Origin of the sequence: Butyrivibrio sp. LC3010 (genome assembly GCF_000424385.1) — a bacterium.
In the GTDB taxonomy this organism is placed as follows: Bacteria; Bacillota; Clostridia; order Lachnospirales; family Lachnospiraceae; genus Butyrivibrio.
This window is the reverse complement of sequence record NZ_AUJU01000017.1, coordinates 57,672-115,342: the sequence shown is the minus strand read 5'-3', so window position 1 is coordinate 115,342 and position 57,671 is coordinate 57,672. Positions and strand designations below refer to the sequence as shown.

50 protein-coding genes (2 of these 50 cut by a window edge) are annotated in these 57,671 nt (G+C 38.4%); 9 read left to right on the top strand and 41 right to left on the bottom strand.

The features are described from left to right. The 18 genes from G622_RS22795 to G622_RS0112300 all read right to left on the bottom strand — a co-directional run. Positions 1-245: the beginning of a rhomboid family intramembrane serine protease gene (locus tag G622_RS22795; protein ID WP_044957600.1), read on the bottom strand. 391 nt of this gene lie to the left of the window's left edge; 245 of the gene's 636 nt are visible here — the first part of the coding sequence; it begins with the start codon at positions 243-245; the stop codon falls past the left edge of the window. Between the two features lie 2 nt (positions 246-247). Next, complete coding sequence (locus G622_RS0112380; protein ID WP_026510986.1) at positions 248-1,249, bottom strand: SCP2 sterol-binding domain-containing protein; 1,002 nt, start codon at positions 1,247-1,249, stop codon at positions 248-250. 62 nt (positions 1,250-1,311) lie between these two features. Then, positions 1,312-2,748 (bottom strand): DUF6382 domain-containing protein, encoded by a 1,437-nt coding sequence (locus G622_RS0112375; RefSeq protein WP_026510985.1) that lies wholly within the window; start codon positions 2,746-2,748, stop codon positions 1,312-1,314. A 21-nt stretch (positions 2,749-2,769) separates the two neighbouring features. Continuing rightward, complete coding sequence (locus G622_RS0112370) at positions 2,770-3,243, bottom strand: TadE family protein (protein WP_026510984.1); 474 nt, start codon at positions 3,241-3,243, stop codon at positions 2,770-2,772. Further along, entirely contained in the window at positions 3,230-3,700 is a 471-nt protein-coding gene (locus G622_RS0112365; RefSeq protein WP_026510983.1) for a prepilin peptidase, read from the bottom strand. Before G622_RS0112365 ends, G622_RS0112370 begins: the two co-directional genes overlap by 14 nt. 19 nt (positions 3,701-3,719) lie before the next feature. Continuing rightward, on the bottom strand, positions 3,720-4,598 hold the full coding sequence (locus G622_RS24680; protein WP_049945832.1) for a hypothetical protein: 879 nt from the start codon (positions 4,596-4,598) through the stop codon (positions 3,720-3,722). An 81-nt stretch (positions 4,599-4,679) separates the two neighbouring features. After that, the gene (locus G622_RS0112355; RefSeq protein WP_026510982.1) at positions 4,680-6,164 is read right to left on the bottom strand and encodes a DUF5702 domain-containing protein; all 1,485 of its coding nucleotides are present in this window, start codon (positions 6,162-6,164) and stop codon (positions 4,680-4,682) included. Next, on the bottom strand, positions 6,103-6,345 hold the full coding sequence (locus G622_RS27140; protein WP_330363610.1) for a Flp1 family type IVb pilin: 243 nt from the start codon (positions 6,343-6,345) through the stop codon (positions 6,103-6,105). The genes G622_RS0112355 and G622_RS27140 overlap by 62 nt, the downstream gene beginning before the upstream one ends. Before the next feature lie 51 nt (positions 6,346-6,396). Continuing rightward, positions 6,397-7,878 carry an immunoglobulin-like domain-containing protein gene (locus tag G622_RS0112345; RefSeq protein WP_026510981.1) on the bottom strand — a complete coding sequence of 494 codons (1,482 nt, stop codon included), beginning with the start codon at positions 7,876-7,878 and terminating at the stop codon, positions 6,397-6,399. A 12-nt stretch (positions 7,879-7,890) separates the two neighbouring features. Continuing rightward, on the bottom strand, positions 7,891-8,655 hold the full coding sequence (locus tag G622_RS0112340; RefSeq protein ID WP_081675303.1) for a type II secretion system F family protein: 765 nt from the start codon (positions 8,653-8,655) through the stop codon (positions 7,891-7,893). Further along, complete coding sequence (locus G622_RS0112335) at positions 8,591-9,781, bottom strand: CpaF family protein (RefSeq protein WP_044957613.1); 1,191 nt, start codon at positions 9,779-9,781, stop codon at positions 8,591-8,593. Before G622_RS0112335 ends, G622_RS0112340 begins: the two co-directional genes overlap by 65 nt. A 40-nt stretch (positions 9,782-9,821) precedes the next feature. After that, a complete protein-coding gene (locus tag G622_RS0112330) occupies positions 9,822-10,775 on the bottom strand; it encodes a hypothetical protein (protein ID WP_026510978.1) in 954 nt (317 codons plus the stop codon). A gap of 24 nt (positions 10,776-10,799) precedes the next feature. Beyond that, positions 10,800-11,225: a prepilin peptidase gene (locus tag G622_RS0112325; RefSeq protein ID WP_026510977.1), complete on the bottom strand. Its 426-nt coding sequence runs from the start codon at positions 11,223-11,225 to the stop codon at positions 10,800-10,802. Between the two features lie 372 nt (positions 11,226-11,597). Beyond that, entirely contained in the window at positions 11,598-12,074 is a 477-nt protein-coding gene (locus tag G622_RS0112320) for a flagellar export chaperone FliS (RefSeq protein ID WP_026510976.1), read from the bottom strand. Between the two features lie 13 nt (positions 12,075-12,087). Next, positions 12,088-13,620: a flagellin N-terminal helical domain-containing protein gene (locus G622_RS24675; protein ID WP_049945830.1), complete on the bottom strand. Its 1,533-nt coding sequence runs from the start codon at positions 13,618-13,620 to the stop codon at positions 12,088-12,090. A 24-nt stretch (positions 13,621-13,644) separates the two neighbouring features. After that, positions 13,645-16,839 carry a DUF6240 domain-containing protein gene (locus G622_RS0112310; RefSeq protein ID WP_026510975.1) on the bottom strand — a complete coding sequence of 1,065 codons (3,195 nt, stop codon included), beginning with the start codon at positions 16,837-16,839 and terminating at the stop codon, positions 13,645-13,647. A 99-nt stretch (positions 16,840-16,938) separates the two neighbouring features. Continuing rightward, the gene (gene glgB, locus G622_RS22775; protein WP_081675301.1) at positions 16,939-18,960 is read right to left on the bottom strand and encodes a 1,4-alpha-glucan branching protein GlgB; all 2,022 of its coding nucleotides are present in this window, start codon (positions 18,958-18,960) and stop codon (positions 16,939-16,941) included. 54 nt (positions 18,961-19,014) lie between these two features. Continuing rightward, complete coding sequence (locus G622_RS0112300) at positions 19,015-22,443, bottom strand: tetratricopeptide repeat protein (RefSeq protein ID WP_026510974.1); 3,429 nt, start codon at positions 22,441-22,443, stop codon at positions 19,015-19,017. A gap of 262 nt (positions 22,444-22,705) precedes the next feature. On the opposite strand from G622_RS0112300, the gene rsmA reads away from it, so the two are divergent. After that, positions 22,706-23,572, top strand: a complete 867-nt coding sequence (gene rsmA, locus G622_RS0112295) for a 16S rRNA (adenine(1518)-N(6)/adenine(1519)-N(6))-dimethyltransferase RsmA (protein ID WP_026510973.1) — start codon at positions 22,706-22,708, stop codon at positions 23,570-23,572. Between the two features lie 19 nt (positions 23,573-23,591). Then, complete coding sequence (locus G622_RS0112290; protein ID WP_026510972.1) at positions 23,592-24,356, top strand: TatD family hydrolase; 765 nt, start codon at positions 23,592-23,594, stop codon at positions 24,354-24,356. A 70-nt stretch (positions 24,357-24,426) separates the two neighbouring features. Here G622_RS0112290 and nrdG read toward each other — a convergent pair whose 3' ends face one another. The 3 genes from nrdG to murI form a co-directional block, all read right to left on the bottom strand. Then, on the bottom strand, positions 24,427-24,957 hold the full coding sequence (gene nrdG / locus G622_RS0112285; protein ID WP_026510971.1) for an anaerobic ribonucleoside-triphosphate reductase activating protein: 531 nt from the start codon (positions 24,955-24,957) through the stop codon (positions 24,427-24,429). Positions 24,958-25,189: 232 nt separating this feature from the next. Further along, on the bottom strand, positions 25,190-27,406 hold the full coding sequence (gene nrdD / locus G622_RS0112280; protein ID WP_026510970.1) for an anaerobic ribonucleoside-triphosphate reductase: 2,217 nt from the start codon (positions 27,404-27,406) through the stop codon (positions 25,190-25,192). Positions 27,407-27,579: 173 nt separating this feature from the next. Further along, positions 27,580-28,410 (bottom strand): glutamate racemase, encoded by an 831-nt coding sequence (murI, locus tag G622_RS0112275; RefSeq protein WP_026510969.1) that lies wholly within the window; start codon positions 28,408-28,410, stop codon positions 27,580-27,582. Between the two features lie 31 nt (positions 28,411-28,441). Here murI and G622_RS0112270 point away from each other — a divergent pair, with 31 nt between their 5' ends. Further along, positions 28,442-28,894 carry a hypothetical protein gene (locus tag G622_RS0112270; protein ID WP_026510968.1) on the top strand — a complete coding sequence of 151 codons (453 nt, stop codon included), beginning with the start codon at positions 28,442-28,444 and terminating at the stop codon, positions 28,892-28,894. Here the strand turns inward: G622_RS0112270 and G622_RS0112265 are convergent. The 3 genes from G622_RS0112265 to trmB all read right to left on the bottom strand — a co-directional run bounded on the left by G622_RS0112265 (position 28,885) and on the right by trmB (position 30,770). Beyond that, positions 28,885-29,565 carry an SH3 domain-containing protein gene (locus G622_RS0112265; protein ID WP_044914138.1) on the bottom strand — a complete coding sequence of 227 codons (681 nt, stop codon included), beginning with the start codon at positions 29,563-29,565 and terminating at the stop codon, positions 28,885-28,887. The genes G622_RS0112270 and G622_RS0112265 overlap by 10 nt on opposite strands. 189 nt (positions 29,566-29,754) lie before the next feature. Next, positions 29,755-30,078 (bottom strand): thioredoxin, encoded by a 324-nt coding sequence (gene trxA, locus G622_RS0112260; RefSeq protein ID WP_026510966.1) that lies wholly within the window; start codon positions 30,076-30,078, stop codon positions 29,755-29,757. Positions 30,079-30,131: 53 nt separating this feature from the next. Next, positions 30,132-30,770: a tRNA (guanosine(46)-N7)-methyltransferase TrmB gene (gene trmB / locus G622_RS0112255; protein WP_026510965.1), complete on the bottom strand. Its 639-nt coding sequence runs from the start codon at positions 30,768-30,770 to the stop codon at positions 30,132-30,134. Between the two features lie 141 nt (positions 30,771-30,911). On the opposite strand from trmB, the gene G622_RS22770 reads away from it, so the two are divergent. After that, complete coding sequence (locus tag G622_RS22770) at positions 30,912-32,324, top strand: D-alanyl-D-alanine carboxypeptidase family protein (protein WP_044957598.1); 1,413 nt, start codon at positions 30,912-30,914, stop codon at positions 32,322-32,324. Between the two features lie 11 nt (positions 32,325-32,335). On the opposite strand, the gene G622_RS22765 is transcribed toward G622_RS22770, so the two are convergent. Then, positions 32,336-33,292: a 3'-5' exonuclease gene (locus tag G622_RS22765; protein WP_044914137.1), complete on the bottom strand. Its 957-nt coding sequence runs from the start codon at positions 33,290-33,292 to the stop codon at positions 32,336-32,338. Between the two features lie 13 nt (positions 33,293-33,305). Next, the gene (locus G622_RS0112240) at positions 33,306-34,400 is read right to left on the bottom strand and encodes an NHL domain-containing protein (RefSeq protein WP_026510964.1); all 1,095 of its coding nucleotides are present in this window, start codon (positions 34,398-34,400) and stop codon (positions 33,306-33,308) included. A gap of 522 nt (positions 34,401-34,922) precedes the next feature. On the opposite strand from G622_RS0112240, the gene G622_RS0112235 reads away from it, so the two are divergent. Both G622_RS0112235 and G622_RS0112230 read left to right on the top strand, forming a co-directional pair. Then, entirely contained in the window at positions 34,923-36,305 is a 1,383-nt protein-coding gene (locus G622_RS0112235; protein ID WP_026510963.1) for a TrkH family potassium uptake protein, read from the top strand. A 12-nt stretch (positions 36,306-36,317) separates the two neighbouring features. After that, positions 36,318-36,971 carry a potassium channel family protein gene (locus G622_RS0112230; RefSeq protein ID WP_026510962.1) on the top strand — a complete coding sequence of 218 codons (654 nt, stop codon included), beginning with the start codon at positions 36,318-36,320 and terminating at the stop codon, positions 36,969-36,971. 19 nt (positions 36,972-36,990) lie between these two features. Here G622_RS0112230 and G622_RS24670 read toward each other — a convergent pair whose 3' ends face one another. The 4 genes from G622_RS24670 to G622_RS0112210 all read right to left on the bottom strand — a co-directional run bounded on the left by G622_RS24670 (position 36,991) and on the right by G622_RS0112210 (position 42,311). After that, positions 36,991-38,424 (bottom strand): CapA family protein, encoded by a 1,434-nt coding sequence (locus tag G622_RS24670; RefSeq protein ID WP_049945829.1) that lies wholly within the window; start codon positions 38,422-38,424, stop codon positions 36,991-36,993. Between the two features lie 6 nt (positions 38,425-38,430). Then, positions 38,431-40,797 carry a DUF3160 domain-containing protein gene (locus G622_RS22755; protein WP_049945828.1) on the bottom strand — a complete coding sequence of 789 codons (2,367 nt, stop codon included), beginning with the start codon at positions 40,795-40,797 and terminating at the stop codon, positions 38,431-38,433. Between the two features lie 145 nt (positions 40,798-40,942). After that, positions 40,943-41,599: a CD3324 family protein gene (locus G622_RS26890; protein ID WP_330363609.1), complete on the bottom strand. Its 657-nt coding sequence runs from the start codon at positions 41,597-41,599 to the stop codon at positions 40,943-40,945. Position 41,600: 1 nt separating this feature from the next. Next, entirely contained in the window at positions 41,601-42,311 is a 711-nt protein-coding gene (locus G622_RS0112210; protein ID WP_026510961.1) for a hypothetical protein, read from the bottom strand. 379 nt (positions 42,312-42,690) lie between these two features. Here G622_RS0112210 and G622_RS0112200 point away from each other — a divergent pair, with 379 nt between their 5' ends. After that, entirely contained in the window at positions 42,691-43,161 is a 471-nt protein-coding gene (locus G622_RS0112200; RefSeq protein ID WP_026510960.1) for an RpiB/LacA/LacB family sugar-phosphate isomerase, read from the top strand. Positions 43,162-43,281: 120 nt separating this feature from the next. On the opposite strand, the gene G622_RS27135 is transcribed toward G622_RS0112200, so the two are convergent. The 3 genes from G622_RS27135 to G622_RS25760 all read right to left on the bottom strand — a co-directional run bounded on the left by G622_RS27135 (position 43,282) and on the right by G622_RS25760 (position 45,051). After that, the gene (locus tag G622_RS27135) at positions 43,282-43,572 is read right to left on the bottom strand and encodes a BRO family protein (protein WP_242832998.1); all 291 of its coding nucleotides are present in this window, start codon (positions 43,570-43,572) and stop codon (positions 43,282-43,284) included. Positions 43,573-43,600: 28 nt separating this feature from the next. Further along, entirely contained in the window at positions 43,601-44,713 is a 1,113-nt protein-coding gene (locus G622_RS0112195; RefSeq protein WP_026510959.1) for a hypothetical protein, read from the bottom strand. A gap of 185 nt (positions 44,714-44,898) precedes the next feature. Then, complete coding sequence (locus tag G622_RS25760) at positions 44,899-45,051, bottom strand: hypothetical protein (RefSeq protein ID WP_155831478.1); 153 nt, start codon at positions 45,049-45,051, stop codon at positions 44,899-44,901. Between the two features lie 185 nt (positions 45,052-45,236). Between G622_RS25760 and G622_RS0112185 the strand changes: the two genes are divergently transcribed. Then, positions 45,237-45,584: a helix-turn-helix domain-containing protein gene (locus G622_RS0112185; protein WP_026510958.1), complete on the top strand. Its 348-nt coding sequence runs from the start codon at positions 45,237-45,239 to the stop codon at positions 45,582-45,584. 129 nt (positions 45,585-45,713) lie between these two features. Here G622_RS0112185 and guaA read toward each other — a convergent pair whose 3' ends face one another. The 6 genes from guaA to tig all read right to left on the bottom strand — a co-directional run bounded on the left by guaA (position 45,714) and on the right by tig (position 54,821). Then, positions 45,714-47,369, bottom strand: coding sequence for a glutamine-hydrolyzing GMP synthase (guaA, locus tag G622_RS0112180; protein WP_026510957.1), 1,656 nt, complete (start codon positions 47,367-47,369; stop codon positions 45,714-45,716). 105 nt (positions 47,370-47,474) lie between these two features. Then, positions 47,475-48,905 (bottom strand): deoxyguanosinetriphosphate triphosphohydrolase, encoded by a 1,431-nt coding sequence (locus tag G622_RS0112175; RefSeq protein WP_026510956.1) that lies wholly within the window; start codon positions 48,903-48,905, stop codon positions 47,475-47,477. 38 nt (positions 48,906-48,943) lie between these two features. Beyond that, positions 48,944-50,383 (bottom strand): C40 family peptidase, encoded by a 1,440-nt coding sequence (locus G622_RS0112170; protein ID WP_026510955.1) that lies wholly within the window; start codon positions 50,381-50,383, stop codon positions 48,944-48,946. Positions 50,384-50,625: 242 nt separating this feature from the next. Then, on the bottom strand, positions 50,626-51,861 hold the full coding sequence (locus G622_RS0112165) for a glucosyltransferase domain-containing protein (RefSeq protein ID WP_155831476.1): 1,236 nt from the start codon (positions 51,859-51,861) through the stop codon (positions 50,626-50,628). Positions 51,862-52,160: 299 nt separating this feature from the next. After that, entirely contained in the window at positions 52,161-53,552 is a 1,392-nt protein-coding gene (asnS, locus tag G622_RS0112160; protein ID WP_026510953.1) for an asparagine--tRNA ligase, read from the bottom strand. Positions 53,553-53,567: 15 nt separating this feature from the next. Then, positions 53,568-54,821 carry a trigger factor gene (tig, locus tag G622_RS0112155; protein WP_026510952.1) on the bottom strand — a complete coding sequence of 418 codons (1,254 nt, stop codon included), beginning with the start codon at positions 54,819-54,821 and terminating at the stop codon, positions 53,568-53,570. Between the two features lie 177 nt (positions 54,822-54,998). On the opposite strand from tig, the gene G622_RS0112150 reads away from it, so the two are divergent. Further along, the gene (locus G622_RS0112150; RefSeq protein ID WP_026510951.1) at positions 54,999-55,472 is read left to right on the top strand and encodes a type II secretion system protein; all 474 of its coding nucleotides are present in this window, start codon (positions 54,999-55,001) and stop codon (positions 55,470-55,472) included. A gap of 105 nt (positions 55,473-55,577) precedes the next feature. Here G622_RS0112150 and G622_RS0112145 read toward each other — a convergent pair whose 3' ends face one another. Together G622_RS0112145 and G622_RS22745 are read right to left on the bottom strand one after the other, a co-directional pair. Next, on the bottom strand, positions 55,578-56,858 hold the full coding sequence (locus G622_RS0112145) for an O-acetylhomoserine aminocarboxypropyltransferase/cysteine synthase family protein (RefSeq protein ID WP_026510950.1): 1,281 nt from the start codon (positions 56,856-56,858) through the stop codon (positions 55,578-55,580). Positions 56,859-57,126: 268 nt separating this feature from the next. Further along, on the bottom strand, positions 57,127-57,671 hold the 3' portion of the coding sequence (locus G622_RS22745) for a hypothetical protein (RefSeq protein WP_044957595.1). 103 nt of this gene lie beyond the right edge of the window; 545 of the gene's 648 nt are visible here — the last part of the coding sequence; its start codon lies off the right edge, out of view; the stop codon is at positions 57,127-57,129.

Sequence of the window (57,671 nt, the reverse complement as noted above, 5' to 3'; positions counted from 1 at the left end):
AATATGAGCATATTATTAAAAAGATGCTCAAGATCTGCGTGAAGAAACATAGAAGTTATGAGTCTGTAATACTGTACTCCTGCCAGCACATAATCACTTCTCTGCTCAAATCTCTCTATAAGTGAATCACCAAAAACAAAATTGATAGCAAAACAGATGAGATTAAGGAGAATGATTATTGTATTAATATATGAGGTTTTGAATATTCCAATTTGTCTATTCCAAAAAACTTCTGTTTCGTCCAATACTATTTAAACTCAAAAAGCTGATCCATACTTCTCAGCAGTTTGAAGTCCCCTTTCATTTTCAGATTACCTTCCATAAATGCTCTCTGGAATGTCATTCTTCCTGACACTATCTGTTCCAATACAGATGTATTCATAGATGCGTGAACACTGGCACCGCTGATTTCGCCAAGCTTGCATTCTATGTCCTTATTATCAATCCTGATCATTATATCTTTATCTTTTGTCTGATCTAGCAGTGAAATCTGATAAACAGCATGTAATCCTGCGACAGGCTTGAAATGATTTTTTAAACTGTTAACAAAGTCCTCCGCGTGTTCTGCTCCGTGGTCCTTATCCATTTTGTCCCTGAAGATACTGCTCAATTCAAGAATATCTTCTTTTTGCTTCTGTACATATTCTTCATTAGAAATGTACTTTGACAACTGTTCCGTTTCCTGCGGAGTGAGATCTGTTATCTTTGTGATTGAAACTCTGTTCTTAACTGCCTGATTACTGGTAGGCAAAGATTCTATTTTCTGATTAATGCATCTATAGATATTCTCAGCTTTCTTTTCAATAAGATTCTGATAGCTTGAATTCCTTTCAAGTGTTGAAGAATCAGCTATATATCCACATATTCCATCAAGAGGGATTCCACCCAGTATCTCCCAGGCAGAAGACAGCTCCATCATTCCTTCACGCTCACCATGGGTTGTGGACATGACAATCGGAGCCATATATAGACCGTTTAATTTGTCTTTATCACCGTAAAGCCAGCATGCATCCAAAAACTGGTGCATGTATCCTCCAATCCCAAACCACTCTACAGTTGACGCAAGAATAATACCATCCGAATTTTTTAATGTTCCCGGAAGGGCTGTGATACCGTTTTTCTGCTCGAAAAGGTTGAACTGCTCAACCTGTACATTAAGCTCCTTAAACACTTCTGTCATTCTTGAAAGGACCAAAAGTGTAGGGTCATCTATTATTCCTCGGCCACCATAATATATATTGATCTTCATACCATACTCTCCATGAAAAATGAATCAGACTAAAGCTTATTATATCATAATTCATATCTTTTTTAGCGATATGCAAAAGCACATTTTCCAAAAGAAACCTCATCATCTATGTTGAGTTCGGCTTTTTCATTTGGCATTAATCTTCTTCCATTAATATATGTTCCATTCGTGGAGTTTAAATCCTGTATCCATATAGAATTATTTCCATTCTCAGATTTAAAAATACGTGCATGCATTCTTGAAACTGTCTTATCTTTTATAACAGCATCCGAGCATTTGGCGAGTTTACCTACCACAAGGGGCAATTTTCCAAGATTTATATTGTCCAGTTCTGTATCATCAATGGCATAAAGCTTATGTCCCTGTTTCTGAAAATCAAGTGAAAGCAATACAGTTTCCTCGAATCCCTCTTCATCACTAAAGTCATCCCCGGATTTTCTTACTGTTCCCCCGGGAGCATATACTTCTTCGTCTTTATATATGACAGTTTCTCTATGATTTCCTATGTTCCCATCAAAATATCTTTTACTATTTTTGTTATCTGAAAATTCGTCATCCTTTTTCTTTTCAATCTCTTTGTTCTTTTTATTATCCTTATCACTTTTAGCTACTTTATCTTTTTCTGAATTTCTATATTTAAAAAAGTTATCATTTTTCCTTAACTGAAGAATCAGACACGATAGCGACATGAGAACCGACACCATAAAGACTGCAATATCCAGAAGGTTTTCCTCATATGTAAGAATAAATGCGTATCGAAGATAGACCAGCACCCCGGCCACAATTGCAAAGAGTATTGCCATAAAAAAGCTCCCTTCAAACGGAAGCTTTATACCTATCTTTTTTTCAGTTGCATTTTCAGCATCATCCGGATCAGGTTCAGAATCATCAGTGCTTTCCAAATCCCAATCCTCATAATTATTCACAAAATTCTTCTCGTCTATACTTCCTGTACTAGTTGTTAAATCACTCACATCTGAAACAAGACTCCATAAATAATTAAAGTCCATACCGTTATCACATATAGAATCCAGTAATTTGTAAATGAGTCCCTGTGCTTTATCATCTTCTAGGTCTGCAAATTCGAGCAGTTCTTCCAAAAAGCCGCTATCCAGGATATTTTCATATCCAGGGTCATAGACAAATGAAAAGCTCCCACTGGAAAAATCCTCAAAAATGGTTTCAGGTGACAATACAATATGAGATGAATCCAAGAGATAGTCTTCCAGATTTTTTGCAGCTAAAACATAGGCTTTAAACAGCTCTGCCAACCTGTCATAGCTCATCTTTCTATTTATATATTTATTTTTGATGCTTTGCTTAGAATCCATTTCATAATATAAGTCAAAGCATCCATCCATATTCCTAAGACTAAAAGGAAGCAAACCTTCGATAGAATTGTTTTCCAGCATTCTGTATTGAAACATGTTCTCATCATTTACATCTGCTTTCAGTATTAAGTAGTTATGCTTCGCATCTTTATAATATTCTATTTCCATAATTCTTCTGCCTCTCATCCATTAATCATTTGTTAATCCCTTGTATATATCTTTTATTCTTTTAATTTTTCTGATTGACTGTGCAGGCTTTAAAATTTTTACACATGCTGCCGCCTCGGATTTCCACAGATCAGGAATTCCTTTAAAATATCCGAATAATGCATCGTGATTTGTAGTTGTGATGCCCTCAACCTTTACTTCATTACCATTTTGCATAGCCTTAATATCAGGCTTACTGCTGCCAAAGTAGCTGTCTTTTGTTTGCTCAGCTTCATGGTCAGTAATGTATTGGGCAGCATTCCCATAGCCCTGCTTCTCATAAAACAGGCCTGATCTGAAACCCAGGATATACACATCCTGCGACAATATACATCTTGAATGGACAAAAAATGCCATATATATTATCAACACAATTCCGAAAATCGCGGCAGGAACAACCAGGGCTGCCTCCACACTCATATATCCATCAACCCCGGATTTGTTAACTGAGCACAAAGCATGTCACCCCCATCCCAGCTGTCAGAAATGGCATGAATGCCAAGGTGGTTTTTCCACTTGCTTTCCTGAGAATCAACAATGTTCCTCCAACTATCGCAGAAAACAAGAACGCTATCATAATTGTCAGCATCAGATTCTCTAAACCTAAAAAGGGGCCCAGGGCAAATATCATAAGCCCATCACCTATTCCAATATTTTTCCTTGATATATAAGAAATTGCGATTAGAATAATCCCGGGTATCAGTGAAAACATCATTTCTTTTGGACCTGATATTTTCATACTCCAAAGGTATAACCAGTAAATAAGTGAGAGAAACAAAACAGAGGATGGTATAGATATAGGGATTGTTTTCTCTCTGAAATCGCAAATAGCTGCGATCAACATAATTATCATAAATAGCACTCTGAAAATGAGTCCTATGACCTCCTTATTAATTATTTCACAAAAATCCATCTTTATCCTTTCTATAAATCTAGCCGGCGCAATCTTTACAGGGAGTTTTTCCAACAGCTTCAGATATCGGTACTGTTTTTATGGTTCTTTTGATCTTGCTGCAACTACTTTTAGTGTGATATCTGTTTCCATAATTAGTTATGTACACTGTTTGCCCGGCTCCCTTCCCGCATGCTTCACAGGGGTAATATTTTGCTCCACCAATATTTCTTTTTACCGACAAGCCCGACTTGGTTATCTTTTTTACAGAAAGCTTGAGATGCGAGCAGTCAAGGCTTTTGTGATATGCAGATCCATTTTCTGTGATATATACAAGTTCTTCTGCTTCATCATCGCTATCTGACTGTCCACCGCCCAATTCATATCCGGTAAATGCATGTCCATATAATCTTCCTTCAAGCGGAAACTCCTTGAATCCCGCTATTCCAAACAGTGGATGAACTTTATAGGTTGCAACAATATCTATTATGTCTCCTGAAGAGTAAAACGCACTCTCAACGAACTTCAGTCCTGATGTTCCACCGCTTATAGGACTGTTATTAAGATAATTTTCGCCCAGATATTTTTTAACTTTCTTGCCTGCAGTAAAAGAATTAATTGCTCCTATTCCCGTATTCAAATTATTATCATCTGCAGCGTTGCCCAATGTATGCTTTACCATCGCCTGCTCCAGCATAATCTGACTTCCTGCTTGATGAAGGGCTGCTTCCAGATCGCACTGCAACTTCAAAATATCAAATATTGTCAGCAGATTGACAAAGAAGAATAGAAAAATAGGGAGTATGATAGAAGCCTCTACAGTTACAGAAGCAGCCAGTGACGGCCTTTTTCCACTTGCCCGAAGAAGCATGTCCTTTTTATTTATTTTTTTATTAGAGTTCTTCGAACGAATTTCCATTTTTTTACCTTTTTTTGTTTAATTTCATATTTTCCTTTTTTATATAATCGAAAAAGGCCATCACTGGCTACTTCTTGCCTGTTACTCAAACATTTCATAACCATAACTGCGTTCTATTTCTATTTTCTTGTTATAGGGTCCATTAATCTCAAAATCTGCACAAAGAATATCAACACAATCGTCAAGCTTAAAATTTAAATTCCCCTCTGTTTTCCTTATGTTCATCTCTATTACATCCATAAGTCTCATTGTCTTTTTCTCTTTCTTCTCCAGATAAATGAGTATATTGAGATAGTCCTTGTAGCTTAGTCCTGTCCCTCCGCCATCTTTGAGATGATCTCTGAACTCAAGCATATGCTCCAATGACAGATTCCAGGTTGATGCGGTTTTTATTATTGGTACTTTTCCTCCACTTAAAAGAATCCTTAAGTCTGAGATAGTTTCTGCAAAGGACCATGCAAATATAATCGCCATCATAATCTGATGCTCAAGTTCCGGAAGTGTAAGCAGTACCGAGGCCGTTAAAGCCAGAGCTTGTGCTTCTGCACGCTTAGATGCATCACCCATGATGTGTGCAAAATTAGCGGCTTCTTTCCACACAAATATCGCTTCCAATGTTTTTTCAAGATTGGCATAATCGCTATCTTTTCCTGCAAATATGTACTCAAGTTCATATTGTAGCTTTGACCCCTCTAGTTCATTTCCATAGCAACCACATTTTTCATGCAGGTATTTCTCAAACAGATGGTTCGGGCCAATTCCCTTTTTTTCAGATTCATCAAGTCCGGTACCCTTTTTCAGGCTTCGCTTAGATGCGCATCCGGACGAATCAATCGCAGCACTCGATATTTCATCAATGTCAGGCGCTGCAAGTGGTAATATTCCTATTCCTCTTTGAGCTGTTACCTGACTGGCAGGATTGTCTGCATAATATGTTTCAGCTTCTCCATCTCCGTCAGTATCAGCGTAATACGGGCTGGAAACTTCCTTTTCATTATCCTTTGCCTTGTCATCAATATCGCTCTTATCAAATCCACAGCTTTTTAATTCATCCACATTTTTCTGAATACTTCCTATCGCTGCATCAAGAGGATCACCTTTCATATATTCTATGATCTGTCTTCTTAAGACTGCTCCCTTCTTATCAGTTGCAATCGAATATCCTGTGATATTGAGATTTGCCAGCTTCGCCGGCATTAAGGTTGTCCTTCCCGTGAGCATACCTACAGAAGTACGTTCGAAATTCTTTGAAAAATAGTTTTCCAGATGATCTCTGGTATTAATCACAGAACCATTCGACGTACCATATGAGGTATCGATAAACAGAAGACCGTACCTGTCAAATAGCGCTCTATTGTATTCACCCAATACTGAATTCATTGCTATATCTACAGATAATTCCGACTTCATTTTTACTGCACCGATTCTTGCACTTTGTAAAAGTGCAAGAACAAGTGACAATATTATTGTTATGGACAAAGACAGGTATACTGTCAGATAAGCATCAACCTGTGACTTTTCCGGCTTTTGTGTTGATCGTATTAAATATTTCCTTAACCAGTCCATCCGTTTTCTCCTTAAATATGATTACAAGTCCAATAAGAACTACGATGATGAGGATGACTTCGACGGTTCCCATACCGCTTTCATCTTTTAATAATTCCTCCACCTTCTCTCTGGCTCTTCCTGCAAGAAATCTTGCCTGTGCTTTCATTAAAGTTACTTTGTTTGAAATATTTAGTTTCATATTTCCTCCTTAAAATTTTATTTAGTAACACCTTTGGGTGTTTACTTTTTATTAAAACGAAAGATATGCCGGTACCATGATCACAACCATTACTATGAAAAGCATCATGACCATTGGAACCAATAGCTTTGTCCCTGCCTCTTCTCCAAACTTTCTGGCATTAGACATTCTTTCCATCGTTGCTTTATCAGATTCTTCTCTCAAAAGATTCAGCATTTCACTGTTTCCCTTTTTCAGGTTTTGTGCCAGTAATGTCACAAGTCTTGCGTACTGCTGCGACCCGCATCTCACTCCAAGCCGTTCATAAACACTTATTTCAGGCACTCCGCTTTCAAGCTCATTGGAGCATTTTGTAATCTCATCATAGAGAAAACTTCGTTTTCTTCCCTCTTTTACCATTTTCTTGTATTCATCCGAAAATTTCAGAAAGATTCCCCTTACCGACATTCCGCTTCCCATATATAAAACGAGTCTTGATACAAAAGCCGGATATTCAAGGATCATTTGTCGCTTTCTCTCTTCCACCTGCTTTGTGAGGTCATTTTCTCCAAACAGAAAAATTGACGCTGCTGCCACCAAGGACAAAAGCAAAATCATGATGCTACTGTCATCCCTGTTTTCCTTCCACAAAACCACCATGCCATTTGCATCTTCAGGAACAGGAAATCTGTCTTTGTACCTGGTGATTTCTTCACTTTCTTTAAGCCGTCCTTCAAGCTCATGGTACAGTTCCTCTTCTTCGGTAAAATCCCTTGGAATAACCCTTATGTCAAATGTATGCTCCCATTCGTATTTCATATATGTAATCTCTGCAGTGAGCATAACCTTGGCGCCTGAAAAAGAAATATCATCATTTCCAACACTTCCATCAGAATGCAAAACATCTATATTGTCCGATTTCCATGAGATTTCAAAGGGGAATCCCTCTATTGACTGCGGAAGACTTAGCCCGCTTTTTACATGATCAAGATCCGTATTATTCTGAAGCATTTTTGTGGGTAGAACTTCTATCATTTCCTTATAGAGTTTATATGCTTCTTCTTTTGTGTATTCTATTTCACTTATCTTAAGATCAAACTCTCCCAGTTTTTCTCCGTACACATCCGTAGCGGTAAGTCTGGTTTCTTTTTCGCCTTTTCCATGGTCATTTCTTACAATTTCTCCATTCTCTGTTAAAGATGTACTCTTACCTGAGGTTATATAAGCAAGAAGCGATAGCGCTGACCCCATGAAAACAAGTATCAACATGGTACTGATCTTTTTTATGTAGTATGAAGTGACCTTCTTACCTATATCTGTGTCATTATTAAGTCTTTGAAGACTGTCTCTGACCCGCCTTCTTCCCGGTGATTTTAGAAACAATCTGCTGTTTTTGAGAAACCGCCTATATATGTATGTTGCAGCTCTTGAAAACAGTCTTTCAATACCATCCTCACACTCCAGATCATTTGGAATTTTTTCATCAAATGATAAAAATATCAGCAGCATGATAACTATGGGTATGACCAGATATAACACTATTAAGTATTTCATTTGAAATCTCCCTTATATCTCTATATCTATGATTTTCTGCGTAAATACATACGCAACAATATAAATCACCAGACAGATTGTCATTATGATGATTCCCAGAGGATTACCATATAAAGAATCGAAGAATCCGGGATTTGTCACACCAACATATGCCATGATTCCAAATGGAACCACCTCCATTATTTGTGCTTCCATGCGTTTTGCAGCAATCATTACATCGATTTCACTTTCCACGTCCATTCTTTTTCCTATAACATCTATGCATCTTTCTATAGTTTCAGCCATATTTCCTCCGCTCCTTTTTGCCACTGAGAAGACTCCGGCAAACTCCTCTATATCCCTGTTGTCTGTGCGTTTTCCCAATTCTGCCAACATAGCCTCAATGGTTATACTATTTCTTATACCCTGCTGGATTCTTTGAAGTTCCTTGCAGATAGGTGCACCTTTCCCATAGAGAATCTGCATGTCATGTATAGCTTCAGAAAAGGAATTCTCAATTGAATATCCTGCTTTTTCTGCTGCCAATACAGACATCATGGCATCCTTAAACTGAATACCAAGATCATGATTTTCTTTCTTTTGTTTTCTTTCCTTCTGCATAATGAACCATGGGATTGATAACGGAAACATCAGAATAGATGCAATGAAACTGCCATAGAACAGCTCTCCGATAATAAATAGGATTAAGATATTTCTAGCGATAAGTGGTATGTCAAAGGCTGTAACTTTTAAGCTTAAGACCCGCTGCTTCCAACTTTGATAAGCTTTCAAGCTCATTTTCACACCTCCATTCCCCTGCTATTTTTCCATTACTGTCAGTTCCTGTCTCATGGAACCTGAACAATGTTTTTATCTCTATTTCTCCTGTCATGTTTTCAACCTTTCCTGATAATTCACAAACCTCAAGCACTTTCCTTGATCTGTCTCTTAGTCTTCCGAGCTGTACAATAATGTCTATCCCTGATGCTATCTGACCTCTTACAGCTGAAAGCGGAAGATCCATTCCCATAAGAAACATCGTCTCCAGTCGCTTGAGCATATCTCTTGCTGTATTCGCATGCCCGGTTGACATAGATATATGCCCCGTATTCATAGCCTGAAGCATATCAACGCATTCATCTCCTCTTACTTCTCCTATTACAATGCGGTCAGGTCTCATTCGAAGAGATGACTTTATGAGGTCTCTTATAGTTATTGGCTTACATCCCTCCACATTTGCGTTTCTCGTTTCCATACGGACTATATTGGGTACGTGAAGGATCTGAAGTTCTGCATTATCTTCAATCGTAATCACTCTCTCATCTCTCGGAATACTGTCGGATAATGCATTTAAGAACGTCGTTTTTCCTGATCCCGTTCCTCCTGAAACAAAAATGTTATAACCGGCTTTTACCAAAGTTTGTAAATATTCTGCAAGTTCATTTCTTAATGCTCCAAATTCTATCAGCTTTTCCATTGTGATCGGAGTATCGGGAAATCTTCTTATGGTCAAAATAGGTCCATTCAAAGCCACGGGTGGCAAAACAACATTTACACGTGCGCCATTTTCCAGTCTTGCATCCACAATAGGTGATGCTTCATTGACAACTCTGTTACACTTGCTTACTATTTGCTGAATTACATCCTCCAGTTTTTGCGCTGATTCAAATTTCAGTTCATGCTTGTATAAACTTCCATTTTTTTCTACAAAAATATTATTCATTCCATTTACCATAATTTCTGTTATCTCAGAATCATCAACAAGAAGTTGCAGAACATCAAGCTTTCTGATTGAATAAAAAAGTTCTTTCCTAAGTCTTAGCTTTTCATTTAATGAAATACTTTGTTCTCTGCTATAATCAATAATTCCCTTATCAATTCGTTCAAGCATTTCATCATCTGATATATCCCTGGAAAAATCCATGCCAGCCAGAATTCTTTCTCTGATTTCTGACTTGAGCTTATCATGCTCCAATTCTGCCACCTCCGGTTACTCTGTGTAGCTTATTCATGTCAAAATCCTCATCTCTTTGCAGATCATTTATCAGCAAATCCACTCTTTTTTGTGAAATGTAGTCATTATCATGAATTACATACAACTCATCACACAAATTAAGAGCATCAAAGAGATCCGGCATCCCATCTGAAATATCAAAAACTATAGTGTCATATTTTTCTGTTTCAGCTATTTTCCTGAAGAGCTTTGCATATTCACTGCTTTTTATCATTCTTCCCTGACTTGGTATATGGCATACCGGTACAAAATCCAATTCCTTATCATGCTTAACTATTCTTTCAAGATAGATTCCGAATTTATCATCAGAACATTCCGCAAAATATATTAGATCTGCAATTGTTTCATTGTATTCCGGATTTCTGAGAATTTTGCTGGTACAAAAACTATCCGTATTTATATATAGTATCTTTTCTTTAGCTGCCATTTTCCCGGCATAATCCATTACTTCTGCCGTCTTATCTTTGCTATATCTGGGTGTATAAAATCCTGTTATTGTGAGACTGTTACTTTGATCTTTACCATTTCCTTTAACAACTATTTCAGGAATATCCAGGCACATACTGAGTATGCTGTCAGTAATATTCTCACTCCTTTGATATTTATCAATAAATCTGATATCTGAATCTTCACACCCGTAATAGCTTTCTTTTTCCTCAAGGACATTTTCCTTTTCCTTAAGAACGAGTATATGTTTAAAACCAAAGGGTATTTTCTTTTCAAACAACGACTGAGATATCAGAAGAAGAATATTTTTGCCACTGCTTGTAAATTCCGAAAGTCTTGTGATATCCGTAATTCCATAAATACTAAACGGAATGCTCAGGTTATCTCTTATATAGCTGTCCAGTTTATGGCAGTAATTTTTATCACTGTCACAAATTATCAGTAAATTGTTTTTCATTTTTGTCCTTTCTTGTTATGAATTTCAGATGAGAATGCATTTCCCTGTGACCAGCAAAGTACTGATGAGAATCGGTAATGCAAAATGAATTGTCTGATGCAAATTCTTTTTCTTGATGACTTTTATCAATCCGAAAACCGCACCGATAAAAAAAGCAATTACAACTATTGAAATCATTTCTTCAGTTGAAAGAAATATAGAAATGCTTGTTAAAAGCTTTAAGTCTCCGCCGCCAATTCCTTTAATCAGATAAACCGGAAGCAGTAACAAAAAAGTAATGGCAGCTCTAAGTATCAAAAACAAAATTGATTGATCGTTACCGGCTCCAAAAAAGCTCAATGAAACACCAGTCACAAATCCACAGAGGAGCCATACATTAAATATTTTATTTTTATACACATCCGTTATTGCCGATCCTGTTACCAGGCAATACAAAATCGAAGTCGTCATAATAATCTCTGTCATCCTTTCATTAAGAGATAAGATAAACATGCCGGTGTTTGTGCGAGTGCACAGATGAGCTTAGTATGAACAGGGAGGGCTATGAAAGCCTGCACCGGCATATTTAGATTTTTACACTGATTGCTGCTCACATCCATTGGTTGAGCAACGCTAGCGATATTAGCACCATGTTTTTTGCGGTGCAATAGGGAAAAATTTTGGAGTTTTATTTCGATATTTTTATTAAGAATTTCTTAATATTCCGCATAAATGCGATAAAAAAGCCAAACAAACAATCCGAAAATTGTTTGTTTGGCAAAAACATTAATTATAGGAAGAAAAATTTTTCCAAAAAATAAATCTTAAATTTTATTTAATTTCTTAAGCCATATATCCTCTGGATGTATAATTGTCCGAAACGCTCTCTGTCAGACGGCTTTTTCCATAGGTTAACCCAACATAAACCTTTGGAACATTTGTCATCAGCGCTTCTTCTTTATTTTGCTCCTCCAACTTAAGATATGCTTCATGAAGAGAATCAAAAGTTTTCTTCACATGAGTTAAGTCATCTTTACTTCTCTTTGCTATAGACTTTAATATTTGTCCTTTTTCAAAAATATATAAAGAGAGTAGATTTTTCCCAAGTTCATAGCCAAGGTTAAGTGAATGAATCAGCTCATCAATACAATTCATTGATTTTGACAGCTCTTCTGCAAAGCCTTTTTCATCGCCTTCTTCAAGCTTTCGCTCTCCTTCACTGATATAGTCAAGAATCATCTCGTACAAAATTGTGATCATCTGGGTTTTATTGGCCATGGTTATTCTACGTGTATATGCCAAAATCAGGTCCTGCGTCATAATTTATACCTCATTATTGGAGAAGCTGTAATATCTGTTGCGGTCTTTCATTTGCCTGAGCAAGCATGCTTGTTCCTGCCTGCGAAAGAACCTGTTGTGTAGAATATACTGTCATCTCATCAGCCATATCTACATCCATTATTCTTGAATAAGCAGCTGTCATATTTTCACTGGTTGTATTAATGTTGCTGACTGTATGATCCAGTCTGTTCTGATAAGCTCCAAGCCTGCTTCGTATAGCAGATATTTTCTGTATTGCACTTCCTATATCTGTTATCGCCTGATCTGCACCTGTATGAGGAGCCTCCTTTATTCTCTCATCAGCAGCTCTTTCAATTTCTTTCGTGTATTCCCAGAAATTCTCCTGTATTTGAGCCTTTTTTTGATCATAATCCGGATCCCACGGGTCCAGTCCAGCAATTTCAGAATTACTCCTTCTTAGTTTCTCAACTATTTTTCTTGCTTCATCCACATTTATGAAATGATATGGCTCTTCATCTTTTAGCCCCCTGGTATAATCTATGACTCCTTCTTTACTGTTATAAAATGTTGTATCGATTATATCTTCAGCAGTTATTTCGCTTCCATAAAGATACTGAGCGACCTCATCACTATTTAGAAATTCAACCGCATCTATGAGATCTGTCTTATATGTTCTGCTGACATCTACATAAGCTATACCAAGATTCGACAATGTAACTCTGGGTATTCTTATATCAAGCACCTGCCCCTCATTGGCACCAACCTGCATTGTCATTGCACCTTTTCTTGTTAGTTCAAGATCAATTCTCTCGCCTTTTAGATTTTTATTTACTTTTATTTCCAGCTCTTTTCCATCTCTTGTGGATATTTTCAGCAAATCTCCATCCACAGAAACGCTTGCCTGATACATGTAATTAATCTCTGTTTCCCGACCCTGATACTTTGTTATTTTTGTTACATCAATTTTTACAGAATCAGTCCTATAGCCGTTTGAATCAAGAAGCGTTATTTTTCCTGAATTATCGTCGTAGGAGCAATAAATCTCCTCAAAGTAGTAATTCCCGCTATCAATGACATCTGAATAAGTGTTTACTGTAACCAGCGGATCAGTATCTTTATCAAGGGTAGAATAACCGCGAAAATCAAATGATCCATCAAGCAGAGTCTGTCCATTAAACTGTGTAGCATCTGATATTCTTGTTATTTCATCCTTCAGCTGAGCTATTTCATCCTGAATTATCTCAAGATCACTGTCGCTATTGGTTCCATTAGCTGCCTGAATAGCAAGCTCGCTCATTCTCTGAAGAATATCATGGACTTCTGAAAGTGTTCCATCAGCAGTCTGTATTACCGATATTCCATCTCCGGAGTTGCCGCCTGCCACACCGAGACCTTTAATCTGTGCATTCATTCGCCTTGATATCGCCAGTCCTGACGGATTATCCTTAGCATTTGCGATTTTTAAACCGCTAGAGAGTCTTTCAATTGACTCTGCGAGCTTATTGTCATTAGCAACCAGCGCATTATTTGCGATCATTGCTGAAATATTATAATTTACCTGCATGATGACCTCCGATTCTGATATTAACTATACCGAGTGTACAAAAATCTCTGCCATCCTTAGCAATGTTCGCTTATCGAAAACTCCATTTCCCGATCCCGTTACTGCAGATCCTGCTTCTTGTCTACGGTAAAAAACTCCAATATTTTCAGGTTCTACAGACAAGTTCTCTTCCTTCTCTGATAGACCTCTGATAAATTTCTCCTTCACATCCGACAAATATTCGGATAAATCCTCTGTTTGCCGGTAAGCTGAAGCAAATGCACCAATAACCTTATTTTCACTTACAGTCATGGCCATCGATACCTGCCCAAAATCAGGTGTTTCAATCTCAGCTTCAACACGGCTTCCATCCAGTTCATTTTCTTTAAAAGTGACGTGCATCGATACAAGTCTGCCATCAATCTCAACAGGGATTTCGTAGCTTTCCTGCTTTGACATCTTAGAGGCAACTGTCAGCTGTTTTTGCATAAGATGTATTGTCTTTACATCAATATAAGAATCAGCTTCTTCCATCAGGAGTTCGTTCAAACTCTCTGATAATCCCATTAATTTTTCTTCATAAGCACTCTCATAATCATCGCTGTCAATTAAATCCTGAAGCATCTCCTGTCTCACCTCTTTAAAGGCAAGAGTGGCCATTTTTTCTGCAAGACTCCAAACAGAATTATTCCTTCCTTTTCTTCCGGACTTTAGATTTATAAGTGCCTGAACCATATCTGTATTTGCTGCAATACCATGCTTTTCAAGCTCTGTCACTATTTCATCTGTGGATTGAAGCGCAGCGATTTTTCGCATTTCCTTTGCTTTTTCACTGTAATACTCTTTTTCTGCGCTCTGTCCTTCCAGGGAAGTCTCTTCCATCGCCAGTTTTTCTGCAAGTTCATCCAGAAGCATTTCTTCTTTCGCATCTGCCTTAAGCAATTTCTCCGGCTCTAGATTTTGATAAACAATATCAGCGCTTTCACTATAATGCATAAATGCTGATTCTATCTGCGAAGAGATGGATTTACTATCGGTATCTCTACCTATAAGCCCGCCAAAATCATCATCGACTTTATAATCTAAACCCTTTTTCTCTTTCTTAAGCGTTCTTGTGGCAGATAACAGATTCTCTATCGTCATTTCAGCACCTGTCTCCAAAACAACGCCTATTGCTGCGTTATCTGTGATTTTCAGATTATGAAAAAGTCTGTATATTCCTATATATGTTTCCTTCTCTTCAGGTGTTATTTCGGCATTCTTTTCGAGTTTATAAAGAAATCTGGAATACTTTTCTTCCTGCTTTGAGGAATCTCCCTTATCCTGTCTGCCAAGCTCATCGCTAAGCTCATTTATAGTCATCTTCAAGGGATTATGCCCGTCCCTTATCATATTAAGAACTGCTCCGGGCTTTAACTTATTTACAGTATTCATAAGTTTTTCATCAATTGTACGAACACTTTCAATGTTTTCTTTAGTGATCTCCATATGGTTATAACCAAGGATTCTCACTGCCCGTCTGTTTTCTTCATTTATCTCCTGACCCTGATCCTTAAGCAGTGTGTCAATATTCCTAAATGCCTTTTTTATATTATCCCCAAGATCAGCTCTTACCTCTGTGCCAACTGCTTCATAGGTCTTTCCGGCCTTGTCATATCTTTGCTTTAAAGTCTTAGCCTCCTGATATATATCGCCAAAGTTTTCACTCTCTAAAAGATTATCTCTGCCTGCAATATCAACAGGGAAAAGCTTAAGCTCAGCCACTTTTGCCGTTGTCTCTTCAAACAGCAGATACTTTGAGCTGTCTTCTTCAGAAAATAGTTCATTGCCAAGGCTCTCAATTTCCTTCGTAAGTGCTTCGATCACCTGTTTAATGGGCTCTGTTTCAAGCTTAAAGCCTTTATCCAAAAGTCTTAAATTTGCACTGACAGTCATTGAAAGTCTAATCTCTTCCAATTGTTTTCTTGCTTCAAGAAATTCTCTTCTCTCATCATTATTCCCGGCTTCTTCCGGATGATTCACAAATTCTCTATTTACATTTTCAATGACATTTTTTTCAGAACTTACGGTATCTTCAGGCATAGGAAGTCTATGCTCATCTGATAGCGCTTTATCAGTGCCTGCTTTTTTATCGTTATCTAAATCTTTTTGCTCAGCACTAAGGTTTTCAATATTTAAAACTTTATCCTCTGACAATACTCTTTCTATAGCTTTATCAGAAATATTTGTAACTTCATCAGCTATCTCAATAGCCTTAAGTAAATTATTGCTCTCAGTATTATCATTGATTACAGCAGCATTTCTGTTTGAGATTGAAACCGCTGTCAATTTAACTATTTCTTCTTCACTGATAGGCAATTCAATGCTGCCAAGTTCATGGACTTTTTTCACATTATCTGTTGTAAGAGGTATTCCTTCCTCTATCATCCATCTGGCTTCTTCAAGGTTCTTTTTATCAGATGAATCAAGTCCGGACTCATCAATAATTCTTTTAACCTGATCCTCTACTGCATCCCATTCAAGCTTTTCAGCCTTTGTTCCATAATAGCCTTCTGTCTCAAGTGCAATATAGGTTCCGGTTTTTCTGTTCTGTCCGTTTGTGGCATGTTCTGCCATGTAAATATTATCAATGGTAGGCTCCATGTTATTCAGTGTCATGTATTTTAGCGCACCATCACTGATAGCAGTTATATCCTTGATTTTATCTATAGCTGCTACAATTTCCTTTACATTCTCCTGTGTAAGTGGAATATCATTTTCATGAAAAGATGAAGCAATCTCATTTGCCAGACCACTGCTTCCTGTGATCTGCTCAAGCTCCTTAGCTGATAAGTCATCTGTATATCCGATAATCTCTGTTCCTGACACGGCTAGTGTTGCCTTAATTTTATCAAGAATGGTCACAGATTCCTCCGGACTCATCTCTCCGAAGTCAAATCCATCCGCTGCTGCCTTTGCAAAATCATCAGCGGACATATTATTTGCCATTATAGACATGTAGTTATGTCGAACAGCAGTATCTGTGTTCTGCGCTTCTGCAATAATGTCATTTTTTGTCTTCCCATTATTTGCATATGCCTGATTATTTAGAAAATTACCATTAAGATCAACTGCAAATGCACCTTTTACGTTACCGTTCTTCTGGTATGCAGATGTGTAAATCTGACCTGCGTCCATGCTTTTTAATGGTCTGTCTAAATCGGATTCCATTCCATTTATTGTATTTAAATTCACGTTCATTTATATTCTCCGATTTCTAAGCAAAAGAAAAAAGGTGACAACACCTATAGTGTTTATCACCTTTTATTTCGGAATATTTTTTTTAAATCTTAATGATCCTTATTTTGCTTTCTTAGTTGTTGTCTTTTTGGTTGCTTTCTCTACATCTTTTTTCTCAGCAGGCTTCTTAGCGCTTGCTTTTTCTACAACCTTCTTTTCATCAACCTTTTTTGCCTCCGGATTCTGGAAAACAAAAAGCTCTGCACCATATGGCGGTATTGTCATCGTTATACTATAATCCTTGTAATCGCAAAGTCCCGGAACAGCTTTTATACTATCCGGTATTCCAGTACCACATCCAGCATACTTTTTGTCCGCACTATCAAGAATATGCTTATAAGTTCCTGCAAACGGAACTCCAACCTTATAATCCCTGACTTCCATAGGTGTGAAGTTAATTACAAAAAGAATATTATCCTTACCATTGGCAGCTCTTCTGTAGAAACTGTAAATGCTGTGGTCCGCATCATTTGCATTAATCCATTCAAAACCGCCCCAATCGTTATCTACTTCGTAAAGTGCAGGATATTTACGATAAATCTCTAATAAATCTCTTACATAATCCTTCATTCCGCGATTGAGATCTTCCTGAAGAAGGAACCAGTCAAGCTCTCTTTTCTCACTCCATTCACGTTCCTGTCCAAAATCCTGTCCCATGAAGAGCAGCTTTTTACCGCTATGGCCGAACATAAAAGCGTAACCTGCACGAAGATTAGCGTATTTGTCCACCTTATAGCCAGGCATTTTCTCAACCATTGAACACTTAAGATGAACAACTTCATCGTGTGAAAGCGGAAGGATATAGTTTTCAGCATTATTATAGCTCATGGCAAATGTCATCATGTGATGAGCGCCTTTTCTGAAATACGGATCAAGCTTCATATATTCACAAAAATCATGCATCCACCCCATATTCCATTTGAAGCTGAAATTAAGACCATCATCTTCAACAGGAGCTGTAATCTTAGGCCATGCTGTAGATTCCTCAGCAATCATCATAACATCAGGATAAGTTCCTCTTACTACGCTGTTAAGATGTTTAAAGAATTCAATGGCTTCATAATTCTTGTTACCACCATCTTTATTAGGAACCCACTGTCCATCCCTCTTACCATAATCAAGATAAAGCATGGATGCCACTGCATCAACACGGAGACCATCGATATGAAACTCCTTGATCCAGAAAAGAGCATTTGCAATAAGGAAATTCTTTACTTCATTTTTTGCAAGATTAAAAATCTTGGTTCCCCAATCCGGATGTTCACCCTTTCTCGGATCCGGATCTTCATAAATACATGTACCATCAAAACAGCCAAGGCCGAATTCATCAGGACAAAAATGCGCCGGAACCCAGTCAAGAATTACACCGATATTATTTTTATGTAAAAGATTTATCAGATACATAAAATCAGTAGGCTCGCCATATCTGGAGGTCGGTGCATAATATCCTGTCACCTGATATCCCCATGAGCCGTCAAAAGGATGTTCAGCTATACCTATCAGCTCGATATGTGTATACTTCATCTCCTTTAAATATTCAACTACTCTGTCAGCAAATTCTCTATAACTGTAAAAGCCATCCTCTGTTCCATCCGGATGCTTCATCCATGACCCAATATGACATTCGTAGATGGCAATCGGCTGTCTATTCAGATCCTTACCTTTTTTGCTTGAATACCACTTGTCATCACTCCATTTAAACTTTGATAAATCCGTTGTTCTTGAAGCATTACCAGGTCTCAGTTCAGCATAATTTGCGTACGGATCTGCTTTATAGAGTTTTCTACCATCAGGAGTACGAATAAGATATTTGTACAGTTCTCCTGTACCTACTCCAGGAATGAATAATTTGTAAATTCCCATGTTTCCGATTTTTTCCATCGGATACATTTCCTCATCCCATCCATTGAAGGATCCTATAACATGTACTGATTCGGCATTAGGTGCCCAAACAGCAAAAAACATCCCCTTTACGCCATTTTCCTCTGAGACATGTGCCCCTAGTTTTTTGTAAATATCATAATGAGTACCTTGTCCAAATAAATACTCATCCGCATCTGAAATAAAAACTGTCTGACCCATATCTAATCCCCTTTTAGAAAAATTTTGCATAAACATTATAGCATAAACATATATTTAATGAAGGAAATCCTTCTCTCGAAGAATTATCATGTCTTCCTTATCAAATCGTTTTCTGAACAAAACATCAAAATAATGCCCTACTGAATACTTATCAGCATAGTAAATGGCATCATCTACCATTTCCTTAACTTCAGAAACAGTCACCTCATGATCCAAAGTCTGTCTCTCGGAAATCTTCTGATGAAGCGCAAGAATTCCAAGATTGTCGATAACGTGCTCCTTCTCTAAAGCATATTGCTCAGCATATGCCACCAGAGAATCATCATCAAGAGCCTCTATATCTACTCGAACATTGAAGCATTTTTTAAGATCCGGATATTTATCAAGGAGTCTGTCTATATCATCCTTGGTATCCTCAATAACGACGATGTATCCCTTGTTCTCGCTCTGCAGCTGCTTTAACAAAGTGATAACCGTATCTTCTTTTAAATCTGCAGCTCTTCTGATAATAAGAGCTCCATTAACAATCTTATCAAGAATTGAACTTACAGAGCTTTTATTCAGCTTGATTGCTGTGATCATAGCAACCTTACCTGAAAAATTATCATCTGTAGCCTGAACAGCTTTGATAAGTCCCTTTGCAAGGTTAACTGTACCTGCGCCCTCTTCACCTGTAACTATGGCATTATTTGTGTATGCAGCCATACTAAGGCTGTCTATAGCACGAACTATCTGCCTTCTGGATTTTTTATGATGGATATAAGGTCCAAACAGTCCCTTTTCCTCGGGAGTCATAACACGGACTCTCTCATCTATTCCTTTATCATCCTTATCATCTTCGAGATCCACATGCTCATTTACTTCTGAGACTTCTGCTTCTTCTTTGGCAGATTCTGTTGTTTCTTCTACAAATTCTTCCTTATCTTCTGCACCAGCATTTTGAGTTGTTTCACTATACCGGGCGTCTTCTTTCTTTTCCTTAACGGACTCTCTGACAGCCTTTTCTATTTCTTCACTGCTAATCTCTGTTGTTTCACCAAGATCCACCTCTGCTGCCCTGGTGTTTTCTTCAGGCTCCTTAGAGGGTTCCTCCTCTACTCCCAAGTACTTAGCTGTCTCTAAATCCTCTCCTGTAATGAGAACCATTGACTGAGTATTTTGAAGGTCATCAACAGTCTTAATCTCAGACTGATCTTCCTCAGTAATAGCTTCATTATCAGAAAGCTCCTGCTGCGTGGTATCTATTTCATCACTCGCATATTCATCAGAAGAAAGCTCCTCATTTTCCGGCTCTTGGGCATAGAAGTCATTACTTTCCTGCTCTGCATTTGAACTTTCTGTATTTAACAGTGTTTCATTATCAGTCAGTTCTTCACTACTTACCGATTCCTCACCCTTTGAATCGATATCTTCTTCATAATTAACATCGTCTATAGAACCGGCTTCAGAAACTAATGGCTCCTCAATGGCACTATCCGCTGAGGTGATCTGCTCATTCTGTATTTCAGCATTAGATTTAATCAAAGCTTCTTCAGGCGAGATTTCACCATCAAGCATAGGCGATACAAGATTTTGGTCAAATTCCTTAAAAAGCTCACCTGTCTCTGAGTCAGCCAGCTTTTTAACTTTCTTGTATTGCTGATCCTGTTGCTGCTTTTTATAGTTTTCCCAGTCCTGCATAAACTCATTAATGCTTATCTGACCGGTTATCTGTTTCTCTACCTGCTTGGAATCATCGATAGCAAGACTTATCTGACCATCATATTCCTGAGAAAGCATCTTATCGAAGGAATTATTGATCTGATATCTTACATTTGGCTTGATCACCGCACCGGGAACTTCATCCTGTAATGGCTCGTCCGTGAAAACCGCACCCTTATACATTGCATGATCCTGCATAGCAGAAGCAGCAAGATTAGCTGCTATTTCCTTATCCTTTAATTCCTCAGCAATTGAGGCACTTTGCGGACTGGTAGGCAGCATATCTCTAGCCTGTTCTATTTCCTCCGCATTCCATATCTTTGTATCAGTATCTGCTACAGCCTCTCTTTTTGATTGAGATGCAAGTTTCGTTACAGGCATTTCAAAAAATGCTCTACTCTCTCCTGCTGCCTGTTCGCTTTCCTGCTCATTCTGCAGTTCTGCATACTGCTCCCCACCGTATTGATCAGTAGACTCAAAGCTTTGTCCTTCAACGGGAGTCTGTGCTAAGTCTTCAGTCACCGCAGCTTCATTTACAGGCATTTGATAGACACTATTGTCAACCGGAGCTGTTCTGTCTTCATAAAAGAGCTCTGACATCGAAGGCTTTAAAATCTCTCCTGTGGTGTCAAACATTTCTCCTGTATCAAGGTTCTCTGTCTCATCACCCTCTTTAACAACCTGAGGCCCGTGTGCATCAGCAAAAAGAGCTGCATCAGGATTCTCTGTAAGCATATCCTTAAGGTTTGCAGCAATTTCCTTCTGCAGATCAACAGTATTATATGTATCCACATTAACAGTAGGTACTGAGAATGAATCTTCTAATGGCGTCTCATACTGAAGCTCTTCCTGCGGTCTGTCATAAACCATGGTATCCTGAGACAGATTCTCCGAAACCGGTGCTTCATATGCAGTCTGTCCATAAGCCTGTTCTGCATATGTCTGCTGCTGTAAATCCTGCGCATAATTATTTTGTGCATAAGGCTGCTGCGCAACATTTTGATTATCATAATAAGCAGCATCTGATGAATAGTTATAACCAGCAGATGTACTTAGCTGTTCATCTGATATTTCCGGAAGTTCTCTTGTGGGAGACTTTCTTGCATCCACCACATCTTTTCCCGGAACAGAATCCTGCATATCCGGTGCATATAAGCTGCCACTGGTTTCTGCCTTATATTTTGCATAAACTGCTTTTTGTTCAGGGGAAAGAGGCTCATGAAGAGCTTTTAATTCAAGAGCTTTAATTACATATCGGCCCTCTCTCATGTACAGGAAAAGTTCGTCACATTCCTCTATACATTCTGTAGTGAGTCCGACTCTGTGATATAGATAGGCCAATTCATACGCCCATTTTTCGTTGTAGTCGTGCTTTTTATATTCCTCCAGTACGGCAATACGTTCCTCAAGGCTTACTTCCTGAGCCTCATACAGCTTGTACTGCAGAATATATCTGGCTGTGTTTCGTGGAGCAAGTCTCACAAATTCCTTGTAATACTCGACTGCCTGGACAAATTCTCCCATAGCAATAGCAAGCTCACAGAGTGAGTATACAATCTCTCTTCTCGTCGGACTTCTGTCATATGCGAGAAGTAAGATATCCCTGCTCTCCTCCAGCCTCCTGTTTACCTTATACAGATCACTGATTGCACAAAGCATACCGACACTCTTAACTCTCTTCCAGTCAATTGTGTCGGCAATCCTTACTGCTTCTGCAAAGCGCTGTGCCCTAATCAGCGATTTTATCTCTTCTGCTCGAATTTTATATTCTGTTTTATCCAAAATATTGTCCTCTAAAACTTTTTCATACTACATCTAGTGAAATTTTAGCATAGCAACGTTTTGATGTCAAAAATCACGATGTTTAATTTTCGCTTATTTCTGCGGTTTTTCTCGAATTTAATTTCATAATGTGGCAAAATAATAAATGTACTGATAGAATAACTAGACAAATCAATATTTCATTAAACATTACTACCTGATTGTTTTAGTCTGAAGCATTTTAAAAGCATAATGAAAATAATTTTATAAACGGAGAATATTTATGCCTACACTTGGATGTGCGTCCGGAACACGGGCAATTATTGAAAAGTATAATCTGAGTATACAAAAGAAATTTGGCCAGAACTTCCTTATAGATGATTCTGTTTTAAGCACAACTGTCAAAGCTGCCGGAATTACAGATAGCGATACAGTTTTGGAGATTGGTCCCGGTATCGGTACCATGACACAATATATAGCTGAAAGTGCCGGGAAGGTTATCGCTGTCGAAATCGATAAGATGCTCATTCCCATACTTGCTGATACATTATCAGACTATAATAATGTGACAGTCATAAATGAAGATATTTTAAAATTCGATATAGAAAAAGCTGTTCAGGAAGAAAATAATGGCAAACCAATAAAAGTTGTTGCCAACCTTCCGTATTATATTACTACGCCCATACTTATGAGACTGCTTGAAAGTGAGCTTCCCATAGACAGTATCACCGTAATGGTTCAAAAAGAGGTAGCTGACAGAATGGCAGAAAAACCGGGTTCCAAAGACTATGGAGCTTTATCTTTAGCTGTTCAATACTACACGGAACCTACCATGGTTCAGGTTGTTCCTCCAAGCTGTTTTATTCCTCAGCCCGGAGTTGACTCTGCTGTTATTAGTTTAAAATGCCACAAGAATCCTCCTGTAGATGTTGTTGACTCAAAATTCATGTTTTCTGTTATCAGGGCAGCCTTTGCACAAAGACGTAAAACCCTTTCCAATGGCGTTGCAAACGGAAACCTTGGTCTTGACAGACAACAGGTAGTATCCGCACTTGAAGAGATGGGGCTTAATCCATCAATTCGCGGGGAAAAACTGAGCTTGGAAGAATTTGCCAGACTCGCAAATTTACTCTATCCCCTGACTAAGTAAAGCATTTTAAGGAGAACTAATGATTTTTGAAACACACGCTCATTATGATGATGAGGCATTTGATAGCGACAGAGATTTACTTTTATCCTCTATGAAGGAAAATGGAATTGGAACTATTGTAAACGCAACTTCCAGTAAACGAACTGTAGAACAATCTATTGAACTGACGAAAAAATATCCATTCATTTATACAACCATAGGTGTACACCCCAGTGATTCTGCTGAAATGAACGATTCAGAATTGAAATGGCTCGAAGAAATGTGTTCTTATGAGAAAGCCGTAGCCGTTGGCGAAATTGGTCTCGATTATCATTACGATGAACCGTCAAAAGACATCCAGAAAAAGTGGTTTGAGGCCCAGATAGAAATGGCAAAGCGCACAAAACTCCCTGTTATCATTCACTCAAGAGATGCTGCTAAGGATACTCTTGATATGATGAAAGCTTTAAATGCCAGAGAAGTTGGCGGTGACATTCACTGTTTCTCCTATTCAGTTGAAACAGCAAGAGAATATCTTAATATGGGATTTTTCCTGGGAATCGGCGGAGTAATAACTTTCAAAAACGGAAGAAAACTTCGTGAAGTTGTCGAGTATGCTCCCATTGAGCAGCTCGTTATAGAAACCGATTCTCCTTATCTATCACCTGAACCCTACAGAGGAAAAAGGAATTCTTCCCTTAACCTGCTGTTTGTCATAGAAAAGATTGCTGAAATCAAGAATCTTTCCGCAGAAGAAGTCATTGCCATTACAGACAATAATGCCAGAAGACTTTATCATCTGTAATATTCGACTTCATGCAGCCTTGACCAGAATAGGCTTCGGATAATTTATGGGCGTGGGAAACATGTAACAGTTAATTATTTAACTCTGACAGAATAATTTCCCCGGCCCGTAACGATTCCTGAACCATGATAATTCTCTGATTGGAAGACCCTCTGAATTTTAATGTTATATCTTTAAGATCCAGCTTGAATTCTCCATCCACCAGCATATCGATATTATTCAGTATTTCCATGGTATCATCCGAGTGGCATCTTTTATTATTTTCATCCAATAGTTCTTCCCAGGTATAACCACTGTAAATCCATATGTTTTTTCCCGGAAGTTCCTCTTTTATACGCTTAATAAACGGATTTATAGCCTTCTGATTTAATATCTCCATAGGCTCGCCACCAAGAATTGTAAGTCCTGCGATATATGCAGGCTTCAGGGACTCTATAATTTCATCCTGCGCTTCCTCTGTGAAAGGCTTTCCAAAATTAAAATCCCATGTCTCCTCATTGAAGCAGCCTTTACAATGGTGAGTGCAGCCTGATACAAACAAGGAAGTTCTTACCCCCTGTCCATTAGCAATATCTGTAGTCTTTATTTCTCCATAGTTCATATTTTATTTCCTATATTCTTTCATTAAATTATGAATATCAATTGCGACATTCTCATGTGAATGGTCATTCATAGCAAGGTGCTGTTTATTTTATGAAATTCCACCGGAATTCCAATAAGTCAAAAAGGGACTACCTAAAGATAGCCCCTTTCTATATTTAATATGATTTACGTTTTCTGATCATGCCGGAGAACAAAATTAGAATTTCCGTCAAACTGAAAATCCCAAATATTTACAGATGTAATACTCTCTCTTTAATCTCCTGTGTACGTCCCTGATTCCAATACTGCGTACCAATGTATCCACATGTACGTCTGGCTACATTCATCTTTGCCTGGTCTGTATTTCCACAGTTAGGACATTTCCAGATGAGCTTTCCATCTATATCAGTTTCGATCTGTATCTCTCCATTATAACCACAGCACTGGCAGTAATCACTCTTTGTGTTGAGCTCAGCATACATAATGTTCTCATAGATATACTGCATTACAGAAAGTACTGCCTCTATGTTATCGTTCATGTTCGGAACTTCAACATAGCTGATAGCTCCTCCAGGAGAAAGTGCCTGGAACTCAGATTCAAACTTAAGCTTTGTAAATGCATCGATCTTCTCAGTTACATGAACATGATAGCTGTTTGTTATATAGTTCTTATCTGTTACACCATCGATAATTCCGAAACGCTTCTGAAGCGCTCTTGCGAATTTGTATGTTGTAGATTCAAGAGGTGTTCCATAAAGGCTAAAGGAAATATTTGTCTCAGCTCTCCATTTAGCACATTTATCATTCATGAACTGCATTACTCTCAGAGCAAAATCCTTACCGGCAGGATCAGTGTGTGTCACACCCTTCATGAATTTTGTACACTCACAAAGTCCTGCATAACCCAGTGAAATAGTTGAATAGTTTCCATAAAGAAGCTTATCAATAGTCTCACCCTTTTTAAGTCTTGCAAGAGCTCCGTTCTGCCAAAGAATAGGTGCAACATCTGAAGGAGTTCCAATAAGGCGATTATGTCTGCACATCAGTGCCTTTTTACATAACTCCGTGCGCTCTTCCATGATTTCCCAGAATTTTGCTTCATCACCGCCTGAAGAGCATGCTGCATCTACCAGATTTATTGTAACAACACCCTGATTGAATCGTCCGTAATATTTATGTTCACCTTCTGTATAATTCTGTGCTTTTGAAATATTACCCTTATTGCACAATCCCTCAGCATTTTCTTCGCTGTCGACTGTAAGGAAGCTTCTGCAACCCATGCATGGATAAACATCTCCTGATTTATATTCCTTCATCTTCTTGGCAGAAATATAATCCGGCACCATTCTCTTAGCTGTGCACTTAGCCGCAAGCTGTGTAAGGTACCAGTAACGAGTACCTTCATGGATATTGTCCTCATCCAAAACATAAATAAGCTTAGGAAATGCAGGAGTAATATAGACTCCCTTTTCGTTCTTTACACCGATGATTCTCTGCTTAAGCATCTCTTCTATAACAAGTGCAAGGTCATCTCGAAGCTGTCCCTCCGGAACCTCATCAAGATACATAAAGACTGTGATGAAAGGTGCCTGACCATTTGTAGTCATCAATGTGATGACCTGATACTGGATAACCTGTACGCCACGCTCTATCTCCTTGCGCACACGCATCTCAGCAATATCCTTTATCTGTTCATCTGTAGCGTCCATACCTGCATCTATAAATTCCTGACGCACTTCTCTTCTGAACTTTTGTCTGCTTACATCTACAAAGGGTACAAGATGTGAAAGTGTAATACTCTGTCCGCCATACTGTGAGCTTGCTATCTGTGCGATGGCCTGAGTTGCTATATTACATGCGGTAGAGAAACTCTTGGGTCTCTCTATCATAGTCTCTGAAATAACTGTTCCGTTCTGGAGCATATCCTCAAGATTCACAAGACAGCAATTGTGCATATGTTGAGCAAAATAATCTGAATCATGGAAATGTATTATTCCGTCCTTGTGAGCTTTAACAACATCCTCCGGCAGAAGGAATCTACGGGTAATATCTCTGCTCACCTCGCCTGCCATATAATCTCTCTGCACACTGTTTACAGTAGGATTTTTGTTGGAATTCTCCTGCTTAACCTCTTCATTGCTGCACTCGATGAGAGACATAATCTGCTCGTCTGTAGTATTAGACTTACGGACAAGGGCATGGCGATAGCGATATGTTATATATTTGCGGGCAACCTCAAATTTACCGGACTCCATGAGTCCATCCTCAACCATATCCTGGATTTCCTCAACGTTTGCCGCTCTGGTAAGTCTATTGCACTTCTCCTCTACCTTAGCTTCAATGTCCTTAATTTGATCTTCAGATAAGCTCTGGTCAGGAGTCACTTCCTTATTTGCCTTCTCGATAGCTGCCAATATCTTGGAACCATCAAAAGTAACCTCTTTACCGCTTCTCTTAATAATCTTCACTGGTTAACCCCCTAGTTATTAAATAATAATCAATAATTCCTCTAGAAATTTATACTTGTTGCGCTTAAAATCTAATTTTTTGGAAAAATAATAGCCACCCGAAACTATATCTTGTGGCTATATATAAAATATAATACATTATATAGTATTAATCAAGTAACAATTTATCGTTATCAAATATTCCTTACAAACTCAAGCCTGTTCAGCATTCTAAGGTATTTAGACAATCTGTTGTTATCCGTAATTTCGTCTCCTGACTCATAGTAGCTGGTATGATAACCAACCACTATATCTTGTGGTTGGTTAAAGATAATCTTACTATCTGCATCTTTTTTAATATTTAATCCAAGAACGTCTCCAAGATGATGAACTGTTCCGTAATTTCCATCTACCAGAAGCATTTTTTCACCGAGAATTTCTCTGTATAAAGGCTTAAAATAATTAAAGTGCGTACATCCAAGAACCAGCGTACTGTATTTCTCTTCCGTAGCCCCTATTTCTGAAAACTGTTTCCTTATATAGTTCTTTACAGCATCGCTTTCATAATCCTCACGTTCTGCGAATCCAACAAGTTCCGGCATCGCCAGAAGATCGGCTCTGTGCTTTACATCAACTCTCATGAGAAGATTAGCAAGTTTCTTCTCTCTGATTGTCACAGGTGTTGCCATAACCAGAATCCTTTTATCACAATCTTCAGCATTCTCCACTGCCGGTTTTACAGCAGGTTCCATTCCCAAAATCGGAAGATCATATTTTTCCCTTAGCATTTCAACAGAAACACTTGTTGCTGTATTGCAGGCTATCACTATGGCATCAACTTTCTTTCCGATTAAAAATTTTACTATTTCATCGGTAAAACCTTTAATCTCTTCTTCGGTCTTTAAGCCATAGGGTACATGCCTGGTATCCGCATAAAATATATATTCCTCGTCAGGAAATCTATGATAAGCTTCGTTAAGAACTGATAGTCCTCCGATACCGGAATCAAAAATTCCTATTCGCATATCTTCTCTCCTTGTTGTATCATTATTAATTATGAAAGATTTAATTACATTTGAACTACAAAAATTATATGACGATTCACATGTAAGTCCATTTATTCAGGAGCTTTGTGAATACTACACTTCCGGTCTCGACTATGAAGACGGATCTTACCAGGACGAAATCGAGCCTCGTAAAATTGTTGAGCCCGTTTATACTCTGTTCCTTTTACAGAGAAGAGAGATTTTCCTGGATGAGCTCTCTTATATCCGCAAAAAATATCCTCATCTGTTCTCAGGTGTAGAACAGCTTTATGAGGATATTCTAATAAACATGGACATACGTATTCCGGAATCAAAATGCGCTCAAAAACTTGCCGATGCGCTCGACAACAAAGTATCCTCATCAGAAATACTTGAAAAAATCGAAAACCTCTGCTCACGATATGAGGATTTCTGTGAGGCCCTTGATCCATTCTATTCGTGGATCCATAACTTTTATTCCTGAACTGCCGCGTATTTCATAGAGCAAAAGAGAAGCTGACCTTCATAATTAATTTGAGCCCACTCCCCATCGTCACTTACAGCCACCCTGTCAATGACCGTTCCCTTGGGAACCTTCGTGACAATAAATTCATCACTGGCTGTAGATGGCGTATTTCTTAAATTCAGATCCGCGGTTGTGACTATTTTATCATCTGTACGAGTGTATCCGGCGAGCTCCAAAACCTCAACTTTGGTTTTTGCTTCATCAGGATCCGGCACCAGATATCTGTCATAGACCTTGGCTTTAAAAATCATTCCTATAAGGGTCAGTATTATGATTCCGGTGATGATTGAAGAAATCCTTACTATTATTAAGGGATCTATTCCTTTTCCACCGGTTTCTTCATCCTCCCAATCCTCATCAGCCACTACTCTGGTCTTCTTCCGAAAAGCTTTGGATTTTTCTTCTGCTGCCTTTTCATCCTCATCCAGATAAAACTCTGATGAATCCTCTTCAATACTATCCCGCTCTCTGTCCATCGCTTCGTGCTGAGTTCTATAGTACTCTTCCCTCTCATCAGCGCTCAAAAAATCAAGCGGATCCTGGATTTCAATATTTATTTCTTCTGTAACATGTTCATCATTTGTTATCTTTTTTCTATAATCGTTAAAATTTCTGATATTGTCCGACATGACTTCTCCTCCGGGAAATCCCTTGGTCAACATCTCCCCCTGAATAAGCTCCACTAAATAAATCCAATAGCCCGCACGAATGCGCATCCGTAGTGAAGCACTTTTTCTATAACATAAAAGAATGTCGGGTAGACTGACAAATCTGTCTACCCGAGCCATATAATATCACATATTCAAATTAAATTAAAATCATGACACAACTTTATCAATCATGCCCTGAAGTTTAGCTTTACTCTGAGCTCCTACTGCCTGGTCAACCAATTCGCCATCCTTTATGAAAGCAAACATGGGAATTGACATAACACCATATTTCTGCGCAATCTCAGGCTGCTCATCCACGTTTATCTTACCAACCTTGAGTTCTCCATCATATTCCTTGGCAAACTCATCAATCATGGGTGCCATCATCTTGCACGGTCCACACCAGTCAGCCATAAAGTCAATCAGTACCGGAAGCTTACTGTTGAGAACTTCTTCTTCAAAGTTGTCTGTTGTAAATGTGTACTCAGCCATCGTCCACCTCTTTCCGCGATAAGAATATCGCTAAAAAAATTAATGTAACCACCCTACCGCTTAATAATATATTTGAAGATTGGATTCCCTTTCGCGGAAAACTTCTCCTCATATTCTGTCATGATATTTCCTTCATTCATTGAAGCATCATTATGCAAGTCATAGGTAACAGCTTCAGCATGCCACCCTGCAGTATTAAGTTCCATCAAAGAAAAATCGAATAGCTCTCTGTTATCTGTCTTAAACTCCAACTGTCCGTCTTTTTTCAGAATCTGATCATATCTTCTGAGGAAGCTGCTGGAAGTAAGTCTTCTCTGTGCATGTCTCTCCTTGGGCCAGGGGTCTGAAAAATTAAGGTAAATCCGATCGACTTCCCCTTCTTCAAATACCTCTGTGATTATCTCAGCTTCCATCCTTATAAATCTGACATTTGTAAGTTCAAGCTCAGTCTGCTTCTGAACTGCTCTTAAAAGTACACTTGAGTACTTCTCAATTCCTACATAATTAATATCCGGATTGACTGCTGCCAAATCCATAATGAAACGTCCTTTACCCGTTCCAACCTCAATCCTTATGGGATTATCGTTACCGAACACTTCTTTCCATTTGCCCTTATTCTGTTCCGGGTTATCAATAGTGAACGGACTTTCTGCGATTCTCTCTCTTGAACCTGCTATATTTCTAAGCCGCATATAATAAATCTTACCTCTCAATATATAATTAAATTGTACCACCAAATGCCACATATTGAAAAGTTTTTGCAGCTTTATCTTTGGTTTTTATCCTCTTTTAGTGTATCATAAACTAACAGAATACTGCTATAAGGAGTTTATATGTATTTCAGTAATTTTGTTAAAAAGACATCTGCTTTGATCATATTTTTAAGCCTATTAATAGAATTCCCTCTTGTTAGCCATGCGGAGTCCGATGCAGAGAGTGTTCAGGTTGCAAGGAAGTCACTTCCTATCCAGAGTAATGAAATCCAGGGCTGGCCCGAGGGCCCACAGATAGGCGCTGAAGCCGCCATCCTGCTTGATGTAAACACAGGAACAATACTTTATGAAAAAAACATTCACGAAGAATTATATCCTGCCAGCACGACAAAGATAATGACATGTCTGCTTGCTGTTGAAAATGCAAGCCTTGATGACCGTGTAGATTTCTCTTATGATGCGATCCATTCCGTTCCTGCTGACGGATCAAAAATCGGAATGGATGCAGGAGAATACCTTTCACTTGAAGAATCCCTGTACGGAATAATGGTGGGTAGTGCCAATGAAGTATCAAATGCAGTCGCAGAACATGTAAGCGGCTCAATAGATGCCTTTGTAAACCTTATGAACGAAAAGGCTGCGTCACTTGGATGTACCAATACCCATTTTTCAAATACAAATGGCCTTCAGTCTCCTGACCACTATACAAGCGCCTACGATCTTGCCCTTATTGCAAAAGAGTTTTTCTCGAACGAACTGCTCTGCAGAGTAGGCAACACACCGCGATATCATTTTGCACCAAGTGCAGGACAACCTGATGACTTTTATCTTAATAACAAGCATAAACTTATCACCGGAGAAATACCTTACGAAGGAATAGTTGGAGGAAAAACCGGATATACTGATCTCGCCAGAGAAACACTGGTTACCTGCGCTGAAAAAAATGGCATGAAGCTGGTGTGTGTTGTGCTCATGGAAGAATCACCTGCACAGTTTACAGATACTGTGACTTTATTTGATTATGGTTTCAACAACTTTAAATCAGTAAATGTAAAAAGTGAAGAAACCGGATACATTCCAAATGATAACGCCTTTTTTACATCAAATGATGATATTTTTAATACTCAAAGCGTATCTCTTGAATTTGGAAGAAATGATAATGTTATACTTCCTGTAACTGCTTCCCTGTCTGATGCAGTATCAACTGTTTCATACGACGGAAATACTGATTCTACAGGGATTGTATCCACAATCAACTACTCCTTTAACGGAGTTCCGATAGGTTCAGGACACATCCTCATTTCCCAGAGCGCCCAAGGCAGTTCTTCAAATGACTATTCTTCATCATCAAGAATGATTTATATCAATATGAAGATCATCCTTGCCGTTGTAGCCGTTACCGGAGGTTCAATAATATTTCTTATTTACCTGGCATCCTTGATCGGAGCATTTTCAGGAGTAAGTAAAGAAGACAGAAAACGACTTAACAGACGTAAACGTGAAGCAAAAAAGCGAAGTGGTCCAAGATTTTAAAAAAAGGCGGTTTAGTCCGCCTTTTTCTTATGATCTCCAAGTTTATTAAAATTTTTCTTTTCGGATTTTGCTTTAACCTCTTCCATCTCTTTATCAGTGATGAATTTAAGTGTCTTTACAGCATAATACTTCTGACTCTCTGCCTTTTTTAGTCTGACTTTTGCCTTCATAAAGCCATGCTCTTTACATAATGATACACTGTAAAAATGCTTTCCATTATTGGAAAACCACTTTACCTTTCGTTTTATCGGCTTATTGCAAAGGTAACACTTCGTCCCCATAACCTCAGGATCTGAGAGGAGTTCTTCTTTTGATTTAAACTCTCTGGAGATGTATTTTGCATAATGCTCGAAAATGATGTGAACCTCCTGGTCCTTGGTTTTTGGTGTCACATAATTATCGAATGAGTAATTATAGAAAACCTTTCTGCTCAGTTCACAAAAAATCCTCGCTGTATAATCCGCATCTGACAACGCCCTGTGAAATGCAGTATCCTTCTCCATCCCAAGACTCTCTGTGGCATGCTCAAGAGATCTTCTCATCTTACCATCTTCATATTGTATGCTGAAAAGCTTTTGAACATCATAAAAAGGTAATGGTCTGTCAGAAAGAAGTGGCAGATCATAAAAATCCATATTCCTTTGAAGCTCAGTCAGATCCAAAGGTCCCCATGTACAAAAAGTAGGCTCTTCACCGCACCAATCAAGAAATTCCCTGATAACAGTCACAAACTCTTCACCGCTCTGCAGATCTTCCATTGAAATATGAATCAGATCCTCAGTAATCTTATGCATTTTTTTATAAACAGTAGGTCTTATAAGTTTGCTGAATTCACCAGTTCTTTTTCTATTTTCATCAAGGCGCACCGCGCCTATTTCAATAATTTCAAAAGGAAGTGATTTTCCATTCTTCTCTTTTACTGTTTTACCTTGATTCCATTCCAGATCAAATACTATATAATTTCCCATGTTTTTATCCTGACTATATGCTTATAGAGTATATTCTCCTGCCAAAGTTGTCGGCAACATACAGTCTTCCTCCATAAATACAAATTCCAATAGGAGATACAAGCTCCGCATCAGGAGACAAACTATCCTTGATTTCAAGGCTCTTTACCTGCCCATTTTTTATACATCTGACAGCCCCGTTAACAGTATCCGCAACATAGACTGTTCCATCATCTCCTACAGCAAGTCCCTTAGGGGATGAAAAAGTCGCCCCTAGTGCATTTCCGTCATCAAACCCTTCTTCGCCGCTTCCTGCAACAACTTCCAGATCATTCTTTGACTTTGGAACGCTGAGGTCTGAAGTACTCACTTTTACAATGCGGTTTTTCCCGGTCTCTGCTACATACAGATAGCCCGCTTTCCAGAACAATCCCATAGGACTGTCAATTCCTTCAGCAAAAGTACCGACCGACCCATCTGAAAAAACAATCTTTACATCATCTGAATGTGTATCTGCTATGTAAAGATTTCCACCATCATCAGCAGATATTCCTGTAGGATAATCGTAAACCGAACCATCTTCAGATGAATTAAGTGTATCGACCTTTCCGGCATTTATAATTCTAAGCGAATTATTATCCGTATCAGTCACTGCCATTCCGCCCATAAAAGGGGCAATGGCCCAGGGCATTTTAAAGAGTGCCTCAGTTGCATCGGCATCATTATAGCCGCCCTGCGGTTTGTCATATATATCCCGCGAACTTTCTGCTCCCGCATAGATCTCTGCCGAACTGCCTGTTACTTTCCAGATACATTTTGAAAATGTATCCGTTACATAAAGGACATCATCATATACACACATTCCACATGGCTCAATTGTATCAGGCAATTCCTCCAACGCAAATTCCGCAGCATAGCCATTAGCAATTGAATTAATACCGTCTCCCTGTTCTAGGGAAGTTATCTCTGCATCATATGGTATTTCTTCTGACTCCTCTGCTTTATCTGCCGATTTGTCAGAATTTCGTTCCTTAAAAAGCCCGCAGGCAACCATAGAACCGGTAAAAGCTGTTACAAGAAGAACCAACACTAGTACTAACCATTTAAGGCCATTTTTCTTCTTTTTCATTCTTCCCCCTTATCTTCACACCATCCACAAAACTACAGCTTACCTGATATATATCGAATTACATCTATGTTTTACTATCCCGAAAAATTCATAACAATTAACAAATTATCAATTACATTATACATTATTGATAGTATGCTTGAATACTTCTATATATATCGGCACAAACACATGATTTGTTACTGTTCACACCTTACGGTGCTCACAGCAACTGGATTTGCCCATTCCAGTTGCCTTCGGCAAAGGGGCAAATCCTATATTCAAGACGTAGAACATTCTCACGCTCAGCGCAGCAAGTGCGCATAGCTGTCTGAACAGTAACCATGATTTCGTTTATATAATTCAATAGGCACGCTCTGCATAGCACTTACACAGAGCTGTTTAAACAGTAACCTGGCTACACTATTTCTTCGGAAATTCAAAAATCTATAATGTTATGTAGTGATTTTATCTGCTATAATTGGCATTCAAGGAAACAAATTATCAGACAAAAATACTTTAACCTCTAAGGATAATAAATAGATGACGGAATTATTCAACCTAAAAAAATTCAAACCGACACCTGTACAGATTATACCTGCAAGTTTCTTCATAACCATTCTCATGGGTACCATTCTGCTGATGCTGCCATTTTCATCTTCCAATGGGAATCATACAGGTTTTGTTACTGCATTATTTACTGCTACAACATCAGTTTGCGTCACAGGTCTTGTTGTAGTTGACACCTATGCTCATTGGAGTCTTTTCGGTCAACTTATAATCCTTATCCTTATTCAGATAGGCGGACTTGGAATGATTACCATTGCATCAATGCTTATGGTGATTACTCATAGAAAATTCACTCTCGGAGACAGGCTTCTTCTTCAGGATTCCTTTAACTTAAATTCGAATTCAAAGCTCCTTCTTTTCCTTATCAGAGTTCTAAAAGGAACATTTATTATGGAAGGAATAGGTGCAATATTTTATTCCTTTGTATTTATCCCGGAATTTGGCGTAAGGCGAGGCCTATGGATTTCTGTTTTTAATGCAATATCTGCTTTCTGCAATGCCGGAATGGATATCATAGGCCCAAACAGTTTAATCGATTATAGAAGCAATCCCATTGTTATGAGTGTTACAATGATTCTGATCGTTATGGGTGGTATAGGATTTGTTGTCTGGTTCGATATTTTACATACATTTAAGCAGGGGTTATCCAGGAGATTTTCTCCATTCACAATTATTACAAGGCTCTCAGAACACAGCAAACTCGTTATTACTTTTACAGGGATTCTGATTATCAGCGGAATGTTACTGTTTTTGTTAACAGAATACAATAATCCCTATACTATAGGAGAGCTGGGATTTGGTGCCAAACTGGCAAATTCCCTGTTTGAATCCATAACCCTGAGAACTGCCGGTTTTGCTACGTTTTCTCAGGAAAAACTCACCATATCATCCTGTCTAATAGCATACGTATTAATGTTCATTGGTGGATCTCCAATAGGAACCGCCGGCGGTATCAAAACTGTAACAATATTCTTACTTATTATGAATGTAAAGTCATACGTTGCACATCTTGAAGAAGATGTTGTTTTCAAACGCAGAGTTACCAGTGAATCAATGAGAAAAGCTTCTGCTGTAGCATTTATTGGAGCTGTGGCCATTTTCACCCTTTCACTTTTGCTTTCAATAGTAAACCCTGCCCCTCTGGAAGATATACTTTTTGAAATTATTAGTGCATGCGGTACTGTCGGGCTTACAAGAGGGATGACTTCCTCACTTAATATCGGTGGCAGATTAACTGTTATTCTTGCCATGTATCTTGGAAGAATAGGACCCGTTTCGTTAGTTGCTCTGTTATCTCGTAAAAAATATGATAAGAATAAAATAAATCATGCTGAAGGCACATTTTATGTTGGATAAGGAAGGAATAAAATGAAAAAATCTATAGGTGTTTTGGGATTAGGAAAATACGGCGCCAGTCTGGCAGAAACATTATATGATCTCGGTCAGGATGTACTTATTGCAGATCATGACGAAAAAACTGTGCGTGATATGGCTTCAAAAGTCACATCTGCGGTATGTGCTGACCTTGAAAATGAAGATGAAATCTTAGCTCTTGGTCTACAGAATCTTGATGTGGTGATAACCTGTATGAGCAGTAATATTGCCGCCAGTATCATGTGTGTTACGATTGCCAAAGAGAAAGGGGTCCCGGTTGTCATAGCCAAGGCCTCATCCCCACGAATGATAAATCTCCTCACAAGATTAGGTGCAGATAAGATTATTTTCCCTGAAAAGGAAGGCGGTATACGTTCTGCCATGATTCTTGCATCACAATTTATTCAGGACTATTTCGAGCTTGATGAAAATCTCTGCATGATAGAATTGCAGCCAAAAAAGAACTGGATCGGCAAAAACCTCATTGAACTTGACCTCCGAAGAAAGTACAACATGAATGTGGCCGCTATAAAAAACAAAGGCGGATACTGGGGCTACGTCAATCCTTCACAAAAACTAAAAGAAGAAAACTTACTCATGATAATTGTCGAGAAGAATGACATAAAAAGAATCCAGCGGCTTGAATAAAGCACGCTGGATCGCACTACTAATAGGTAGCATCGATTTTTTTCAGACTATAATCTGTTATTTTTATTCCGTCATAGGTATACTTTATGGTAAATAAAGCCTCCCCTCCTACCTTTGTCTCATCAGACATTTTCTGATCAGCCCTGAAGTTTCCGAGGGAATAATATACCAGCATGTCTCCTCCATCAGGTCGTTTAAGCAATTCATATTTCTGCAATACATGTGGATGAGTTCCTATAACTACGTCTGCCCCAGCATTTGCAAGCAGTTCTGTCATCTCCTTTTGATAATCACTTATCTCTGTTTTATATTCATCTCCCCAATGGGCATAGACCACAACAAAATCCGCTTCATTCCTGGCCTTCTTGATATCTTCCATAAGGCGCTTCTTTTCTTCTTCAGTCTTTGGAAAATAGTGCACAGTGTAAGGATATCTTTCCGATGCATCCATTTCTCCTGTTCCATACGTGTAGCTAAAAAGCGCAAGTTTTATGCCATTTTTGCTGAAAACATCATAAGGTCTGTATTCTTTATCTTTACTATTTTGAATTCCCAAAACCGCAATATCGTTATCATTATAAAAATCAGTTGTAACATCTATTCCGTATATTCCTTTATCAAGCGCATGATTGTTTCCGCAAACAGCTATATCAAAGCCTGCTTTCTTTATTGCTTCGCCAACCTCAAGCGGTGATCCGAAAAACGGATATCCGGAAACTGCTGCCTTTTTATCAACAAGTATTGTCTCTGCCTGTATCGAAGCAATATCTGCAGAATTAATTTCCTTTAAAAACGGCTTATATAAAAAATCAAAGCTTCCAGCTTCATAATTAAAGGCATGCTCATAAATTGTTTTATGAATTATGTTATCCCCAAAAGCAATAAATTTTACCCCATTATCAATGTTTTTTAGCCCAAAACCTTTCCAGGTCCAAAGTGAACAATTATCATCTAAATCTTCCGTCAAAATAATGGCATTGTTTTTCTCCATGAGCTTCATTCGTCGCACAAACATCCCTATATCAGAGGCACACCATTTTTGTCTGACATTTTCCTCTTCAATATCATAGATGAATATGTGCTGAGAAAAGCTGTCTTCATCATCGGTAACCCAGAATGGCATAGCTTTACCATACCTGCCAATTTTCCACAAAAGAAGTATCAGCTCTTCATCATTATCTCTATCCAGATCAGTAATAAAAGCATCCTGAACAAAAATCTCTTTACCACTCTTCCATATTTCTTTTCCGGAACTATTGTATATTGTTGCACTTTTTTCGGAGAGACTAAGCTTAATCTGATCTGTCACGGCCACTGTCTTTTCGTTCCACATGATCCATTCGGGAAGTGATTGCAGCTCTGCTGCCCTTACGCTAAGTCCCTGCCTATATGAAATTGTAATAAAAAAGGCTGCCGCCAATAATAGCAGCAGCCATAACCTTTTCTTACTCATATATTTTTACTTTATGAGATATCCCTTTGTCCAATCAGGTTTTTCCGGTGAATCCTCATTTTCAACCCAGTTCCAGTCATCATCAAAGTGTCCGTTTGACAGCGCTTCACGCCACTCTGAATCAGTCATACGGTTAGAAATCGGAACTGTAAACTGATAGAAGCTGTAAACACTTCCTTTTCCTACATGAAGTTTTCCATTATCAATCGGAAATACTACATAAATTGTATTTGCTGTTCCTGTTCCTACCTCAAGAACCTCTCCATTTGGATCAGTTGCAATATCTGCAACCACCGGACACGGAGCCTGATAACTGTAAATAAGATCCTCATCTACATTCTCTTTATTAGCCTCAATCCAGAAATGCTCGAGATTTCCACCGTACTCCCTTATGAAATCATAATCCTCTTCAGTAAGCTCCTCGTTCTTAAGCTCCTTTTCCGATATTGCAAGAAGTCGCAGTGCTATCTCTGACAAAAGATCCAGATCCTTTTTTGCATTATCATCAATCATTCCAAAGGAATCCAGTCCTTCTTTTGTCTTTGTGGAAAGGAATGCAAATCTGCTGTATACCTTTGGTTCGGGATCTACATAACCTCTATCATCAGGAATCTCATCATCTTCTCCACCACCCATTTCTGCAAGAACTTGTTTTGCATACAAAATGGTGTCGTGTTTAAGTTCAGTATAAGAACCTGCAAAGGTTTCCAGATCTTTCTTTGCCCAATCATCAGAAAGCATATATGAAGGATAACCTTCCGTCTTCTTTTCAAGAAGCGGTCTTAATGTGTTTAACCACCCGGAATAAAGGCTCACATTCCAAAGCTCAGGATCATCTCCTGCAAAATAGCTCTTAAGAGTAGTTACATTATCTGTATAATTTTTAAAATCGGTTGCTCCCTGCTCATCAAGTATTTTAAATGCTTCTTCTGATCCAAGGACAGCAGCTGTATCCAGTGCATCAGGAAGATATCTCTTCTCGTCTTTACTGTTTTCCTCGACAGAACGATAAATAAGTCTCTGCATTATAGCAGCATCAATAGTAAATCTTTGTCCCATAAATCTGAAGGAAGGAATTACATTCTCCTCGGTTTCCATAACCGGTATGGAATTGATTTTAGGAGGATCCAGCTTCTTAACTGCGTCAGCAACCTTACCAAAAGCTTCTTCATTTTCTGCTATTTCAGAAATCTCAGGAATCTTGCCATAACTATTATCGAGTATCTCTGAAAGACATGTATATCCCGGATCATCCGAAGTTCCTGCGAAAAAGCTTGTAATATTATATATACTCATCCAGTCATCCGGATTCTCTGAAACAGCTTTTGTGATAAGAATTGCACTTCTAAGTTTGTCCTCATCCTCAAATGCAAAAGGAATCCTTCCATACCACATCATGGTGCGGAAGTACTTTTCCATTTTCTCATCGCCTTCATAATATCCCCTGGGCTTATACTGGCTATAGTCTTCCTTATCACCTGATACTGCACATTCATCTATTCCTTCAGCAGCCATTATCTTGTCATATTCAGCTTTTACAACTTTGCTGAAGGCTTTGTCATCTATTGGCGCTTTTACGGAATCATCCAATAACAGATTACCAATATAGAAAAATTCAAGGTTAGCCAGAGCTGATTTCTCATAAGCTGTTCCCTTTAATTCTTCATATTGCTCCTTTGTTATATTAAGCATAGACTCACTGAGAGCTTTTAGCTTATCCGAAAGATAGTTAGACTCTGTCTTTTTCATCAAATATGAAAAATATAAGTGGTATGTATGCATTAATGAATCTACAGTTATGAAGCTCGGAAACATATTGTATCTGTTTGCTTCATAAATATCGAAGAATTCATCGTAATCCGAATCTGTAACCGCAAATGAGTTTTTAATAAGCATGTCCCTAAGCTTTCCGGGATCATTATACTCACTGGCATTTTCAGGATTGAAAATATAGTCAAATCTTTCATCGTATTCTACATTAGAAAAATCATCCGCCACTTTATAAGCAGGCACGGAAGGAACAAGATTTTCGTCATAATATATTTCTTCTTTATCTCCAAGCAGGTAAACATTATTCACTTTAATGCCTTCAGAAGAATCTGATTCAGCATCCTCATTTTCTGAACCATCTTCGGTATCTTCATCCTGTACCTCAGCCTCACTATCTACGGAAGTATCATTCTTCTGGTCGTCTTCTACTGTTTCATCAGACTCATCAGATGTCTTTTCCGTTCCCGTAGCATCAGTTTCTTCAGCTTTTCCCGTATTTTCAGTAGAAGTATCATTCGAAGCAGTATTAGCACTATTTGCAGATGAACACCCTGATAGAACAATAGTCAGGGCCAAAATCATTGATATTGTCCTTTTTCTCATTGTTATTTCCCTCATCTAATAATATGAAATTACGTTTTCGATGTGACAATATAAAGTATATCACAAAATCTACATCAATGCTTAATACTCTTCAACGCACTATTATGTCTTCATGTGCTCATACCGGTAGCTTTTTGTTATAAGTTCATTTCCCTCTCTGAAACTGCTTTCCGAAATTATTCAAGTAATAACTGTATTCCTCGTTTCTGATGAAAACAAATGCCTGGTGGGCATTTTTCTTTTCCTTTCTCAAAAGAGCCAGATAACTTCCTCCACAGAAACTTCTGAATCTGTGATTCTCAAATATGATAATCAGTGGTACATCAGCACCGCAATCCGACTTTTCCCCAGCACCTTCCCTGCCATCATCCTCTATAAGGCGAAGCGGAATCTTTACAAGTTCAGATAAGAAAAACTTCGATTCACCAGGCATTTCCAATCCTGCGTTCTCCAGGTATATCCTTGCCCATTCTTCGCCTACACCTGCATTCGAATACTGCTCGGCAGAATATATAGATGGTGAATACTCAGGAAGCTTTATCTTCTTTCCATATACAATCTTTTTAATTGATTCGGGAGACAGGTAAAACTCCTCAGCCAGTTCCATTATTCCGGCACCAGCCGCATATCTGCTGCAAATGACAGCATTTCTCTTATTCAGTTTTTTACGATATCCGGATGCTTCTCCCCAACCCTTTGATTTTTCGTTTTTTGGTATATAGATTACTTTTCCTTCTGCATACTTTTGCACTTCCTCCAAAAGGCTTGCAGGGAGAATATCCTTGGCATTTTCATATTTCATATTACTTAGTCAGTCTGTTCAATCGTTCTTCCAGTTCATTTATGGATTTAGTAATGGATTCACAGGACTCAATATCATCGATGGAAGAGTGCCACATGAGTGTATGAAGCCCTTTAAAATACGCCATACAAAGAAATCGTTCCCTAAAGTTCTTTATCTCAATATTCTTTTTCACGGCATATGCATACAGCTTTTCCGGAACCAGTAGATATGGCTTGTTGAGATCGAGAATAGCAAAATCCATCAAAAAGTCCATTATCCCGGCACGTCCCCAATCTGCGCAGTATACTTTTCCTGCATCATCCACGATCATGTTAACAAAAAATGTGTTATTGTTTGCAAGGAATCTTTGACCTTCACAGTAGGGTTCATACTGCATGATCTTTGCATATATACTATCAAAATAGTCTTTCTTCAAGAAAGTTGTCTCAAACATCTGTGTCCAATTATGCCAATAACCTTCCTGATTCTCATTAAAGGTCTCCCAGACAAACTCTTCGAAGGTAGCAAATGGTGCTTTATTATCTTCGTCAAATTCACCGTATCCGGCTAAGGAAGAAATGTCAACTGCAGCTATCTCAAAGATCATATCAAAAAAATGTTCATAGTTCTTTTCAAACTCTTCTACTGAAAGTTCATTGGCGCATCTGCCCTTTGGACTCATTTCAATCTTATCAACAGTCAGGTTTTTTATAAAAATATCTCTGTTCATTTTTATCATCCTTTCGTATTATCATGTTTGCTTTTTAGTATCGGCGCCTTACAAAAAGAATAATAACGAACATCTGCGCTATGTCATATAGAAAGAATCGTTATAATGAAACTTTACTCATTCTCTTTTGTCATAGTACTATCTCATAATACAGATAATCCCCTGTATAAGCGTATTCTGTATCATTCGTTTTTCTGTCATACAAATCAAATCCAACCGACTCATAGTTCTTAGGTGCAACCAGATTGCTGTTCGTGCATCCGGGTCTTCTCCCATGGCAATAATATATTCAGGCATTTACGCTTTCCCTTAGATAATTATAAATGTTATGATGTTTGTAGAAAACCTTATATTCTGCTTTGTATAGGAGGATGATTCCATGAAAATAGCAATGGCAAATGATCACGCTGGAACTGCAATGAAGAACGAAATCAAGAAATATCTATTAGAAAATGGCTACGAAGTTGAGGATTTCGGAACCTATGATGAGGAAAGCTGCGATCTTTCCGATTTTGTTTACCCTGCAGCTCTCTCAGTAGCTAAGGGTGAATGTGACAGAGGAATCTTCTGTGATGGAGTTGGATATGGCAGCGCACTCATCGCAAACAAGATAAATGGCTGTTATGCCGCTGTATGCCAGGATCCCCTTTGTGCCACCCTTGCCCGTCAGCATACGGATTCCAACATACTCTGCCTTGGCGCTAAAATAATAGGCACTCTTATTTCCATGGAGATAGTAAAGACCTGGCTTAATACTGACCCTCTTATGGATGAGAAATACAGAAGAAGAGTTCAAAAGGTATGCGATATTAACGATAAATGCTGCGTACCTATAAGTGAACTGAAATGATATTATGCGGTTTTTCATAGTCGAGATGTTTAAGAACTCCGTAAGTAAGATCACCACCGGAGATGCCATATATCGCGGTCACCTCGTTATCTATGTAAAACCGCATCTGTAAACCTACAATTATGTTCCACAATCATCCCCACAATAAATCTTTGATGGCACAGATTGGATCAGGCGAAGTATTTGTTCAGCATTAGCCACATCCGTAAATCTTTTCTTTCCATCTTGAGCAGTCATTTTCAACTGGTGACATTTTGTCACCAGTTGACTTTCTTCTTCTTTGAGTCTCTGCTTCAACTTATTCCAATATTTTCTGGCTTTTTCATAATCGCTCTGCTCCGTAAGAGCTCCAACAACATCAACAACAGAGAAATACCACTCCTCTTCATCCTCTACCCAAGCTGTCCTTATCGGCTGATCTTCAAATAACTGTACTTTATCATTCCCCAGTGTTCTTATTCCTCATCTCTTGACACTTTTTTCGAATAAATAGCATTATGTCATCTGGAAGGTCAATTTTACCATCATGTTTAATTATATAATCCTCTCCTTCAAAATAGTATTCTGTTTTGGTTGACGATTCATACCATACCAATAGATAGTCTGTTGTAGCACGTTCCTTTCCACGCATTCTAGTAAGAAACCCTGCTCCAGGCAGTTCTAATACGTTTTGGGGAGGGAACTTCCTCCTGCATTTCTTAAAATGCTCAAATGGCTGGTCTAGTATTCTCAGCGCATCGTCTAATGGTATAAAAGGATTTGTCGGAGATATGTTAATCCGAATGAAATCTTTATACGCTTTCTCTTCATTTACATCCTTAATCTTTTCCATAATCTTTGATGTCTTGTCTATCAGATTCCGATACCTCTCCATTCCATAATTCGTATCAGAAGAAAAAGAGAGGTACTCATATTCCTTATATATCCTGGTGAGTTCTTCGGCTAGAGAAAGCACCTCTTCATCAGATGTATAATACTTAAAAGTCTCATGCATTTTGCGATTGATAAGGAAACTATATACTTCTAATGAAGTCTGCATTACTATCAAATGCTCCTGCGACAAATATAAAGTAGCGTATACTCCTTCATCAGTAGTCTCACAAAATACAGAAAAATCACCATTACTTCCTCGGATCATGGGTGTATCATAGTCTATCGTTATATCCCCCTCGGGGTTCTTGTACCAAGACAACTCATATCTAAGTCGTTGCTGTATATCATATGCATTGATGGCCCTAATATCAGTTTTTTCACTCCATATTCCCAAAGAGCATGATGAATAATCGCCCATCCCCAGCAAAGAAGGAATCAGAATATTACGAATCTCCTGAAAAAGACTATGTCTTCTCGAATCCTTGTTCCACCTAGAACCTGTATCATAAATATAAATATCATCAATCCGGTCATATTGTCCTATCCAAATTCGGCTATACAGATCAAGCGCAGCTATTTGTAAGTAACATTCTGCCTCTGTTAGAGTCAGCGCCAACGTCGATGGAAGTGCCGGAATTCTCCTTTCAGTTTTATAACCATAATTTCTGTTATTATTCATATTAAGGTCCTCTATTATACCAATGGTATAATGACAGTATCACATATCATTGGTGCAATCAATAACATATATTCTTTTATTTAAGTTCAGTAAATCCATTCGGTGAAATCACAAAATGTGTTTTCACCGAATGCTACTATATCTGCACTAAAAAAAATCTTTGAATATACCGCCAAAGGCATTGCTCATATCCATCTGCACTCTATGCTTTCCCTTAGGATTTCGATAGACTTTAAACCCATCCCTTTTATCACATCCAATAATTCCATGTACTTTTTAGAATCAGTCCAATACAATGTGTTCAGTCTGTTCTCCATATCTTTTATATTCGGTGCCATCGTTTGATTCCTCCTCATCCGCTCCAGCAAAACCTTCACCCCTCCAATGTCAGAGGATTTGCTTTGGTATCAAAATTTATTCTATAGTATACCATTGGTATGTGTTGATGGTATCATATTCCAATGGTATAATCAACAGATAGCACCGAAATCAAATACTGTTTTCGAAGGAGTTTTCAGAAAGTATGAGTATTTCACTAAATATATACAGATTAAAAGAGTGCAGAGAGAAACTTGGAATCAGCAAGATGGAAGCAGCCAAAAGAATGCAACTCTCTCAACCTGCTTATCTGAGGTACGAATCAGGTACCAGAACACCTTCTATACAGACTTTAGAAGTAATTGCTCAGGTTTTGGATACTTCCAAAGAATACCTGATGAACCTTACCGATGATTCCAGCCCCATATCCTATACCATATCAAGAGCATCAGATCCAGAACTATTCGAAATCATCAAATTATGCCAAAATCCGGAAACCGAAACGAGAAAACGGTTAATCGCATACGCAAACAAAATAGCAGGCATAAGCTAAAAGAACAGACCTTGGAAAGGAGCCTCGTTAGTCCTTTTCAAGGTCTGTTACTTGTGTTCTATTTAATTCTTTTAGGATAAAACATTTTACCTCTTGGAAGGTAATCTGCTTTGCCCTATGACACATATGTCACTCAAGCTCAATTGTTCCCGGTGGTTTAGAAGTCAGATCGTACATTACTCTGTTGACTCCCTTTACCTCATTAATAATTCTGTTCATAACAGTCTGTAATATTTCCCAAGGAAGGTTTGTAGCATCAGCTGTCATGAAGTCTGAAGTATTTACTGCACGAAGGGCAACCGCGTAATCGTAGGTTCTGAAATCTCCCATAACGCCTACTGAGCGCATGTTTGTAAGTGCTGCAAAATACTGAGCAGGTAACCAGGAAGGATTTTTACCATTCTCTTCGCGGTAGGATGCTGCTGCCTTTGCAATCTCCTCACGGTATATTGCATCTGCGTCCTGAACAATTCTTACTTTCTCAGCGGTTACTTCACCAATTATTCTGATTCCAAGTCCCGGTCCGGGGAAAGGCTGTCTGAAAACAAGGTGTTCAGGAATTCCAAGCTCCAATCCTGAAGCTCTTACTTCATCCTTAAAGAGCATTCTGAGAGGTTCAATTATTTCCTTGAAATCAACATAATCAGGGAGTCCGCCTACGTTATGATGGGACTTAATAACAGCACCCTCTCCGATTCCACTTTCTACAACATCGGGATAAATCGTTCCCTGTACGAGGAAATCGACCGCGCCAATCTTTTTGGCTTCTTCCTCAAATACACGGATGAACATTTCTCCGATTATTTTTCTTTTCTTCTCAGGCTCTTCAACACCCTTAAGTGCTTCATAAAATCTTTCCTGAGCATTTACACGAATAAAATTAAGGTCATAGTCACCATCAGGACCAAATACAGCCTCAACTTCATCGCCTTCATTTTTCCTAAGAAGACCATGATCTACAAATACGCAGGTTAATTGTTTACCTATGGCCTTACTCATAAGAACTGCTGCTACTGATGAATCTACTCCTCCTGAGAGTGCGCAAAGAGCACGACCATCTCCAACCTTCTCGCGGATTTCCTTTATGCTGCGTTCAACGAAATCAGCCATTTTCCAGTCACCGGCACAGCCACAAATATTCATAACGAAATTTCTGAGCATCATTGTACCGCACTCTGTATGCATTACTTCCGGATGGAACTGTACAGCATAAATATTTCTATCCTGGTTTTCCATGGCTGCAACAGGGCAGTTTGCTGTTTTAGCAATTACCTTAAAGCCTTCAGGTGCCTTGGAAATATAGTCAGTATGGCTCATCCATGTTGTAACAACAGCCTTGGCACCACCGATTTCTCCATCATTAAGCTCGCTTTCAAAAGCATTATCTGAATAGCGAACAGGAATACCTTCCTCGTTTTCAATAAAACCGTTAAAAAGTGCTGATGCAGTATCCAAAAATGTTTCTGTTTTCCCGTACTCACTTACTGGAGCGGTCTTAACCTCACCACCATTTAAAAATGCAGTAAGCTGAGCACCATAACATATGCCCAACACCGGAACTCCAAGATAAAAAAGCTCCTTGTCACATAATACTGCTTGATCTCCATAAACACTATTAGGACCACCTGTTAAAATGATTCCTTTGAGATTCATCTTGCGAAGTTCATCAAGCCCGATATTGTAAGGGTGTATCTCACAATATACATTACATTCCCTGACACGTCTTGCGATCAGCTGCTTATACTGTCCGCCAAAGTCAAGAACTACAACCATTTCTCTTGCCATATTATCCTCTTTCATAGGTGATTATTATAAAAACAAGTTATTGCTCCAATTACAATAAATGTAATACAGGAAAAATGCAAGCAAAAAGCACAAATCAAAGTTATATTAAATCAGACCATTGAGCTCCTGATACAATCTTTTTGCGTAACTATCTGTCATTCCGCATATATAGTCTGTAACAAGCAGAAGCCTCAAGTATAATTTCTCATCCTCCGGTCTTCCCTCTGAATAAATATGATATATTCTCTTATAATTATCAGAGATAAATGAAATCATTCTCAAATCGATAGGTCTTAGCTTTTTATCTGTGTCATAATAAATGGCTGCAGGAACAAGTCTGTCTAAAAGATAAGACAAAATCTGATTAGCGCTCACTTCTATCTTAAGTATAGGTTCTGAATTAAAGGCATATTTTACGGCTATATCTCCAAGTGCATCTACAATATGCTTGCCCTCAGTTCCGTCAAGAAGTTCTTGCCCAAAGGAGCCATCCATTATAGCAGTATAATGTGATGCAAAGCTTTCTGTCGCCTGATAAATCAACTTGCCCTGAACTGCAACTATCCAGTTCTGTACTGCATATTCTCCGGGATCATTTACTCCATGCTCAATACCCTTTTCATATCTGTATTTAAGTGTTTCTATAAGTGATCGGTATTCTTTGTCAGAATTATCCTCATAACATCTTAATTCAAGTTCCCTCAATAATATATCAAAGCTGATTCTTCCCTTTTTATATGAATCCTCAATATCTGCAGTCCTATATGCAATATCATCAGCAGCTTCCAATATGTATGTTAATGGATGCCGTCTTCCATTTAATCCGCAGGAATACTCAATATCTCTGAAAAGCTCTCTATCTGCATAATAGTAACCCATTTTGTGACAGCAGATATCCTTACTTTTTTTATCTACGTTCAGTGAAGATACCGGGTATTTTATTATTGTAGCAAGCAGAGCCTTGGAAAGATTCATACCGTGTTCATCAACAAGATAATGAAGTTTGGTAACAAGTCGCAAAGCCTGTGTATTACCTTCAAAATTGTAAAAATCATTCTGCATCTGTGGATTTAGAATCTGACTTAAAGTTTTCCCTTCTCCAAAGGAATCCAGCTCAAAATTAAGCTTTGGCAGGTTCTCTTTAAACCATTCTCTTATCACGGTCTCCCCAAAGTGCCCAAAAGGAGGATTTCCAATATCGTGTAAAAGCCCGGCACATTGGAGAATATCGCATATATCCTGCTGATATGATGCTTCAAAGCTCTCATCTTTTATTTCAGTTACAATTTTTCTCGCAATATTCTGTCCAAGCGATTTACAAAATGAAGATACTTCCAGTGAATGTGTAAGCCTGGTGCGTACAAAGTCAGATTGATCCAATGGAAAAACCTGCGTTTTATCCTGAAGTCTTCTAAATGATGCACTTCCTATTATTCTGTGATAATCCTTTTCAAATTCACTCCTAAGATCCTTTGAGCCTTCATGCCTGCTAATTGGCCTGATTCGTTCTCCACAAAGTAATTTCTTCCACTCCAATATAAAATCTCCTCTGACAATCTCAGCCTCTGGCAAGATCATCCTACAAATCTTCTAATAGTCAATATCGTCCTGTATGTCGCATTTTCATATTTTATTCCTGTTCTGGCGGTACTGGCATGAACGATTTTGCCGCCACCAAGATAGATTGCAACATGTCCGCCATAATATATAACGTCTCCTGCCTGAGCATTCTGATATGAAACCTCTCTGCCGTATGTTGCCTGTGAATATGATGATCTTGGAACAGTTATTCCAAATTGTTTATAAACAGCATATACAAAGCCGGAACAATCAGCGCCGTTAGTCAGACTTGTTCCTCCCGCAACATAAGGATTACCAACAAACTGGCATGCATAATTAGCAATATTCTGACCTGTCGCAGAACCCGACGGAGCAGGTACTGTATTTGCCGGTGCTGCTGATGAAGCTTCGCTGGCAGCATTTGATGCATCTGATGAACTCTCCTGAGTGTTGTCTCCATCATCCGGATCATCATCGTCATCATTATTTTGAGCAAGTAGTTCTGCTTCCTTTGCCTCTTTTTCTTCTTTAGCCTTTTTCTTTGCAGCTTCCTCTGCTTCTTTCTTTTTTCTGGCTTCTTCCGCTTCCTTTGAAGCAGCTGCATCAGCGGCTTTTTTAGTTTTCTTTACCTCATCCTGTTTGGCATCAATTTTAGCCTGTAATTCTTTAATCTGAGCCGTTTGCTGCTGCAATTGCGCGGTATATAATGCCGCACTTTGCCTTGCTTTAGCCAGCTGAACATCAAAATTGGCATACTGTTTTCTATATCGGTCTATTACCTGTTCAACATGCGCCTGTTCTTCCTTAAGCTCATATTGAGAAGTTTCCAGCTCAGACTTAGCCTCCTCAAGCTCATCGCCATACTGCTTTGCAGCTTCCTTAGCTCCTATAAATTCAGCCAGTTTAGTTCTATCATAGTCATACAATTCCTCTACATAACCGGCTTTGTTCAACATATCTCCAACACTTTCAGCCTGAAGCAGAATCTCAGCATAAGAAAATTCTCCTTTCTCATACATGAATTTTATTCTCTTCTTCATGGCATCATAGAGAGTTTCTTCCTGTGCTTTTGCTTCCTCATATTCCTGTTGTGTTTTCTCTATTTTTATCTGCGTGTCTTCGATATCTGCCTGAATGAGATCAATACTTGTAAGGAGCCCTGTGAGTTCTTCCTTAGCTTCATCAATTCCTTCCTGGATTTCAGCCTGTTCTCCCTGGATTGAACTGATGTTTTGATTTGCACTGTTTAATCCACTTTGGCTTTCCTTTTTTTGAGACTCAATGTCGTTCTGCTGTTTTTCAAGCTCCTTCTGTTGCTTCTCAAGTTCTTTCTGCTGCTTTTTCAGTTCTTCACTTGTTGTAGCAAAAGCCGTAGTCGTAGTAAAAGTAAGCGTAGCTGCAGTTAAACCTATGCACAATATCCTATTAAATATCTTAAAATTAAATCTTTTCATTTATTCCCCATTGCTTATAAACAAAACTTTTTATCATATTAATTATATCATATGAACAATTTTTTGCTTGAAAAATACCTCCTTCACACATTATGTGTAAGGAGGCATTAAATAAATTTGATTATTCAAAGATCATCTGATATGCAGTTATCACCTACAAATTATTACCTTTCAATCATTAGCCGGTATCATCTTGCTATTGAAGTAATGGCGATCACATAAGCTTACATATAACATATATCTTAATAGATGCACCAATATGCAGTGTTACCATCAATCACTACCTGCTCATCTACATCAAAATGATCCCAATTCATATCTTTGAAATACTTTTTTCTGACTTTATTCCCGGACATAGAACTCTTTTTGAATCGCCTTCCATAAGGAGTTCCATTTGTCTCTTCTGTATTAACGAAATTATTATCATCTGCGCTGTTTTTCAGATTGTTCGTATACTCTAAAAGACTATACGCTACATTTCTGGACGTACGCTCATTTATCTGATCTAATGTATAGTAGACATTTTCGTAGTAATTAAAGGACTCATCATCTACACACACAGCTATTTCATCTACCGTAACTCCATTTATTTCTTCGTAATTGTCAATTTTATTAAGTACAGCTTCTGCACATGCTAAATCCTGCGTGTTGGATATGTAGTGATTTATGGCAATCTGCTGGCAGGAAAAAATCTGTACAATAACAGCAATCATGGTTACAGCCTGCGCATACTTTTTAACCCTTGCGCCTAATTGAACATATCCAAGAAAAGCCATGCATCCAAGCGCAGCATAAAGCGTATATATAACTCGCGGTGCCTTAGACTGAATAAGTGGAATCGCCAGCGCAAGTAAAAACATCACAATTCCTGCAAACAGGAACGTAAATACTCTTTCATTTTCCTTCTTACGCGAAATTATGAGTAATAAAGTGATTACAATAACAACTAACAGATTTATAAAAGGAACCGGAAGCAGTCCTATTCCATTTTTAAGGAAGTCCCAAAAAAGTCTTATTACACCGGCTATACTATCCAGAACCCCCACCGATGAAATGGGCTTCGGGTTATCTGTCATAACTCCCAAAAACTGCATCAATTTGGTGGATTCATAATTCAGGAGTCCCACAAAAAGACAGCTGAAAGAAACTATAAGTCCTCTTACCAGCATTTTAATATTCAGCACATAGTTGCCCTCGATCAGAATGTACAAAAGTGCATATATTGCACAGACAATCACAGAGACCTGATATGTCGATCCTCCAAGTATCATGAATATGGCAGCCAAGACATATTTCTTCCCGGAAAAAAAATAAAGCGCGATTGCAGTAAATAACACATAAAAACTGTAAACAAAGCACTCAGGAAACATCAGATATTCTGAAAACAGAGTACTGATAAAAGGCAAAATAAGAAGTGCTCTTCCGAAATACTCTTCATAAATACTGCCAAATTCACTATTCTTTTTTACCTTTGCCATGATGACTTGCTGATATATAAACGCACCAAGGGACACAATAAAAATATGGAGTATAAAGAAATATTTATATTTATCAGGCAATATTATTCCCATTTTATATAGAAGCAGTTCCATAACAAACGGGATATAACGACCATATGTGAATTCAGACTCGATGTTAATTAGCGGACTTAGATAATGAATCATTGTATCTGATCCAAACCCAAATCTATAAAATCCCTGGTACGCAAAGATTATGAGTACCAGGGTAAAAATATACGCTACTATTGAATTTATGTCTTTTTTGATTCTATCCATAATTATAAGTCGCAGTTTCCAACTGTTCTGGGGAATGACTCAACGTCACGAATGTTACCCATACCTGTAAGATACATAACGCAGCGCTCAAATCCAAGACCAAATCCTGCATGTCTTACTGAGCCATAACGGCGAAGATCAAGATAGAACTGATAATCTTCCTTCTTAAGTCCCAGCTCATCCATTCTCTTTTCAAGGATTTCGAGGTCATCTTCTCTCTGGCTTCCACCTACGATCTCACCAATTCCGGGTACAAGGCAGTCAGCAGCTGCTACTGTCTTACCATCCTCATTAAGCTTCATATAGAAGGCCTTTATTTCCTTAGGATAGTCAGTTACGAATACAGGCTTCTTAAATACCTGCTCTGTGAGGAATCTCTCATGCTCTGTCTGAAGGTCTGAGCCCCACTCAACCTTATAATCAAACTGGTCATTATGCTTCTTAAGTATTTCAACTGCTTCTGTATAAGTAATTCTTCCGAATTCACTATTAGCAACGTTCTTAAGTCTTTCGATAAGTCCCTTATCAACAAATGAATTGAAGAACTCCATCTCAGCAGGAGCGTTTTCAAGTACATAATTAATTACATACTTGAGCATAGCCTCAGCACAATCACAATCATCCTTCAAATCTGCAAAACACATCTCAGGTTCGATCATCCAGAATTCTGCAGCATGTCTTGTTGTGTTAGAATTCTCTGCTCTGAATGTAGGTCCAAAAGTGTAAACATTCTTAAAAGCAAAGGCATATGTCTCAACATTAAGCTGTCCTGATACTGTAAGGTTAACTGGTTTTCCGAAGAAATCCTGTGAGTAATCAACCTGTCCATCCTCTGTCTTAGGTACATTGTTTAAGTCCATGGTTGTTACCTGGAACATTTCACCTGCACCTTCACAGTCACTTCCTGTAATAAGAGGAGTGTGAACATAGACAAAACCTCTCTCCTGGAAGAATGAATGTATTGCATATGCTGCAAGAGAACGAACTCTGAACACTGCCTCAAATGTATTTGTGCGGGCACGCAGATGAGGAATAGTTCTCAAAAACTCAAGGGAGTGACGCTTCTTCTGAAGAGGAAAATCAGGAGTAGAAGGTCCCTCTATTGTGACTGTCTCAGCCTGCATTTCGAAAGGCTGCTTTGCGCCTGGTGTCAAAACAATTGTACCTTCAGCTATTATTGCTGATCCAACATTTAACTTACTTACCTCAGCAAAGTTATTAAGACTATCTGAATATACTACCTGTAATGGTGTGAAATAAGTTCCGTCATTCAAAACAATGAATCCAATTGCTTTTGAATCGCGGATACTTCTGATCCATCCACCAACTGTTACTTTTTTATCAGCATATTTCTCCGGAGCCTGAAAAAGCTCTCTGATATCTGTCAGTTCCATTCTTGCCTCCTATTATCACTCAGCAGTATCTGCTTCTTCTGAACTAGCTGCCGCATCTGTACTTTCTGTTGCCTCTGCATCCTCTGCAGTATCGTTACCTTCCTCAACTTCACTGCTCTCTGCTTCTGCTGCATCTGAAGTTGGTGCAGGATCAGTAACATTAGCATTTTCAGCAAGGAATTCAATCACCTTATTAGTGAGGAGATTCTCTTCAATATTTTCTACATCTACAGTCTTTTTATATTCATCAACACTGTCAATTGTCTTGCCTTCTTCAGCAGTAATATTGGCATTGGTCATATCATTCTGAAGCTTCTCATTAAGCTCATCATCTGTCACTTCAATTCCCTCAAGCTTGGCAATTGCTCCAAGCATGATAAACTGCTCTGCAAGCTCTATTGATTTATTATCAAGATACTCAGTCTGCTCACCTGAAAAGCCTTCCTGTGCCATCATCATTGAAAGAACCTGATCTGTTGTGTAGTTAGTTCCATAATTTGCTGAGTAATATGATGCAACCATGTTAGCCTGATCGCTGTAAAGTCCTTTGAATCTTTCCAAAGCAGACTTTGGAGGCTCAACAAATTTACAATTGGCAGTAACAGCTTCAAGTATTTTTGAGTTTACTTCGTTCTTATAATCTGTCTGTTTTTCCTCAAGAAGTCTGTCTTTAAGGTAAGTCTTAAGCTCATCAATTGTTGAAACATTCTCAATTCCCAGTGAAGCAGCATATGCATCATCAAGATCAGGCTTAACTTTAATACTGTTAACCTTTACGGTAAAGATTACGTCTGCTCCTGCAAGCTCTGTAGCACTGTAGTTATCAGGGAATTTAAGATTCAGATCCCTTGTCTCACCAATCTGAGCACCTACAAGACCATCTTCAAAACCATCTATAAATGTTTTGGAACCTATTGTAAGATCATAACCTTCAGCAGTACCACCATCGAATACCTCTCCGGTATCAGCTCTTTTGCCGGAATAATCAATATTTACCGTATCGCCTTCCTGAACAGCTCTGTCAGTCACCTCAACGGTAGCTTTCATTGAAGAACTGATATACTGCATGTATTGCTCAACTTCTTCGTCATTAACCTCAGGGGATTTAACCTCAATTGAAACGCCTTTATAATCTCCAAGTGTCACATACTTATCTAAATCAATATCTTTAAGATATGCAGCATCTGCACCCGCTCCGGATTTTGCACATCCTGCAAGCATACTGGCAGCAACTACTACAGCCGTCATTGCAGTTATAAATTTTTTCATAAATATTTACTCCTTAATTTAACTTCCATATTAAAATAAACTTTTTTTATACTAGCACAGTTTCTTCTTATGTTAAAGTATTTTGTTGCCTGATACGCAATTCAATGATAAAATACAATCTGCACAGAAACTTGTAATATTTAATAAATTGTTTAGTTTTAAATTTGGAGGAATGTTTTGAATCCGGTATTAATCGTTATTTTAGTAATCTTTGTTATACTCGCAATTGCTCTGGTTGTGCTTACAATTCTCGGAAGACGGGCGCAGAAACGACAGGAAGAGCAACAGGCACAGATGGAGGCAATGAAACAGAGCGTTTCGATGCTTATCATTGATAAAAAGAGAATGAGAATCAATGAAGCTGGTCTTCCCTCCGCAGTTCTTGAGAACACACCTAAGCTCCTTCGCCGTTCCAAGCTTCCAATCCTAAAAGTTAAGGTTGGTCCTCAGATCATGAATCTCGTTTGTGATGAAAAGATTTTTGATTCTGTTCCGGTAAAGAAAGAGGTTAAGGCAGAAGTCAGCGGTATCTACGTTTTATCTGTAAGAGGTATTCGTGGTGGCAATGCAGTAGTTGAAGAAAAGAAAGGCTTTTGGAAAAATCTTGTTGCTAAGGCTCAGGAAAAAGCCGGTGCAAAGCCCGTTAAATAATCTTATAAACATCAAAAAATTAAACATCCTTAATTCATAAGCTTATGAATTAAGGATGTTTTTTTGGTTAAAGGATATTTTTAATAATGGCAAATTTTAAATTATTTATATTGCTGCAAAGCCTTTTTCAAGGTCTGCAATAATATCATCAATATGTTCCGTTCCTATTGAAAGTCTGATTGTACTCTGACTTATTCCCTGATCCTTAAGCTCTTCATCGGAAAGCTGGGAATGAGTTGTTGTAGCAGGATGAATTACAAGGCTCTTTACATCTGCAACATTTGCAAGAAGTGAGAATATCTCAAGATTGTCGATAAACTTCCATGCTGCTTCTTTTCCACCCTTAATTTCAAATGTGAAAATGGATGCACCTCCGTTAGGGAAATACTTTTCATAAAGTGCATGATCAGGATGATCTGCAATTGAAGGATGATTAACCTTTTCAACCTGAGGATGTGAATTCAGGAATTTTACAACCTTCTTGGTATTCTCTGCATGTCTGTCAAGTCTGAGCGACAATGTCTCTACACCCTGTAAAAGTAAGAATGCATTGAATGGTGATATAGTAGCACCTGTATCTCTAAGAAGGATTGCTCTGATAAATGTTACAAATGCAGCAGGGCCAACAGCATCATAGAAAGATATACCATGATAGCTGGGATTGGGCTCAGCGATATTTGGATATTTGCCGCTTTCCTTCCAGTTAAACTTTCCTGACTCAACAATTATTCCGCCAAGAGTTGTACCATGACCTCCGATGAACTTTGTAGCAGAATGTACAACAATGTCTGCACCATGTTCAATAGGTCTGATAAGATAAGGTGTTCCGAATGTATTATCTATAACAAGAGGAAGTCCATGCTTATGTGCAATCTCAGCAATCGCATCAATGTCCGGAATATCACTGTTAGGATTTCCCAATGTTTCAAGATATATAGCTCTTGTATTATCCTGAATAGCACCTTCTACTTCATCAAGATTATGTGCATCAACAAAAGTTGTATTTACACCGTACTGCGGTAATGTATGTGCAAGAAGATTGTAGCTTCCACCATAGATGGTCTTCTGAGCAACGATATGTCCACCATTTGCTGCAAGTGCCTGTATTGTATATGTTATTGCTGCTGCTCCTGATGCAACCGCAAGTGCTGCACTACCGCCCTCAAGAGCTGCGATTCTTTTTTCCAAAACATCCTGAGTTGAATTTGTAAGTCTTCCATAAATATTTCCCGCATCAGCAAGTCCGAATCTGTCTGCTGCATGCTGGCTGTTTCTAAACACATAGGAAGTGGTCTGATAAATCGGAACCGCTCTTGCATCTGTTGCCGGATCAGGCTGCTCCTGCCCAACGTGTAACTGAAGTGTCTCAAACTTATAATTGCTCATACCTTTTCTCCTCTCTTGCAAAGCTCTTAAGCTGTTTTTTCGTCTCTGTAACTTGTTGAAAAAATAATACTTCTATTTACCTACCACGTCAATAGGTAATACAATCACTATACACTTACGTTACCTATAAGATCTGCTTATATATAAAAACCTCTTTCTCCGAAACTACTCAGAGAAAGAGGTTATACGCTTCTTTCATAATTAAATTTATCCCAAAACTCAATAAAACCGCATAAAATACCGAAGACTGTGATCACTTTACTCAGCTTTAAACGATTTCAGGGTTATCCTCAACCGGCGCTTCTGTATTATTCTTAGCTGCCATATCATCGAACCCTTTCATCACAGCATCATATGTCTGCTTTGAAATATCAGGCAATTCTTTTCCCCAGGAATTTGTGGCTTCTTTAAAGCCTTTTTCAAATGCGGAACGCATCTTGTCAATCTGGCCGGGATCACCGCCTGTTAATGCATTTGCAAAATCCAAAATGCGTTGTGAAGTCTGCTTAACTCCCCAATAGCCATCCTCAGAGATCTCTTCCTGCGCCTTTTTCTTTGCAGCTTCATCAATAGTAAAATCACCCTTTGCCAAAAATGACCAGATATCATCGGCTTTTCCAATAGCAACTCCCTGCTTTGACATCATCTGTGAGACAATATCCTTAAGCTGATTCTGCCTCTCTTCAAGGTCATTTTTCAACATACTGATCACTGCTTCATTCTTCTTATAGGTTTTATTGGTCGAACCTACGGCACTGGTATTATCCGACTTTTCAAAAACCGCAGCCTTATCGTTTTTTGCCTCAGCGGTCT

Bases quoted from the DNA above. Each gene is read 5' to 3' on its own strand.
- G622_RS0112380 (WP_026510986.1), bottom strand. From the start codon at position 1,249: ATGAAGATCAATATATATTATGGTGGCCGAGGAATAATAGATGACCCT.
- G622_RS0112375 (WP_026510985.1), bottom strand. From the start codon at position 2,748: ATGGAAATAGAATATTATAAAGATGCGAAGCATAACTACTTAATACTG.
- G622_RS0112365 (WP_026510983.1), bottom strand. From the start codon at position 3,700: ATGGATTTTTGTGAAATAATTAATAAGGAGGTCATAGGACTCATTTTC.
- G622_RS24680 (WP_049945832.1), bottom strand. From the start codon at position 4,598: ATGGAAATTCGTTCGAAGAACTCTAATAAAAAAATAAATAAAAAGGAC.
- G622_RS0112355 (WP_026510982.1), bottom strand. From the start codon at position 6,164: ATGGACTGGTTAAGGAAATATTTAATACGATCAACACAAAAGCCGGAA.
- G622_RS27140 (WP_330363610.1), bottom strand. From the start codon at position 6,345: ATGAAACTAAATATTTCAAACAAAGTAACTTTAATGAAAGCACAGGCA.
- G622_RS0112345 (WP_026510981.1), bottom strand. From the start codon at position 7,878: ATGAAATACTTAATAGTGTTATATCTGGTCATACCCATAGTTATCATG.
- G622_RS0112340 (WP_081675303.1), bottom strand. From the start codon at position 8,655: ATGAGCTTGAAAGCTTATCAAAGTTGGAAGCAGCGGGTCTTAAGCTTA.
- G622_RS0112335 (WP_044957613.1), bottom strand. From the start codon at position 9,781: ATGGATTTTTCCAGGGATATATCAGATGATGAAATGCTTGAACGAATT.
- G622_RS0112330 (WP_026510978.1), bottom strand. From the start codon at position 10,775: ATGAAAAACAATTTACTGATAATTTGTGACAGTGATAAAAATTACTGC.
- G622_RS0112325 (WP_026510977.1), bottom strand. From the start codon at position 11,225: ATGACGACTTCGATTTTGTATTGCCTGGTAACAGGATCGGCAATAACG.
- G622_RS0112320 (WP_026510976.1), bottom strand. From the start codon at position 12,074: ATGACGCAGGACCTGATTTTGGCATATACACGTAGAATAACCATGGCC.
- G622_RS24675 (WP_049945830.1), bottom strand. From the start codon at position 13,620: ATGCAGGTAAATTATAATATTTCAGCAATGATCGCAAATAATGCGCTG.
- G622_RS0112310 (WP_026510975.1), bottom strand. From the start codon at position 16,839: ATGAACGTGAATTTAAATACAATAAATGGAATGGAATCCGATTTAGAC.
- glgB (WP_081675301.1), bottom strand. From the start codon at position 18,960: ATGGGTCAGACAGTTTTTATTTCAGATGCGGATGAGTATTTATTTGGA.
- rsmA (WP_026510973.1), top strand. From the start codon at position 22,706: ATGCCTACACTTGGATGTGCGTCCGGAACACGGGCAATTATTGAAAAG.
- G622_RS0112290 (WP_026510972.1), top strand. From the start codon at position 23,592: ATGATTTTTGAAACACACGCTCATTATGATGATGAGGCATTTGATAGC.
- nrdG (WP_026510971.1), bottom strand. From the start codon at position 24,957: ATGAACTATGGAGAAATAAAGACTACAGATATTGCTAATGGACAGGGG.
- murI (WP_026510969.1), bottom strand. From the start codon at position 28,410: ATGCGAATAGGAATTTTTGATTCCGGTATCGGAGGACTATCAGTTCTT.
- G622_RS0112270 (WP_026510968.1), top strand. From the start codon at position 28,442: ATGAAAGATTTAATTACATTTGAACTACAAAAATTATATGACGATTCA.
- G622_RS0112265 (WP_044914138.1), bottom strand. From the start codon at position 29,565: ATGTCGGACAATATCAGAAATTTTAACGATTATAGAAAAAAGATAACA.
- trxA (WP_026510966.1), bottom strand. From the start codon at position 30,078: ATGGCTGAGTACACATTTACAACAGACAACTTTGAAGAAGAAGTTCTC.
- trmB (WP_026510965.1), bottom strand. From the start codon at position 30,770: ATGCGGCTTAGAAATATAGCAGGTTCAAGAGAGAGAATCGCAGAAAGT.
- G622_RS22770 (WP_044957598.1), top strand. From the start codon at position 30,912: ATGTATTTCAGTAATTTTGTTAAAAAGACATCTGCTTTGATCATATTT.
- G622_RS22765 (WP_044914137.1), bottom strand. From the start codon at position 33,292: ATGGGAAATTATATAGTATTTGATCTGGAATGGAATCAAGGTAAAACA.
- G622_RS0112240 (WP_026510964.1), bottom strand. From the start codon at position 34,400: ATGAAAAAGAAGAAAAATGGCCTTAAATGGTTAGTACTAGTGTTGGTT.
- G622_RS0112235 (WP_026510963.1), top strand. From the start codon at position 34,923: ATGACGGAATTATTCAACCTAAAAAAATTCAAACCGACACCTGTACAG.
- G622_RS0112230 (WP_026510962.1), top strand. From the start codon at position 36,318: ATGAAAAAATCTATAGGTGTTTTGGGATTAGGAAAATACGGCGCCAGT.
- G622_RS24670 (WP_049945829.1), bottom strand. From the start codon at position 38,424: ATGAGTAAGAAAAGGTTATGGCTGCTGCTATTATTGGCGGCAGCCTTT.
- G622_RS22755 (WP_049945828.1), bottom strand. From the start codon at position 40,797: ATGAGAAAAAGGACAATATCAATGATTTTGGCCCTGACTATTGTTCTA.
- G622_RS26890 (WP_330363609.1), bottom strand. From the start codon at position 41,599: ATGAAATATGAAAATGCCAAGGATATTCTCCCTGCAAGCCTTTTGGAG.
- G622_RS0112210 (WP_026510961.1), bottom strand. From the start codon at position 42,311: ATGAACAGAGATATTTTTATAAAAAACCTGACTGTTGATAAGATTGAA.
- G622_RS0112200 (WP_026510960.1), top strand. From the start codon at position 42,691: ATGAAAATAGCAATGGCAAATGATCACGCTGGAACTGCAATGAAGAAC.
- G622_RS0112195 (WP_026510959.1), bottom strand. From the start codon at position 44,713: ATGAATAATAACAGAAATTATGGTTATAAAACTGAAAGGAGAATTCCG.
- G622_RS25760 (WP_155831478.1), bottom strand. From the start codon at position 45,051: ATGGCACCGAATATAAAAGATATGGAGAACAGACTGAACACATTGTAT.
- G622_RS0112185 (WP_026510958.1), top strand. From the start codon at position 45,237: ATGAGTATTTCACTAAATATATACAGATTAAAAGAGTGCAGAGAGAAA.
- guaA (WP_026510957.1), bottom strand. From the start codon at position 47,369: ATGGCAAGAGAAATGGTTGTAGTTCTTGACTTTGGCGGACAGTATAAG.
- G622_RS0112170 (WP_026510955.1), bottom strand. From the start codon at position 50,383: ATGAAAAGATTTAATTTTAAGATATTTAATAGGATATTGTGCATAGGT.
- G622_RS0112165 (WP_155831476.1), bottom strand. From the start codon at position 51,861: ATGGCAAAGGTAAAAAAGAATAGTGAATTTGGCAGTATTTATGAAGAG.
- asnS (WP_026510953.1), bottom strand. From the start codon at position 53,552: ATGGAACTGACAGATATCAGAGAGCTTTTTCAGGCTCCGGAGAAATAT.
- tig (WP_026510952.1), bottom strand. From the start codon at position 54,821: ATGAAAAAATTTATAACTGCAATGACGGCTGTAGTAGTTGCTGCCAGT.
- G622_RS0112145 (WP_026510950.1), bottom strand. From the start codon at position 56,858: ATGAGCAATTATAAGTTTGAGACACTTCAGTTACACGTTGGGCAGGAG.